We start from the raw sequence: 55,467 nt of genomic DNA on the forward strand, positions 1-55,467 counted from the left end.
GCGGCCAACCAGCCGCGGACCATCGCGGGCGGGACGATCGCCGAGGATTCCTTCCTGGTCACCAAGATCCTGATCGGGATCAATCTGGCCGTCTTCCCTGACCAGCGGCCTGCCGTCGCCGGGCCGGGCCAGCCGCCCCTGTCCGGCCGGAGCCCGGCGGGCGGGCCCCGGCCTCGCGGGAGCCCGTTCCGGTTCCGCCGCGAACCCGGCGGCCGGAGGCGGGTGACTCCGGGACCGGAGGCGGTGCCCGGTGGGCCGGCTCCGGTCCCCCCGGCGGGCACCGCGCCCGGTGCGCGCCGCCCGCGGCGCGGGGCCGGGGCGGCGCGGGGCGTCCGGCGGAGTCCCTACGATGCCGGGCATGAAACAACCGACCGCGCGGCTCCGCTGGGAGCGGCGCACCCAGACCCCGCTGCTGGTACTGGCCGCGGCCTTCGGGGTGGCGTACGCGGTGCCGATCGTCGCCCCGGACGCCGCCGGGTGGGTGCGCCGGCTCTGCACGGTCACCGAGTGGTTCGTCTGGGCCGTCTTCGCGGCCGACTACCTGACCCGGCTCGCGCTCTCCACCCGGCGGTGGCGGTTCGTCCGCCGCCATCCGCTGGACCTGCTGGCCGTCCTCCTGCCGCTGGTGGCGCCGCTGCGGCTGCTGCGCGTGGTGGCGACCCTGCTGCTGGTCGGCCGGCGGGCCCGGATGGCCCCGCAGATAACCCTCACGACCTATGTCGGGGGCGCGGTGGTCGGACTGATGATGTTCGGCTCGCTGGCCGTGCTGCATGTGGAGCGGGACGCGCCGGACGGGAACATCCGGACGCTGGGCGACGCGGTGTGGTGGTCGTTCACCACGATGACCACGGTGGGGTACGGGGACCATGCCCCGACCACCGGCCTGGGCCGGATCCTGGCGGTGGGCCTGATGCTCTCCGGGATCGCGCTCCTGGGTGTGGTCACCGCCAATATCGCGGCCTGGTTCATCTCCCGCTTCGAACGCGACACGGCGGCGGAGCGGCGGCAGACGGAGCTGCTGGAGGCGCTGACCGAGGAGGTGCGGGCGCTGCGGGAGCAGGTGACCCGGCTCTCCGCGGCGGCTCCCGGGCCGGGGGGCGACGGGGCCGTGACCGTGGAGGCCGTGGCCGGGGGACCGCCCGCCGGAGGGCCGGAACCGCCCGCCGGGGGGCCGGCGGTCAGCGGGCCCGCCGCCGGGGGTGGCACGGCCGGGGGTGCCGCCGTCATCGTTCCCAGATCCGGAACGCCCTGATCAGATAGGGCGAACGGGGCGCCCAGACCCCGCTGCCCGGATAGGTGTCGAAGGCGCCGTGCTCCGCGCACTCCCGGGACTGGTAGGTGGTCACCGGGCGGCCGGTCCGGTTGGCGAGGGCCTCGGCGGCCGCCCCGGACGGCAGCGCCGTACAGGCTTCGACATCGGTCCCGGCCAGCTCGTACGTCCGGCGGGCGCCGCGGAAGTCCTCCGCCGTCCAGAGGCAGAGCGCCCCGGGCGGGCAGTCGCCGGAGGCCGCCGGTGCGGCGGCGGGTGCCAGGCCGGTGGCGGGTGCCGTGCCGGTGACTGTGGGACCGGTAGCGGGTGCGGGTCCGGAGACCGCTGATACGGCAGCGGGCGGCGCCCCGGACGCGGCCGGGGCCGGGCCGGAAGCCGGCGCGATGACCAGGGCGAGCGCGAGGGGCGGGGCGTACAGGAGGGTCTTCGTCCGCATCCCCGCACCCTGGTCCCGGGTACCCCGCCGCCGGAAGGTCGGGGCCACCGGCTCACCCGAACGGGCGATCCGGGAGGAGTGGCGGGGGCGGTGCCATGCGGCCGGGGGTCCGGGGCGGGCAGTCACCGGCGGCCGCAGGCCCGGCGGGTGCCGGTGCGGGGCGGCCGGGGCCTTCGCCGTACGGCCGCGGCGGTCCCGTCACCGCCGGCCGGACCCCGGTGCCGCAACCCCGGTGCCGTACGGCGAAGGTCCCGCCGGAACCCGTGCGGGTTCCGGCGGGACCTTCGGCAGTGCGGGGCGGGCCCGGGCGGGGGAAGACGCCCGGGGCCGGTGTCCGGGCCCGGCCGCGGAGCGCGCCCGGAGAGGGCCGGACCTACGCGTACGGCTCAGATATGGCCGACGCCCGCGCCCGCCTCCGCGTTCGCGCCCCGCTTCGTCAGCAGCGCGACGAAGACCGCGACCACCGACACTCCGGCGGCGACCAGGCAGGCCAGGCCCATCCCCGAGATGAAGGTGGAGTGGGCGACGTCCGCGATCCTGGCGGCGATCTCCTGCGGGGTGCCCGGGGCGACCGGCGGCACACCCACCTGGACCGCCTCGGCGGCCTTGTCCAGCTCGTGCCCGGACAGCGGCGGCAGCCCCGCGTCGGCCCAGTTGCCCGGCAGGTCCTTGCCGACCTTGGAAGCCATCACGGCGCCCAGGACGGCGGTGCCGAGCGCACCGCCGATCTGCATCGCGGCCTGCTGGAGACCACCGGCCACACCGGACAGCTCCATCGGGGCGTTGCCCACGATGACCTCGGTGGCACCGACCATCACCGGGGCGAGACCGAGGCCCAGCAGAGCGAACCAGAGGGACATCAGACCGCTGCCGGTGTCCTTGTCCAGCGTCGACATACCGAACATGGCGACTGCGGTCAGCACCATGCCGCCGGCCAGGGGTATCCGCGGACCGGTCTTGGTGATCACCGCGCCCGCCAGCGGGGAGCCGACGATCATCATTCCGGTGAGCGGCAGCAGATGGAGACCGGCGTCGACCGGGCCCAGCCCGTGCACGTTCTGGAGGTAGAAGGTGACGAAGAACAGCCCGCCCATGAAGGCGATGGCCATCAGCACCATCAGGACCGTACCGGCGGCCAGCGGCACCGAGCGGAAGAGCTTCATCGGGATCAGCGGCTCGGCGGTCCGGTTCTCCCACCAGGCGAAGACCGCGAAGAGCGCGACGGACCCGAGGATAAAGGCCCAGGTCTTGGCGCCGCCCCAGCCCCAGCCCTCTTCCGGAGCCTTGATCAGCGCCCAGACCAGGCAGAACATGGCGGTGGAGAGCAGGGCGATACCGGGGATGTCGAAGGAGCGCGCGGTGTTCTCGGCGCGGTGGTCCCGGAGGATCACCAGACCGAGGACGACCGCGACGATCCCCACCGGGACGTTGATGAAGAAGACGGACTGCCAGCTCACCTTCTCGACCAGCAGTCCGCCGAGGATCGGGCCGCCGGCCGTGGAGGCACCGATGACCATGCCCCAGATACCGATGGCCATATTGAGCTTCTCGGCGGGGAAGGTGGCGCGCAGCAGTCCGAGCGCGGCGGGCATCAGCAGCGCGCCGAACAGGCCCTGGAGAACCCGGAAGGCGATCAGCATCGCGATGGAGTCCGAGAAGCCGATCGCGGCGGAGGCGGCGGCGAACCCGACGACACCGACCAGGAAGGTCTGGCGGTGGCCGAAGCGGTCACCGAGCTTGCCCGCGGTGATCAGCGCCACGGCGAGGGCGAGGAAGTAGCCGTTGGTGATCCACTGGACGTCGGCGAAGGTGGCGTCGAGGTCGTCGGCGATCACGGGGTTGGCGATGGCGACGATGGTGCCGTCCAGGGCGACCATCATCACGCCGATCGCGACGGCGAAGAGCGTCAGCCAGGGGTGGCCGCGCAGTCCGCCGGCGGGAGCCGGAAGATCGTTCTGGGGATCCTGCGGCGTCTTGTCGATGGTGGTCTGACCTGTCATGGGAACCGAGGTTAGTGACAGCCTCTGACAGTTGACAATCGATTTTATTAGCCGGTAACTGTCACTTCGGTCACAGGTACGCTGACCTCGTCCGCACGGCGGCGGAAGCCGGGAGTGACAGGGCGACGGAGCGCGAGGACCGGCACCGGCCGCCCCCGCGGCGGATGCGGTGCGGACGATACGGGACGGCGGAGCGCGGGGACGACGGGGGTCCCCGCGGACGCGGGCCCTGGCCCACCCGATCGTCGGGCCCCGAGGACGATCGACCACCGATGAGCGAGGGCATGAAGTTGACGGTCGGGCCGGCGGAGACCGGCGGGCTGCGCGAGCGCAAGAAGCAGCGGACCCGGGACGCGCTGGCGCGCGCGGCGCTGGAGCTGTTCGCCACGAAGGGGTTCGAGGAGACCACGGTCGACGAGATCGCCGAGGCCGCGGACGTCTCCCAGCGGACCTTCTTCCGCTACTACGCCAGCAAGCTGGAGGTCGCCTTCGCGGTACAGGACGTCGTCGAGGAGCACTTCGTCGGGGAGCTGCGGAGCAGACCGCCCGGGGAGAATCCGTTCGAGGCGCTCCGGAACTCGGCACTGGCGGGCTGGGACACGGTGGAGGAGACGATCGCGGAGATCGTCCCGGTCGACCTCCATATGCGGACCTATCTGGTGATCGAGTCCACCCCGGCGCTGCTGGCCGCGCACCTTCGCCGGTCGCTGGCGACGGAGGAGAAGCTCAGCCGGATCATCGCCGAACGCGAGGGCCTCGACGTCGATACGGACCCGCGGCCCCGGCTCGTGGTGGCGACGATGAGCGGTGCGATGCGGGTGGCGGCCCGGCTGTGGAGCGAGGGCTCCGACCACAGCTCGGCGGCGATCCGCGAACTCGCGGCGCACTATCTGAACCGGCTGACGCCCGGGCTGCTGGGGCCGTGGCGGGACTGACGGTCCCGGCGGGCGCGCCGGGACCGGGGCTCCGGGACGGCGAGCGCCGTGATCCCGGCTCCGGGACGGCGGGCACGGAGACCGCGGGTACGGGGATGGTGAGCACGGAGACCGCGGATACGGGGACGGCGGCACCGGAACGGCGGGCACGGGGACGGTCGCACCGGGCCGTACGGCCGCGGGCTATCGGCCACGGCGAGCGTTTCCGGCCATAACCGGAAGCAAGGGTTTCCCGGTCCGGACCGGGCAGGGATCCGGTGGCCGCCCGCCCCGCCCGGACCCCCGGCGGTCCGCCCGCCGTGACATTTCCGGTGAAGCAGCGGCCGGACGCGCGTAGACCAGCCGGGAGACCACTCCGTCCCGAGGGGCGACGTGAGCGCGCCTGACCCCTACGATGAGGCGTATGGGTGATGTACTGGCCGGAATTCAAGCCACATGGGAGTTCGTGTCCGACTCCGTGCACATCCGCTATGAACGGGGACACCGCACGCCGAAGCTGCTCTCCGCGCTCCGTGAACGCCGTATCCCCCACGAGGCGCTGGCGTCGGTGACTCTCTCCCCGGGCAAGCGGGGGACCGTCGTCCTGCACGCCAGACCCCGGCCCGGCGCGGACCCGCTGATGGCCGCGGCGGCGGGTCAGCTCAAGGAGGAGTGCGACCCGTACCGGCTGGTCCTGCCCGCCGACCGGGAGGACGCCGCCGTGTACTACCGCGACGCGCTCCGCGCCGTACTGCCCGCCGACGCCGACCGGCCCGCCGCACGGTACGTGGTGGCGGCCCCCGGCTCCCCCATCGCCTTCAAGGGGTACGACGGCCGGGCCTCCTTCGACGGCCGGTACGTGGACCTCCGCTGGTCGCGCACCGGCGCCTCGTCCACCAAGTGGAAGGCGGGCGACCAGAGTTTCGCGGTCGGCGAGCTGAGCGGGGTGGAGTGGCGCACGCCGGAGGGCCTGGACGGCTATCTGCGGCTGCTGCGCAGGGTGCCCGGCCCGTCCTCCCCGCCCGCCGGTGCCGACAAGGACCCGGCGGCGGTGGTTTTCGGGGTGCGCAGCGGTTCGGTCCACGAGTCCCTGCCGTTCGCCGCCGCGGTGCTGGAGTCCGTCCAGCGCTCCGGCCCGGCACCGGCGCTCGCACTGAACACGGGCCGCCGGGACCCGGCGGACATCGCCGAGCGGATCCGCCATCTCGGGGAGCTGAGGGACGCGGGCCTGGTCACCGACGAGGAGTTCACCTCGAAGAAGACGGAGCTGCTGGCGGAGCTGTAGGGGCGGGAACTCCGGGGCCTTCCAGGGAGGAGCCGTGCGCCTCTCCCGGAGCGGCTGCCCCGCGGGTAGCACCCTGGTATGACCTCCCACTCCGCTCCCGGGTATGACGTCGGCGTTCCCTGAGCTGCCTAGGCTGGCCGGGTGACTGCACCTTCCCCCCAGAGCCCGCTGTGGCGCACCGGCCACGAGCAGCTGCGGCTCCTCACCGCGGCGCTGCGAACCCCTTCGCACCCGGCCACGCCGCTGCTCGCCGACTCCCCGCGCGCCTGGCTGCGCCGTCTCCCGTACGCCGTGGTCGTCGTCGCGGTCGCGGCCCTGCTGCCGGTCACGGTGAACACCCTCAGCGATCTGTACGCGCTCACCGGTCCGGCCGCGGGGGCGCTGGCGGTCGCCCAGACCGTCCCCCTGCTGCTGGCCCCGACCCGGCCGCTCCAGGCCTGGTGGCTGATGTTCACCGCGGCTGTGATCGGCGCGATGGCGCTGCTGGGCGGGACGGACGGACATCCCTGGCCCTGGACCCCGATGGTGATCATCGGCTATCTGATCCTGCTGGTCTTCCTCGGGCTCCGGGAGTCCCGCCGCGCCCTGGTGGGGGTGTGGCTGGCGACCGGGGTCGCCGGTTTCGTCCTCGAACTGGTCCGGCCGGACCTCGGCCAGGGCTCCTGGCTGCTGCTGTTCGTGCTCTCCGGGGTGGTGCTGGTGGTCACCGGTGCCCTGCGGGAGCGCGGCGACGCCCAGCGGAAGCTGGCCGCACAGGAGAGCATCAGCGAGACGGAGCGGGCGCAGCGCACCCTGCTGGAGGAGCGGACCCGGATCGCCCGGGAGCTGCACGATGTGGTCGCCCACCATATGTCCGTGATCACGGTGCAGGCGGACTCGGCGCCGTACCGGATCGAAGGGCTGCCGGAGCAGGCGGCCGAGGAGTTCGCGGCGGTCGCGGCGAGCGCGCGGGAGTCCCTGACCGAGATGCGCCGGCTGCTGGCGGTGCTGCGCAGCGAGGACACCGGGGGCGAGCTGGCGCCGCAGCCGGGCGTCGACCGGGTGCAGCAGCTGGTGGAGGCGACGGTACGGGCGGGGGTGCCCGCGGAGCTGTCGCTGAGCGTCGGCCCGGGAGCGGTGCCGCAGGCCGTGGACCTGTCGGCGTACCGGATCGTGCAGGAGGCGCTGGCGAACGTGGTGCGGCACGCGCCGGGCGCCACGACCAGGGTGTCGGTGGTGTCGGACGGCACGGATCTGACGGTCGTGGTCGTCAACGGGGCCGCCGCGTCCCCGGCGGAGCCGCTGGAGCAGGCGGGGACGGGCCACGGTCTGGTCGGTATGCGGGAGCGCGTACGGTTGACGGGCGGCACGCTGGACACCGGTCCGCTGCCGGACGGCGGATTCCGGGTGGCCGCGCGTCTGCCGCTGACCTCGCCCGGGACGGGGGAGGAGACCGCGTGACCATCCGGGTCATCATCGTCGACGACCAGGCCATGGTGCGGGCGGGCTTTGCGGCGCTGCTCTCCGCGCAGGCCGATATCGATGTGGTCGGGGAGGCCCCGGACGGCCGGGCGGGGGTCGCGGTGGCCCGCTCCGTCCACCCCGACGTGGTCCTGATGGACGTCCGGATGCCGGAGATGGACGGGCTGGCGGCGGCCCGGGCGATCCTGAGCCCGCCGGTGGGCGTGGTGCATGTGCCGAAGGTGCTGATGCTGACCACGTTCGACGTGGACGACTACGTGTACGAGGCGCTGCGCGCCGGGGCGTCGGGCTTCCTGCTGAAGGACGCTCCCCCGGCGGACCTGATCTCGGCGGTCCGGGTGGTCGCGGCGGGCGAGGCACTGCTGGCCCCCTCGGTGACGCGCCGTCTGATCGCGGACTTCGCGGCCCAGCGCCCGGCGCCGCGCCGCGACCCCTCGCTGCGGCTGAAGTCGCTGACGCCGCGCGAGACGGAGGTCCTGGAGCTGATCGCGCGGGGCCTGTCCAACCAGGAGATCGCGAGCCGGCTCGTCGTCGCCGAGCAGACGGTGAAGACCCATATCGGCCGGGTCCTGGCCAAGCTGGACCTGCGGGACCGCGCCCAAGCGGTGATCTTCGCCTACGAGTCCGGCCTGGTCCGCCCGGGCGGCGCGTAGCGCCGCGGGGGCGGGGGCGGGTCCCCCCGGGGCTCCGGGAGCCTCGGGAGGTCAGGCGGAGCGCTTGCGGAACTGTTCGATCAGCGCCGCGTAACCGGCGTCGGCGTGGCCGTCGGCCGCCGCTCGCCGGGCCATCTCCAGGAAGAAGTCCGGCAGCCCGGTGCTGACGCCGAGCGCTTCGGCCTCCTCGCGCAGGTGCTCCATACCGCCCAGGTGAACGGCGACGGTGGCGTCGGTGGCCGGGTACTCGCCCTCGTCGATCTGCTGCGCGTACGCGGAGACATAGCCGCTCGTCACATTGATCGCGGTGCCGGCGAGGGCCGCGAAGGTCGTCGCCTTGACGTTCGCGGTGCCCAGCAGTGCGGCGCCTTGCAGGAAGCCGTTCAGCACACCCCACATGATGCCCAGGATGGACAGGTCGTACAGGGCGGACAGACCGTGGTCCTCGTCGAGGTAGACGGTTCCGGTCTCGCCCAGTGCCGCCAAGGTGGCCTCGTGCACCTGGAAGGCGGCCTTCGAGCCGGAGTAGAGCAGCGTGGCCTCGGCCGTGCCGATGGCATGGGGAAGGGCGAGGACCGCCCCGTCGAGGTACTCGCTGTCGAATCCGGCCGCCCACCCGGCGGCCTCGCGGGCCTGGGTGGAGCTGGAGGTGGTCAGGTTGACGACGGTACGGCCGGCCAGCGAGGGGCCGACCGGGTCCAGCAACTCGCGTACGGCGTCGTAGTCCGAGACGCAGACGACGACGAGCGGGCTCGCCTCGACCGCGCTCCTCACGGAGTCGGCCAGGGCGGCACCGTCGGCGACGAGATCGCCGGCCTTGGCCGCCGAGCGGTTCCAGACGGTGGTCGGGTGGCCCTTCGCCAGGAAGGCCGCGGCCAGCGCCCGGCCCATCAGTCCCAGGCCGATGACGGTGACCGGCGTTCGCGAGGCGGAGGGGGCGGGACGGGTGGTCATATGTGCTCCTGCGTTTGTCGTGCGGTGCGGGTCATGACGGATGTACGGATGGCGGGACGGGCCGGCCGTCCCGACGGCGGTCCGGCGGGCATTTCGGCGGGCGTTTCGGCGGGCGTTTCGGCGGGCGTTTCGGGGCCTCACCCGAAGAAGCCGACGATGCTGCGGATACGGCCCCCGGTGAACTCGACGACGTCGTAGCCGGTGGTGGCGGTGCCGAGCCGCCAGCTGAACAGCGCGCGGTCGTGGTGGGCGCCGACCACGGTGCCGAGGGTGAACCTCAGGTCGCCGAAGCTCTCCCGGGCGCGGCCGATCACCTCGGACAGTTCGGCGTGCCCGCGCAGGCCCGCGTGGTGGGGGTCGGTGTAGAGCGAGTCCTCGGTGAGGACGGATCTCATCAGTGCCATCCGGACGGCGGCGTCCCGCTCGTTCCAGATGTCGAGGTAGGCGTGGATCACCTCGGTGGTGTTCATGTTCCGGCTCCTTCCTTGCGAAAAAAGGGGGGCGGATCGCTGCGGCCGGGTCCCCCGCCGCAGGCCGGGACGGTCTCCTGCTCCGGTGCACGGATCCCTCCCCCGGTTGTACGCGCCGTCTCATCATTACACGGCGTGTAGAGATTGCACGACGTAGATTAGAAGAACTCTGTAAACTGTCCATGTGAGCGACCAGACGATGAGCCGCCGTGACCGGCTGCGCGCCCAGACCGGCGCCGAGATCAAGGCGATCGCCATGAAACTCATGGCGGACGGCGGCCCGAGCGCCATCTCGCTACGCGCGATCGCCCGGGAGATGGGGATGACGGCCGGCGCGATCTACAGCTACTTCGCCACCCGCGACGACCTGATCACCACGCTCATCGGCGACGTCTACACCTCGGCGGTCGACGCCGCCGAGGCCGCTCGTGACGGCGTCCCGGAATCCGATCCGGGCGGCAGGATCCTGGCCTGGGCCGAGGCCATGCGCGCCTGGGCGCTGGCCAACCCGCAGGGCTTCCGACTGATCTACGGCGACCCGGTGCCCGGCTACCGGCCGCCCGACGACGGCCCCGGCAACCGGGCCGAACTGCGTGCCTGCAACGGACTGGTCGGCCTCGTCGCCGCGGCCCGGCCGACGGCCCCGGCGCCCCGGTCCGAGGACCGCGCCTACAGCTGGGACGACTTCCACCCGGACCTGGTGGCCCATGTCCGGAAGGACTTTCCGGACCTGCCGCCGGCGGGTCTCGCGATGACGCTGCGCGTATGGGGCCGGATGCACGGGCTCATGGCCCTGGAGATCTACGGCCACCTGCGCACCTTCATCCACGACCCGGCCACGGTCTACCGCGACGAGGTACGCGACTTCACCGCTTCCCTCGGCCTCGGACCTTCGTCACCTCGCTGACCGGCGGGACGTTCCGCTCCTCCACGACCGGCGGGTCGGCGGGTCGGCGGGTCGGCGGGTCGGCCCACCCCTACCCCGGTACGACGGTGCAGTTGGCTCCCCGGTGGGACGTACCGGCCGGTGCCGTCTTCTTACCTTCCTCCCCGGTCGCACCCGCACCGGCGGGTCGCTGAGGAGGGGAGACGGCGATGCGCCGGTCCGGAAGGCTCAGGAGGGGGCTGGTGAGCGTCGCGCTCGCCGTGGCCGCGGTCTCGGGGACGGCCGGGTGGGCTTCGGGCACCGCGCAGGAGCCGGTGACCGGGCCGCCGCCGGGCACGGACGGGTGGAACGCCGACCGGTCGCTGGGCCGGGCACTGCCCGACCCCCGGACCGCCGGCCCGCGGGAGGTGGCCGCCTTCTTCGAGCGGCTGGCGCCCCGGCAGCGGCAGCGGCTGGTGGAGCGGCACCCCCTCGTCGTCGGCAATCTCGACGGCGCTCCGCCGGAGACCCGGTACGCCGCCAACGCCCGTGCCGTACGCGGTACGGCGTACGAGCGGCTCGCCCGGGACGGGCGGCGCATCCTCGCCTTCGACCCGCGCGGCCGCGGACAGGTCGCCGAGGTCCACGGCGACCTGGCGCGGGCCCGGCACGTGGCCGTGATCGTGCCCGGGGCGGACATCGACGCGGGCACCTTCGACCGGCCCGGCCGGGGCCACCGCGGTCCCACCGGTATGGCCGCGGCGCTGCGCGCGGCCGCCGGCGGCGATACGGCCGTGGTCCTCTGGACCGGTTACACCACCCCCGTCGGCATCGGCGTCGACGCGGCCACCGGCCGGCTCGCCGAGGCCGGAGCACCACGGCTGGCCCGGTTCACCCGCGGGCTGACCGCCGCCGGTACCGCCCGCCCGAGCCTCTTCTGCCACAGCTACGGCTCCGTGGTCTGCGGGCTGGCCGCCGAGCACGCCGACGTCTCCGACATCGTCGCCCTCGGCTCCCCCGGCATGCGCGCGGACTCCGTGCGCGCGCTGCGGACCGAGGCCCGGGTGTGGGCCGCCAAGGACCCCACCGACTGGATTTCCCGGGTCCCCAATGTCCGGGTCTTCGGGCTCGGCCACGGCGAGGACCCGACCACGGCCGCCTTCGGGGCCCGCCGGATCCCCGCCGAGAAGGCGCGCGGCCACGACGGCTACTTCGCGCCCGGCACCGACTCGCTGCACGCCTTCGCCGCCATCACCCGGGGAGAGGCCCGATGAACACCACCACCGCAACGGACCGGCCGACGCCCCGGCCGACGGGGCGACAGACGGGTCGACGGATTGGCCGGTTCGCCGCCTTCGCCGAGCGGGTCGAGCGCCGTACCCCGGCCGGCCGGGACCGGGCGGTCGACGGGCTGCGTGCCCTCGCCCTGCTCGCCGTGCCAATCGGCCACTGGCTGCTCGGCGGTCTCGACCTCGGCGACGACGGTGCCCTGCGCAACGCCAGCCCGCTCGCCGCCTTCGGCTACTTCGCCCCGATGACCTGGGTACTCCAGCTGCTGGGCATCTTCTTCCTGGTCGGCGGGTACGCCTCCGTGCGGTCCTACCACCGCCGTACCGGCTCCACCGCCGCCTGGCTGCGGGGGCGCACGGCCCGGCTGGGCCGCCCGGTCCTCGGTGTGGCCGCGGTCTGGGCCGTACTGATCCCCCTGCTGACCCTGCTGGGGGTTCCCGGGACGACCCTGCGGACCGGCACGACGCTGGTCGTCCAGCCGCTGTGGTTCGTCGGCGTCTACACCGTGGTCACCGCGTTCACCCCGTACTGCGTCCGCGCCTCCCGGGCCCTCGGCGTATGGGCCGCCGCACCGCTGCTGCTGTCCGTCGCCGCGGTCGACCTGCTGCGGTACGGGCCCTGGGCGGACGCCGTACCGTCGTGGCTGGGGCTGCTCACGATCCTGCCGGGCTGGCTGTTCGGCTATCAGCTCGGCGTGAGCTGGGGCGAGGGCCGGATCGACCGGGCGCGGGCCCGGCTGCTGCTGCTCGGCGGCGCCGCGCTCTTCGCCGCACTGCTGCTGGCCTTCGGCTATCCGGCGTCCATGGTCGGGGTCCCGGGCGAGGCCAGGACCAATTCGCATCCGCCGTCGCTGCTGGTCCTGGCGCTGGCCGCGGCGCAGAGCGGGGCGGCGATCCTGCTGCGGGACCGGATCGGACGGCTGCTGGCCCGGCCGAAGCTGTGGGCCCCGGTCGTGGTGGTGAACCTGTCGGCAATGACCATCCTGTGCTGGCACCAGACGGCAATGCTGGCGGCCGCGGTACCGGGGTCGTACGCCGGCCGGATCGCCGGGCTGACCACCGCGCCGGACACGCTCGGCTGGGTCTTGGCCCGGGTCGCCTGGCTGCCGCTCTTCGCCGTACTGCTGCTGCTCATCGGGCGGTACGCCCGGGTCTTCGAGACCCCGTGGCGCTCCGGCACCCCGGCCGCGGGCGCGCTCCGGGCGCTGGCCGGGCTGCTGGCGGCGGGCTTCGCGGTCTTCGCGCTGGCGCCGGTGTGAGGGGGCGGGGCCGCGCCGCCGGTGCGGGGTGGGGCACCCGTCGCCCCACCCCGCAACGCCGCCGGAGGCAGCCGCGTCCGGGGCTACTCGCGTGCCGCCGATGTCGACGACATGTCCGGGTAGCGGTCGCCCGCCACCCGGGCCGCGATCGGTTCCAGCAGGGCCAGTTCGTCCGCGGTCAGCCGCAGCCGGGTCGCCGCCGTGTTCTCCCGGACCCGTTCCGCGCGCCGGGTGCCGGGGATCGGGACCACCGGCAGGCCGTGCACCTCGGCCCGCTGGTGCACCCATGCCAGGGCGATCTGGCCCGGGGTCGCCCCGCGGGCCTCGGCGATCGACCGGACCGGCGCCAGCAGGGCCGCGTTGGTACGGGCGTTGTCGCCGGTGAAACGGGGCTGGTGGGCGCGGAAGTCGCGGGCCGAAAGATCGGCCGCCGCATCGGTGAAGGCACCGGTCAGGAAACCGCGGCCGAGCGGTGAGTACGGGACGAACGCGACGCCCAGTTCGGCCGCGACCGGTACGGCCGTACGCTCCACGTCCCGGCTGAACAGCGACCACTCCGACTGGAGCGCGGCGATGGGGTGGACGGCGTACGCCTCGCGCAGCTCCGGTCCCGTCACCTCGCTGAGGCCGATATGGCGGATCTTGCCCGCGGCGACCAGCTCGGCGAGCGCACCGACCGATTCGGCGAGCGGTACGGCCGGATCGCGGCGGTGCATGTAGTAGAGGTCCACATGGTCGATGCCGAGCCGGGCCAGGCTGGCGTCGATGGACCGCCGGATATAGGCGGGGTCGTTGGAGATCCCCCGGTAGTCGTCGTCGTCCGTACGGACGATGGCGAACTTCGTCGCCAGGGTGATCTCGTCCCGGTGGGCGCGGACGAAGGGGGCGAGGAAGCGTTCGTTGGCGCCGCGCCCGTAGGCGTCCGCCGTGTCGAAGAGGGTGACCCCGGCCGCCAGGGCCGCGTCCAGGGCGGCGCGGGCGGCGGGCTCGTCGGTGTCGCCGTAGAACTCGCTCATGCCCATGCAGCCGAGTCCCTGGACACCGACGAGGGGGCCGCCGGTGCCCAGCCGGGTGCGGGCGATCGGGGCGGGGTCCGGGTCGGGTACGCCGTTCATGACTGGTCGTTCCTTCCGTACAGCTCGATCTTGTGGTCCAGGACCGCGAGGGTCTCCTGCAGTTCCACGATCCGGGAGCGGACATCGCGGCGGGTGCGCTCCAGCAACTGTGCGCGTTCGTCGAAGGTGTGCTCGCCGAGCCGTACCAGCTCGGCGTAGCGGACCATGTCGGCGACCGGCATCCCGGTCAGCCGCAGCTTGCCGACGAAGGCCAGCCAGTCGAGGTCCCGGTTGGTGAAACGGCGCTGGCCGGTGTGGGAGCGGTCGATGTGCGGCATCAGGCCGATCCGTTCGTACCAGCGCAGGGTGTGCGCCGACATCCCGGTCCAGGCGGCGGCCTCGCCGATGGTGTAGCGGTCCTGCCCGTCGGGGCGGGGGTGCCCGGGGTGCGGCTTGCACAGGTCGACGGCGGTATCGCCGGAGCCGCTCTCGGTCAGCGTCGTCATGCCTTCCACGCTAGGACCTTCGAGTGCACTCCAGGCAAGCGCAGGCCCGGTGACCGGGCGGGCGGCTCCGGTCGGTGGTAAGGGCACGGGCTACCCTCGTGCGCATGCAGAGCCTGGCGACGACCGAGACATGGCCCGTACCCACCGCCGCCGCCGCGGTGGTCCGCGCGGACGGGACGGTGGCCGGGCGGTACGGCCCCACCGGGCACCGTTTCCCGCTGGCCTCGGTGACCAAGCCGCTGGCCGCCTACGCGGTGCTGGTGGCGTACGAGGAGGGCGCGGTCGAACTGGACGAGCCCGCCGGTCCGCCCGGTGCGACGGTCCGGCATCTGCTGGCGCACACCTCGGGTCTCGCCTTCGACTCCCCGCGGGTGAGTGCCGAGCCGGGCACCCGCCGGATCTACTCGAACACCGGCTTCGAGGTGCTCGCGGACCATGTCGCCAAGGCGACGGACATCCCGTTCGCCGAGTATCTGCGGCAGGCGGTCCTCGAACCGCTGGGCATGACGGCGTCGGCGCTGGAGGGCTCGGCGGCCAAGGACGCCGTGTCGACGGTGGACGATCTGGTGCGCTTCGCGGCGGAGGTGCAGGCACCGAGGCTGCTGGACGCCCGGACCGTACGGGACGCGATGACGGTCGCCTGGCCGGGGCTGGCCGGGCTGCTGCCGGGGTACGGGCGGCAGACGCCGAACGACTGGGGGCTCGGTTTCGAGATCCGGGACGGCAAGGCGCCGCACTGGACCGGCGCCGCGTCGTCGCCGCGGACCTTCGGGCACTTCGGCCAGTCGGGGACGTTCCTGTGGATCGACCCGGACGCGGGCGCGGCGTGCGTGGCGCTGACGGACCGGGCGTTCGGGCCGTGGGCGGTCGACGCATGGCCGCGGTTCACGGACGCGGTGCTGGCGGAGTTGCGCGCCTGACCGCTCGCGCGGGGCGTTGAGGGTCCCTTGTGCCCGGGGCCGCCGCCGGGACCCGGGGGGCCTTGTACCCGGGGCCGCCGGGGGCCTTGCGGTTCACGTCGCCTCGTCCGCGTGCGCCTGACGGTGCGCCTCACCCCTCCTCCGTGCGGGGAGCGCCCTGCTCCGAATCCGTGGATGGCCGGCCATCCGTCGTCTCTGGCCTGTCGCGCAGTTCCCCGCGCCCCTTCCGGGGCGCGAGGAGCCCCGTACGAGGCGCTGGGGGTCCCCTCGTACCGAAGGCATAGGGGGCGGAACTGCGCGCGCGACCAGCCGGTGCCCGTCGGTCGGCAGACAGCCGCTGCCGACCGGGCGCTCGCCGCGCCCGAACGCACCGCGCCACCGGGCGCAGTCGGCGGACCGGAGCACCGGCCCTCGCGCCGAAGGCGCAAGTGGGGCCGCACGGGGGAGCCACCCCGCTGTGAACAGGGCCCGGCGGTCAGCCCGGTATGCCGGGGAATTCCCAGATCAGGACCTCCGCCGCGGTGGACTCCGACGCCGTCAGGGTCAGGCCGCGGGTGTCGGTGAGGCGGGCCGAGTCGCCGGGGGCCAGGGTTGCGTCGCCGAGGACGACCGTGCCGTGGACGACATGGAGGTACGCGGCCGAGGCATCGGGGACGGCGGCCCGCTCACCGGGGCCGGGGCGGCGGACGTGGAGCGCCGCGCCCGCGCGGGGCAGCGGGAAGGGCTCGCCGTCCCCGACGCCGCGGACGACCTCGTACGCGGGCGCTCCGCCCGGCTCCAGCGGCAGCAGCCACATCTGGACGAACACCAGCGGCTCCGCACCGGAGTTGCGCTCGACATGGCGGACCCCGTCACCGGCGCTCAGCCACTGGACGTCGCCCGGGCGGACGACCGTGGTGTGCCCGGCGGAGTCCTCGTGGGTCAGCTCGCCCGCCGCGACCCAGGTGACGATCTCCGTATGGCTGTGGGGGTGTTCGGCGAAGCCGGCGCCGGGGGCGAGCCGCTCCTCGTTGCAGGCGATCAGACCGGCGAAGCGGAGGTTCGCGGGGTCGTAGTGCGGCCCGAAGGAGAAGGCGTGCGCCGTCTCGATGCCGGTGCCGGGCTCCCCGCCCGGATAGCGCTGCGCGGCGCGGCGTACGTCGATCACATGCCCCACCGTAGCCTGGGCGGCACCCCGCGGGATCCGCCCCGGCGGGCCGTCCCGGTCCGCGGATAAGGCAGTCTTGTCACGTGCCCGAACCTGGATCGAACGACGCCCACTCCCATTCCGCGACCCTGAAGCGACTGGAGCAGTCCTCCGGGCGGCTCGCGGCGAACGCCATCGCGCGGATGGACGAGACCCTGCCGTGGTACCGGGCGATGCCCCCGGAGAACCGGTCGTGGATCGGTCTGGTCGCCCAGGCCGGTATCGCCGCGTTCACGGAGTGGTTCCGGCATCCGGAGACCCCCCAGGCGATCTCGACGGACGTCTTCGGGACCGCCCCCAGGGAGCTGACCCGGGCCATCACCCTGCGGCAGACCGTCGAGATGGTGCGGACCACGATCGAGGTGATGGAGACCGCGATCGACGAGGTCGCGGCCCCGGGCGACGAGGCGGTGCTGCGCGAGGCGCTGCTGGTGTACGCCCGGGAGATCGCGTTCGCCACGGCCCAGGTGTACGCGCAGGCGGCGGAGGCCCGGGGCGCCTGGGACGCCCGGCTGGAGTCGCTGGTGGTCAACGCGGTGCTGTCGGGCGAGGCGGACGAGGGCGCGGTGTCCCGGGCGGCGGCACTGGGCTGGAACGCGCCGGAGCACGTCTGTGTGGTGCTGGGCACCGCGCCGGACGGGGACAGCGAGCTGACGGTCGAGGCGATCCGCCGGGCCGCCCGGCACGCCAAGCTCCAGGTGCTGACCGGGGTGCTGGGTGACCGGCTGGTGGTGATCGCGGGCGGCAGCGACAGCCCCCTGGCGGTGGCGAAGGCGCTGATCGGGCCCTATGCGGCGGGTCCGGTGGTGGCCGGGCCCGTGGTGCCGGACCTGCTGGCGGCGACCCGCTCGGCGCAGGCCGCGGCCGCGGGGCTGAAGGCGTGTTCCGCCTGGCAGGACGCGCCGCGGCCGGTACTGGCCGACGATCTGCTGCCGGAACGGTCGATCGCCGGGGATCCGGCGGCCCGGGAACAGCTGGTGGAGGAGATCTACAGACCGCTGGAGGAGGCCGGCTCCGCCCTGCTGGAAACCCTCAGTGTCTATCTGGAGCAGGCCAGCAGCCTGGAGGGTGCCGCACGGATGCTTTTTGTGCATCCCAACACCGTGCGCTACCGGCTGCGACGTGTGACCGATGTCACCGGATGGTCACCCTCCGACGTCCGTTCGGCGTTCACGCTGCGAATCGCCCTCATTCTCGGACGCCTGGCCGACGGAGATCTCCAAACCTAGGCTTTTGTGGGACACCCACAATTCCCCTGGCCGTTCTTCGTCCCTGTCCCCACGGGCGTCGGGGACGCCGCACAAGAGAGAGTGGGAGAGTGCTCGTACTCGTCGCTCCCGGCCAGGGCGCTCAGACGCCCGGCTTCCTGACCCCCTGGCTCGAACTCCCCGGTGCCGCCGACCGCCTTGCGGAGTGGTCCAAGGCCATCGACCTCGACCTCGTCCACTACGGCACCCAGGCCGACGCGGACGAGATCCGGGACACCGCGGTGGCCCAGCCGCTGCTGGTGGCCGCCGGGCTGCTCGCTGCCCAGGCCCTCGGTGATGTCCGTCCGGACGCGGTCGCGGGCCACAGCGTCGGTGAGATCACCGCCGCCGTCCTCGCCGGAGTCCTCGACGAGATCTCCGCGCTCCGGTTCGTCCGGGCCCGTGGCCTGGCGATGGCCGAGGCCGCCGCGGTGACCGAGACCGGGATGGCCGCCATGCTCGGCGGCGAGCAGGACGTAGTCGTCGGCCATCTGGAAGGGCTCGGCCTCACCCCGGCGAATGTGAACGGTGCCGGGCAGATCGTGGCCGCGGGCACCGCGGAGCAGCTCGCCGCCCTGGCCGAGAACAAGCCGGAGGGCGTTCGCCGGGTCGTCCCGCTGAAGGTCGCGGGCGCGTTCCACACCGCCCATATGGCCCCCGCGGTGGCCGTGCTGGAGCAGAAGGCGGCGGAGCTGACCGTCGCCGACCCGAGGACGCCGTACGTCTCGAACCGGGACGGAGCCGTCGTCACCGGCGGTGAGGAGGTCGTCGCCCGGCTCGTCGGGCAGGTGGCCAACCCGGTCCGCTGGGACCGTTGCATGGAGACCTTCCAGGAGCTGGGGGTCACCGCGCTGGTGGAGCTCTGCCCCGGTGGCACCCTCACCGGGATCGCCAAGCGTGCCCTGCCGGGGGTCAAGCCCCTGGCGCTGAAGACGCCGGACGATCTCGACGCGGCCCGTGAACTGATCGCCGAGCACACCGGCCCGGCGGCCTGACCACGGCCCGGACCCGGACAAGGAGAGCCGTACACATGGCGAAGATCAAGCCCAGCAAGGGCGCTCCCTATGCGCGGATCATGGGTGTCGGCGGCTACCGGCCCACCCGGGTCGTGCCCAATGACGTGATCCTGGAGACGATCGACTCGTCGGACGAGTGGATCCGGTCCCGTTCCGGCATCGCCACCCGCCACTGGGCCTCCGACGAGGAGACCGTGACCGCGATGTCCCTGGAGGCGTCGGGGAAGGCGATGGCGGACGCGGGCGTGGAGCCGCACCAGATCGGCGGTGTCATCGTCGCCACGGTGTCGCACTTCCAGCAGACCCCCGCGGTGGCCACCGAGATCGCCGACCGGCTCGGCACCGTCAAGCCCGCGGCCTTCGACATCTCGGCCGGCTGCGCCGGCTTCGGCTATGCCCTCACCCTCGCCAAGGGCATGATCACCGACGGCTCCGCGGAGCACGTCCTGGTCATCGGGGTGGAGCGGCTGAGCGACCTCACCGATCTGGAGGACCGGGCGACGGCCTTCCTCTTCGGTGACGGCGCGGGCGCGGTCGTCGTCGGTCCCGCCAAGGAGCCGATGATCGGCCCGACGGTCTGGGGCTCCGAGGGCGACAAGTCCGACACCATCAAGCAGACCGTGCCGTGGACGGACTACCGCGACGGCACGGTGGAGCGGTTCCCCGCGATCCGGCAGGAGGGCCAGGCGGTCTTCCGCTGGGCCGTGTTCGAGATGGCGAAGGTCGCCCAGCAGGCGCTGGACGCGGCCGGGATCACCGCCGACGAACTCGACGTCTTCATCCCGCACCAGGCCAATATGCGGATCATCGACTCGATGGTGAAGACGCTGAAACTGCCGGACCATGTCACGGTCGCCCGGGACGTGGAGACCACCGGCAACACCTCGGCCGCCTCGATCCCGCTCGCGATGGAGCGGCTTCTGGCGACCGGGCAGGCCAAGAGCGGCGACACGGCGCTCGTCATCGGCTTCGGGGCGGGTCTCGTCTACGCAGCAACGGTCGTTACCCTCCCCTAGTCACCGGATCCTCCGGACCGGCGGACGGAACCTCCGGACGCCATCCCTCTGACACAGAAACCAATCGAAGGAGCGCCACATGGCCGCCACGCAGGAAGAGATCGTCGAGGGCCTCGCCGAGATCGTGAACGAGATCGCCGGAATCCCGGTCGAGGACGTTCAGCTCGACAAGTCCTTCACCGACGACCTGGACGTGGACTCGCTCTCCATGGTCGAGGTCGTCGTCGCCGCCGAGGAGCGCTTCGAGGTCAAGATCCCGGACGAGGACGTCAAGAACCTCAAGACCGTCGGCGACGCCGCGAAGTACATCCTCGACCACCAGGGCTGATATCCGCCCAGGTCCGGGCGCTTGTCGCCGCCCCCCGGTGGCGCCGAGATATTCAGCACCCCCTACACGTGGAGAAAGAATTCCGATGAACTCGACCAATCGCACCGTGGTCGTCACCGGTATCGGCGCAACCACACCGTTGGGTGGCGACAGCGCATCGACCTGGGAGGGCCTGGTCTCCGGGCGCTCCGGAGCCAGGGCTCTCGAAGGCGAGGGCTTCGCCGATCTGCCGGTGCGGATCGGCGCCCCGGTGGCCGTCGACCCCTCCGAGGTCCTGCCCCGGCCGGTCGCCCGCAAGCTCGACCGCTCGGCGCAGTTCGCGCTGATCGCCGCGCGGGAAGCCTGGGCCGACGCCGGTTTCGAGAGCCCCGCCGGTGACGACTCCGGGATCGACCCGGACCGTCTCGGCACGGTCATCGCGTCCGGTATCGGCGGTGTCACCACCCTGCTCGACCAGTACGACGTGCTGAAGGAGAAGGGCGCGCGCCGGGTCTCCCCGCACACCGTGCCCATGCTCATGCCGAACAGCCCGTCCGCCAATGTCGGCCTGGAGGTCAACGCCCGGGCCGGGGTGCACACCCCGGTGTCGGCGTGCGCGTCCGGCGCCGAGGCGATCGGCTACGCGGTGGAGATGATCCGTACGGGCCGTGCGGACATCGTCGTCGCGGGCGGCACGGAGGCGGCGATCCACCCGCTGCCGGTGGCCGCGTTCGCCAACATGATGGCGATGTCGAAGAACAACGACGCGCCGGAGCAGGCGTCCCGCCCGTACGACACCGCCCGGGACGGCTTCGTCCTCGGCGAGGGCGCGGGTGTCGTGATCCTGGAGTCCGCGGAGCACGCCGCCCGGCGCGGCGCCCGGAGGATCTACTGCGAGGTGCTCGGCCAGGGCCTCTCCGCCGACAGCCACCACATCGCCCAGCCCGAGCCCACGGGCCGGGGCATCGCCGCGGCGATGCGCGGGCTGCTGGAGAGCACCGATCTCAAGCCCGAGCAGATCGCGCACCTCAACGCCCATGCCACGTCCACCCCTCTGGGTGACGTCGCCGAGGTGAAGGCGCTGCGCCAGGTCCTCGGTGACGACCTCGACCATGTCGCCGTCTCGGCGACCAAGTCGATGACGGGTCATCTGCTCGGCGGCGCCGGCGGTATCGAGACGGTGGCGACGGTGCTGGCGCTGTACAACCGCCTCGCCCCGCCGACCATCAACATCGACGAGCTGGACCCGGAGGTCGACGCGGACATCGTGCGCGGCGAGGCCCGGGCGCTGCCGCGGACCACGATCGCGGCGATCAACAACTCGTTCGGCTTCGGCGGCCACAACGTGGTGCTGGCGTTCCGCTCCGTCTGATCCCGTCTGCTTCCGGCCCGGTGTTCTCCCGGATCCGGCGGCGGCGCTTCCAGGGCTCGTACGGCCCCCTCCGGGGGGTGGTACGGGCCCTTTGCCGTGCCCGCCGCCCGGGTCCCGGCCCGGACGTCCGGGCCGCGTGGCTCAGACGACCTGGTGGAGCCAGCGGACCGGGGCGCCCTCGCCCGCGTACCGGAAGGATTCCAGTTCGTCGTCCCACGGCTTGCCCAGCAGCCGGGACAGCTCGGCCTCCAGCACGGTCTCGCCCCGGGCCGCGCGGAGCATGGCGGCCCGCAGCCGGTCCTCGGGAATCAGGATGTCCCCGTGGATACCGGTGACGGCGTGGAAGATGCCGAGGTCGGGTGTGGCGCTGTAGCGCTCGCCCTCCGCGGTGGCGCACGGCTCGGCCGTGACCTCGAAGCGCAGCAGATGCCAGTGGCGCAGCGCGGAGGCCAGCTTGGACGCCGTGCCCACCTCGCCGCGCCAGGAGAGTTCCGCTCTCCAGGTGCCCGGGGATGCGGGCTGCCGGATCCAGTCGAGCTGTACCCGTACGCCGAGTACACCCGCGACCGCCCATTCGACGTGCGGGCAGAGCGCGCGCGGGGCGGAGTGGACGTAGAGAACGCCGCGTGTCGTCACCGGGACCTCCAGTGTGGGACGAGGGTCGCCTTCCCAGCGCTCTCAGTAAACAGCATCAGGAGTGAATCTCCACAAAAGGGACAGTATGTGACGTGATGTAATTTACCGGAGCCGATGGGCACGATGCCTCTGGACCGACGGGAAAAAGCTACCGTGAGTGGGTGCCCGTGGGGTGACGTAATGTCGGTCCGGCGGGCGGTACGCACCAAGCTTTCACTCGGCAGGACCTCGGGGGCATCGACACGGAGGGGACACCGGGATGCGCGACCGGCACTCGGCGACGTACAGGACCGGAGACGGGACCAGCGGGGGAACGGACGGCGGGGACGCCGACAGGAGAAGGAGCGCCGGGAGCGTTCCGGGGGCGCCCGGCAGGCGCACGGACCGGCGGCGGGGCCGGGCGGCCGCCGCGGCCGGGGTGAGCGCGGCCCTCGTTCTCACCGCCGCCCTCGCGGGCTGCGACTCGTCGCCGGACACGGACGACGGCACCAGGACCAAGGGGGCCGCCGCCAAGAAGGCCCCGGCGTTCGTCTGGGACCGCAGCCCCGCCACCATCGCCGCCGTCGGCGACTCCATCACCCGCAGCTTCAACGCCTGCTCGGTGCTTTCCGACTGCCCGGAGTCGTCCTGGGCCACCGGCACCGACTCCCGGGTCCGCAGTCTGGCGCTGCGGCTGATCGGCGATGCCGCCACCGTCTCCCAGCGGACCTGGAACTACGCGAAGACCGGCGCCGAGATGGCGGATCTCCCGGCCCAGATGACCAGGGCGGCGGCCCGGAAGCCGGAGCTGGTCACGGTGCTGGCCGGGGCCAACGACGCCTGTTCGGACTCCGCCGATCTGATGACCCCGGTCGCCGACTTCCGCGCGTCGTTCACCGGCGCCCTGAAGGAGCTGCGGCGCGTCTCCCCCAAGAGCCAGGTGTACGTGTCGAGCGTGCCCGATCTGAAGCGGCTCTGGGAGACCGGCCGGGACGACCCGATAGGGCGTCAGATCTGGAAGCTCGGGATCTGCTCGTCGATGCTGAAGGACCCCGAGGACCTGGGCCCGGAGGCCACCGCGCGCCGGGCCCGGGTGCAGGAGCGGGTGGTCGCGTACAACGGGGTCCTGAAGGAGGTCTGCGCCACGGATCCGCGGTGCCGGTACGACGGGGGCGCGGTCTTCTCGTACGCCTTCGAGGGCGATCAGCTCAGCCGGTGGGACTGGTTCCATCCGAGCCGGAACGGCCAGAGCAGGCTGGCGGAAATCGCGTACCGGAACATCACGGCGGCCGCGGCGCCGTAGCGGGCCACGGTCCGGCGGGTACGAAGCCGCGGTCGGCGGGTACGGGGCCGGGGCGGCGGCACGCATCGGGGCACGGGAAGGGCCGGGGCGAACGGCCCCTCACCAGCGGATTCCGGCCGTACCGGCCCGTACCGGCCGTTCCCGGGGCGGTACGGGGCAGGGCCGCGGGATCTCGTAGCCAGCGGCCCGGCAACGGGGTGATACTTCCGCCACCCGTCCCACGGAAGGATCACCTCCTTGTCGCCGTCGCCCGTTTCCCCGGCCGCCCCGATATCCGTCCGCCGCAAGGCCGTTCTCACGGCCGCCGGTTCGGCGCTGCTCTCCCTGGCGCTGGCCGTACCGGCCCAGGCCGCTCCCCCGGCGCCCGCCGCCGCGCCCGCCCCGGCCACCGTCGAGGAGAACCGGCTGGACCGGGCCGTACCGCAGGAGATCCTGCGGCGCGGCGGCTTCGACACGGTGGCGCCCGCCTTTGCCCGCAGCCTGGCCGCGGCCGGGTCGTACTGCCGGGCGGAGAAGGCCGTCGCGGGGCACGCGGCCGCGCTCTGGCAGCGCGCCGTCGACCGGGCCCAGGGGCGCGGCCCGCTGACCGGCGATCTGAGCCGGGACGACGACCGGCCGCTCTACTGGGCGCGGCTGGCGATGGTCCGCGAACTGCGGCTCTGGCAGCCGTCGTTCGCGCTCGGCGCCGAGCAGCGCGCCCGGCTGCTGGACCGGCTGGAGCGGTCCTCGCGCGGCCAGGACTCCCTCCGCTTCCCCGCGGCCGACCGGCACGGCAAGGACGGCAGGGACGGCAAGGACGGGAAGAAGGGGAAGGGGCTGAAGCGGATCCTGATGACCGGCTTCGACCCGTTCACCCTCGACCGGGACATCCGGATCAGCAATCCGTCGGGGGCGACGGCCCTTGCCCTCGACGGCACGGTGATCCGGACCGCCGACGGCCCGGCCCGGGTGGAGGCCGCCGTCTTCCCCGTCCGCTGGGCGGACTTCGCCGACGGCACGGTCGAGCGGACCCTGCGGCCGTATCTGCCGCAGGTGGATCTCTTCACCACGGTCAGCCAGGGGCGGCCCGGCCGGTTCGACATCGAGCGCACCAACGGCGCCTGGCGCGGCGGCTTCGGCGACAACGACAACGTGTCGCGGCTGGAGACCGTCCCGGTCGCAGACCCGGCGACACAGCCGCAGTGGACCTCGTCGACACTGCCCGCCACGGCCATCACCGCCGCGCCCACCGGCCGTTTCCCGGTGTACGACAACACCTCGGTGACCGAGATCCCGGCGGGCGGCACCGCGCCCGTGGACCGGCCGGGCGGCCCGACCCCCGGCTCCACCGCGCGCGCGGGCGGCGGCGGCAACTACCTGTCGAACGAGATCGCCTACCGGGCGACCCTGCTGCGCGACCGGCTGGGCCTCGACACCCCGGGCGGCCATGTGCACACCCCGGTGCTCGCGTTCGGCGCGGGCAACACCACGGAGCTGACCGACCCCGTCTTCGTACAGAACCGGCTCGACATCATCGCCCAGGTCAGGGAGATCATCCGGGTGGCGGCGGAGAACCGCGCCTGAGCGAAGATGACGGTATGAAGATCGCAGCAGCGCAGTTCGCCCCTGTACCCGGCGATGTGGCGGCCAATGTCCTGACGGCGGCGGAGCTGGTCCGGACCGCCGCCGGGCAGGGCGCCCGGGTCGTGGTGTTCCCCGAGACCGCCCTCACCGGGTACTTCGCCGAACGGCTCGCCAAGGAGCCGGAGCTCTCCCTCGGCGAGGACGACGAGCGGTGGGGGCCGGTGCGCGACGCCTGCCGGGAGACCGGGACGGCGGCCGTGGTCAACGCGACCGTACGGACGCCCGCCGGGCGACCGGCGATCACGTCCCTGGTCTTCGGCCCGGACGGGGCGCTGCTGGCCCGCTACGACAAGCAGCATCTCCACGGTGTGGAGCGGGAGTACTTCACGGCGGGCACGGCGGACGGCGGATTCGTCCTCGACGGTGTCCGGTTCGCGCTCGCGGTCTGCTACGACAACCGGTTCCCGGAGATCGCCCGCCGGGCCCGCGAGTCGGGTGCGGCGGTCTATCTGGCCAGCTCGGTGCTGGAGCTGGGGAACGACTCGTTCGAGGCGGTGTATCCGGTACGGGCCCGGGAGAACGGGCTGTACGTGGTGCTGGCCAACGCCCTGGGGGAGAACGACTGCGGCGACTGCCGGGGGGACAGCGGGGTCTGGGGGCCGGACGGCGTCCGGCTGGCCGGCGCGGGCGCCGCGCCCGGTGTCGTGGTGGCCGAACTCCCGCTCTGAGGGCGGGAGCCGGCCGTACGGGGTGCGGGGCACCGCGCGCCCTGCGCCGCGTGGCGCGTCGGCGCGGGGTGCCGGGCGTCAGCGCGGGCTGCCGGGCGGGCGGCCCGGGTGCTGGTAGGACACCGGGCCGCCGGGGGCGGTGCCGGGGGCCTGCGGGGCCTGCTGTGCCTTGCGGTACGGATTCGGGGCGGGCGCGGCGGCCGGGGCGCCGTAGCCGGGGGCCGGGGCGCCCGGAGCGGTGCCGTACCCCGGGCCGCCCGGGGCGGTGCCGTAGCCCGGGGCGCCAGGAGCGGTGCCGTAGCCGGAGGCCGGGACCGTACCGCCCTGCGCGCCGGTCCCGGGACCGCTGCCGGTGTCGCCTTCGGTGTCGCCGTCACCGTTGTCGTCGCCGTTCCCGGCGGGCGGCAGCGGTGCCAGGTCCCGGGCCATCAGCGTGGCGCCCGCGACGGCGCCCGGCATCAGGAACACCGCGACGAACGGCACCAGGAAGGCCAGGAAGAGCGGGACGCCGAAGCCGAGGGCCAGCATCCGGCGGCCGCGCAGCAGCCGCAGCCGCTCCTTGAGGAGCATGCCCCGGCGCTGGAGGGCGACCGCGGTCAGCTCCTCGGCCAGGAAGTAGCCGGAGACGCAGAAGCCGAGGACCGGGACGACGGTCTGGCCGAGCACCGGGACGAAGCCCAGGGCGAAGAGGACGATGCCGTACAGCGCCACCCTGACCAGGATCCGGGCCGAGTCGCGGGCGGAGATCCACAGGTCGCGCCAGAACGAATTGCCCGACTGGGGGACCTCGCCGCCCTCGCTGCGGTCGACGTCCTCGGAGAGCGACTCGTAGAAGGGCTGGCCGACCAGGAGGGTGGTGGCGGTGAAGGTGATCACGGCCAGGAAGAGGCCGATCCCGAACGTCAGCGCGGTCAGGGTGCCCCGGAAGATGCCCAGCCAGGGCGATGACCAGTCGTCGGCGAAGGGCGTCGTCCAGGCCACGAAGTCGTCGGCCCCGAAGGCCAGGCCGACGAGGGCGCCGAAATAGAGCACCAGGGTCAGCAGACCGGGCAGCAGCCCCAGGCCGAGCCGGCGTCCGCGGCCCGCGATCCACCGCTGGCCCTTCAAGAGATAGCCGAAGCCCTTGCCGAGATCGTTCATGGCGGTGAGCCTATCCGGCCTCCGTCGCGCGGATGTTCGGGCGTTGTCCGGGCCCTGTCACGGTGTCCGGACCGGGCGGCCGCGGGGCCGGACCGGAAGATACGTGGCTTATACCTCTTGATTGTTCCCGAGTTGAACCGGTAGACCCCTGCGTACCGATTGCTTATGACGCAGACGGCACATCCGTGCACATGCGTCACAGCGTCGACCCCCGATTCCGGAGGCAACACGCATGGGCATACCCAGACCCGTTCTGGTCACCACCACGGCGCTCGCCGTCGCCGTGCTCCTCGCACCCGTACCGGCGGCGGCCCGGCCCGCGCAGCCCGCGGCGTCCGGCCCGGCGGGCCCCGACCCCGTACGCGACGAGGGAACGACCGATTCGGCACTCTCCCGGGCACCGCTCGGCGCGGCCCGTAACGCGCTCACCCTCCCCACCACCTCCTTCCACCGCACCGAGGGCTACCCCCGGCGGACCACCCTGACGGTGCCGCCCACCGATCCGGCCGACCGGTCGGTGAAGCTGGGCCTGGTGCCGTACCACTCCATCGCCCCGAAGCTGAACGAGCTGCAGAAGCTCGGCGACCGGGTCAGTGTGGAGATCGCGGGCCGCTCGTCGACCGGGCGGGAGCTGTATCTGGTCACGGTCACCGCGCCCGAGAGCGCGCGGGAGGTCCGGGAGCAGGAGCGGATGCGGGAGCGGATAGAGAACTCCCCCGCGGCCGCCGCCCGGGACAAGGCCATCAAGAAGTCCTACAAGACGCCGGTCTTCATCAACAACAACATCCACGGCAACGAGTGGGAGGGCACGGACGCGGCCCTCAAGCTCATCGAGGAGCTGGCGAAGGCCAAGGACGCCAGAACCCTCTCGCTGCTGGCGAAGAACCGCATCTATCTGAACGTCACCGCGAACCCGGACGGCCGGGTCGCGGGCACCCGGGCGAACGCCAACGGCTTCGACCTCAACCGGGACTTCATCACCGCCACCCAGCCCGAGACCCGGGCGATCCGGCAGATCGCCATCGACAAGCAGCCCGCGGTCATGCTGGACCTGCACGGCTATGTCAACGGCACCCTGATCGAGCCGACGACGCCGCCGCACGGCGAGAACTACGAGTACGACCTCTTCCTGAAGAACTCCTACGCCAACGCGCTGGGCATGGAGAAGGCGGTCAACGGGCTCGGCTACACCCAGGAGAAGGACGGCGTGCTGCCGGTCGAGATCCCGTTCCGGGACTCGGCGGAGGGCTGGGACGACTGGCCGCCCATCTTCACCCCGCAGTACATGCCGTTCCAGGGCGCGGTGGCCTCGCACACCATCGAGTTCCCGCTGCGGGTCAACGGCAGCGCGTACAACACCCTGCCGGAGACGGAGCTGCGCCGGCGGTCCGCGATCAACACCGCGATCGCGGGCGCGACGATGCGCGCCACGCTCGACTTCACCCAGGACAACCGGGGCCGGTTGCTCGCCGACCAGATCGAAACGTTCCGGCGGGGCGCCGCGGGCGAGGCCCAGCGGCCGGTCTCGGAGGAGACGGTCCCGGGTGTGCCGGGGATCGGTCCCGAGGACGTCTACACCACCACCTTCCCGCGGGCGTATGTCATTCCGGCGGGCTCCGGTCAGCGCAGCGGGGTCGCGGCGGGCCGGCTGGTGGACCATCTGATCGCCAACGACGTCCGGGTGGAGCGGGCCGTGCTGCCGTTCCGGCTGGGCCAGAAGGTCTATCCGGCCGGGTCGTACGTGGTCGACATGCGGCAGCCCAAGCGCGGTATCGCCAATGTGATGCTGGCGGCGGGCCGGGACATCAGCGCGGACGTGTCCACGATGTACGACATCTCGGGCTGGAGCCTGGGGTTGCTGTGGGGCGCGTCCGTCGACCGGGTCGAGCGCGGTGACCTGCGGCTGGTGGCCAGGCCGGTGGCCGCGGCCGCCCCGAGCGGCTCGGTGGCCCCCTGGGGCGATCTGAAGCTGCGGCTGGACGACCCGAAGGAGCTGGCGGCGCTCAACTCGCTGCTCGGGCAGGGGGTCGCGGTACGCCGTACGGCGGACGGCGCGGCGATCGTGCCGGGCTCGGCGCGCAAGGCGGCGGCGGTGGCCGCGGACCGCTTCGGGGTCGCCTTCACGGCGACCCGGGAGCGCGGGGTGGCGCCGCTGAAGCGCACCCGGGTGGCCGCCGCGGTCACCTCGGGCGAGCAGTTCGCGCTGCGCGAGATGGGCTTCGACGTGGTGCCGGTGTCGACCGCGGTACTGAACGCGGGCTTCGACTGGACCGGCGCGGACGCGCTGATCGTGTCGACCGGGCTGAGCTGGTCGGGGCTGACCCCGGAGGCACGGCAGGCGTTCCTCGCGAGCGGGGCGGGCTTCACCGGACTGGGCGCGGCGGGTGCGGCGTTCGGCAACGGGGCCGGGCTGATCACCGCGACGGCCGTGGAGGGCAACGGCGACGCCAACGGTGTGGTCCGGGTCGCCAACGCGGGCGGAACGCTGACCGGCGGGGCGCCGGGGCACACCTTCGTCTACTCGCCGGTGTGGTTCACCGGCCTGGGCGCGGGGGTCCGCACCGACCAGTCGTACGCGGGCGGCAACCCGCTGGTGTCCGGCCACTGGCGGGCGCTGTCCGACGGAACGGGCGGCCCCGCGGACGCGTCCGGAAAGCCGTCGGTGGTCAGCACGGTCTCGGCGGCGGGCGTCCCGGCGGTCCTGATCGGCACGGAACCGCTCTTCCGCGACCACCCGAAGGGTTCCTTCGCGGTGGTGGCCCGGGCGCTTCTGACCCGCTGACCCGCTGACGCGGCGGGCCGGCCGCTCCCACGGGACCGGCCGGCCCGGAGGGGAACAGCAGAGGCCCGGCGGGACGCAGAAGCGTAGGAAACCCACCGGGCCATGGCGGTCCGGCCGCCGAGGGACCTCAACAGACCCATAAACCGAACCGCCATCATCATGATAGGCACGAAAGCCCCCGGGGCGGCGGTGGTTCACCGCCCCGGGGGCCTTCTTCCGTTCGGGGCGGCGAGCCCCGGGCAGGCACGGGCTATGCCGGGGTGACCGCCAGGTCGACCGTGATGTTGCCGCGGGTCGCCTTCGAGTACGGGCAGACCTCGTGCGCCTTCTCGATCAGCTCCCGGGCCCGGGCCTCGTCGGCACCCGGTATCCGCGCGGATATCCGGACGATGATGCCGAATCCGTCGTCGTTCTTCCCGATCCCGACCTCCGCGGTGACCGTCGCCCCGGTGAGGTCGGCGCCCTCCTGACGCGCCACCACACCCAGGGCACCCTGGAAGCAGGCGCTGAACCCGGCGGCGAACAGCTGCTCCGGGTTGGTGCCCGCGCCGGAACCGCCGAGCTCCTTGGGCGGGTTCACCACGACATCGAGCTTGCCGTCGTCGGTGGCGACCCGGCCGTCCCGGCCGTTCTCCGCGGTGGCGACGGCCGTGTAGACCACATCGGACTGCTGGATGGGCATGTGCTCACTCCTCCTGTGGTGCGCCACGGCTCGCGCCCAAGACCGTGACGCTGGTGCCCCGACCCTATCCGCGCCCGTCCGCCAGCGAAACGATCATCTTTCCGGTGTTCTCGCCGCGGAGTACGCCGAGGAACGCGTCGAAGCCGTTCTCGATGCCCTCGACGACGGTCTCGTCGTAGACCAGTTCGCCCGAGGCGAGCCAGCCCGCGGTGTCCCGGACGAATTCCGGCAGCAGGTCGAAGTGGTCGAGCACCAGGAAGCCCTCAAGCCGCAGTTGCTTGGTGACGGCGAGATAGAGGTTGTTCGGCCCGGGAGCGAGCTCGGTGTTGTTGTAGACGGAGATGGCACCGCAGAGAGCCGCCCGGCCCCGGGGGTTGAAGGCCCCGAGAGCCGCCTCCAGATGCTCGCCGCCCACATTGTCGAAGTAGACGTCGATACCGTCGGGGGCGGCCTGGGCCAGCTGCGCGGCCACCGGGCCGTTCTTGTAGTTGAAGGCGGCGTCGAAGCCGTAACCCTGGAGCAGCCGCTCGACCTTGGCGTCCGAGCCGGCGGAACCGATCACCCGGGAAGCGCCCTTGATACGGGCCATCTGTCCGACGAAGCCGCCGACCGCCCCGGCGGCGCCGGAGACGAAGACGGTGTCCCCCTCCTTGAATCCGGCGACCCGGAACAGCCCCGCGTAGGCGGTGAGGCCGGTCATCCCGAGGGCGCCCAGATAGGTGGAGGCGGGGGCCAGCGAGGTGTCGATCTTACGGACCTCGGCCGCCGGGACCTCGGCGATCTCACGCCAGCCCAGGCCGTGCGTCACGGCGTCACCGACGGCGAAGCCCTCCGCGCGCGAGGCGATCACCTCGCCCACCGCACCGCCGTGCATGGGCCGGTCCAGCTCGTACGGGGCGGCGTACGACTTGGCGTCGCTCATCCGGCCGCGCATATAGGGGTCGACGGAGAAGTGGGTGTTGCGCACGAGGACATGCCCGTCCGCGGGCTCTCCGACGGGGACCTCGCGCAGGGCGACAAGATCCTTCGTCGGCCAGCCGTGCGGGCGGGCGACGAGCTGCCATTCACGGCTGGTGGTGGGCAGTGCGGACATGCGGGCAACCTCCTGCGGCCCCATGGGATGCCCCGGGACCTGCCCCGGAGCACGGCGGGACCCATGCTTCATGACGGAAAAGTTTCACGTTCTAAAGCAATTATTGACCTGGATATTTCATCCTGTCAAGTATCGGAGTACGCTGGTCGCCATGCCCACTGAGCGCGCCGCCACCCCTGACCTCCTCGCCGAGAACGGCGTGTCGGGCGAGGTCATCGAACTGATCGGGGACGTCGTCTGGCGCTATATGACGGCTTACGAGCACGCTGCCGCCGAGCAGTCGCTCACGACCGCCCAGGCGAAGGTGCTGGCGCTGCTGACCCGGGAGCCGCTGCCGATGCGTCAGGTCGCCGACCGGATGGCCTGCGAGCCGTCGAACATCACCGGGATCATCGACCGGCTGGAGCTGCGCGGCCTGGTGGAGCGGCATCCCGATCCGCACGACCGCCGGGTCAAGTACGCGGCGGCGACGGACGAAGGCGCGGAGATGACCGGACGGCTCTGCGGGTCCCTGCGGGCGGCCTTCGCCCGTGAACCGCTGGCCGGGCTGACCCCGCTGGAGCGCACGGTGCTGCGGGACCTGCTGAAACGGCTCCTCGGCGAGGACACGGCGGTGCGGGTCTAGCCTCCGGCCGGTCTACGAGGGCTCGGTCCACGAGGGGCCCGGCCGGCGAGCGGGCGGCTCGCGAGGAACCCGGCCTGCGAGGGGTGGCCCGCGAGACCCGCGGCAGGCAGCGAGCCCGGCGCGGCGCCGGGCCGTTCAGAGGCACCACCGGTCAGAGGCACCACCAGAGGAACGGGCTGCATGTCTCGCTGGGCGCCGGAGCCGGTGTCGGTCCCGGCCCCGGGCTCTGCGACGCCGTCGGCGGCGGGGTCGCCGAGCCGCTGGGGCGGGGCTCCGGCGGGCTGTCGGAGGGCCCGGGCAGCGCCGGGCCGGTGGGCCGTGGCTCCGGGGGCGGGGCAGTGGTCCGGCCGGGGTCCGCCGTCGCGGTGCCGCTCGCGGCCGGGCGGGCGGGACCGGTCGCCGTCGCCCGGCCCGACCCCCTCGACCCGGACACCTCGTCGGGCCGCCCGCTGGGCACGTCGGGCCGCGCGGGGGCGGTGTCGTCCCGGGTGCCCTCGGGCCGGGGCGGCGGTTCGACCGGGGTCCGCTCCTCTTCCTTCACCACCGTGGAGGTGCCGTCGCCGCCCTCCAGGCCCAGTTCGGCCAGGCTCAGCGCGCCCCCGGCGAGCACCAGTCCGGCCACCCCGACCAGGACGTTCCGCCCGCGCCTTCGGCGGGCCCGGCGCCCGGCGGCCCGGGGCTTCGCGGCGGCCCTGCGCCGAGCCCGGCCGCCCCCGGCACGCCCGGCGGATCCGGCACCGGGGCCGCGTCCGGCACCCCCGTCGGCACCGGCCCCCCGCGCACCCCAGGAGACCTCGCCCAGCTCCAGCACCCCGCCCCCGGGATCCCCCGGGGGCTCGGGGTCCCCGGCAGCCGCGGACCGCCGCGGCTCCGCCCAGGCCCCGGGGCCGGGACCCGGTCCGGGCGCCCGGGCGGAATCGGGCTCCGGTCCGGGGCCGTGCAGTTGCCAGGCCGGGGTACCGCACCCCGCGCAGGCGAGTGCTCCGTTGAGATGTCGTCGGCACTGGTGGCAGTAATCCATGGCGCCCGCAGGCTATGGGCCGTCCTCCGTAAGAAGTGAAGGACCGTGTGAGGATCCTGTGGGAACTCTCCACCCAAGGGTGATTTCCGTTTCGGAAGGTTGACGTCGGTGACCGTACGGTGCCGCTCGGTGCCGGCCCGTCGGCCTTGCACCCGTCCGCGAGGATGGCCCGATGACCTCACCCGCGCCCTTCGGCGCCCTCGACTTCCAGTTGGTCCTGCTGCGCCGGATGGCCGACCACCAGCCGGCCCTGGTCGAAGACGCCCGCCGCGAACTGGGCGTCACGGCCGCCCGGATGCGGGAGGCCAACAGCCGCTGGCAGGCGATGTGCCGGTCCCGCTCCCCCCGCGGCGCGGCGGCCCGCTACCGCTCGGTCCTCGGCCCGCCCGAGACGTCCGTACGCCGCCGGATCGGCGATCTGGAGTGCGAGGCGCACCTCTGGCCGCTGCCCCTCTGGCCGGGGCTGCGCTTCGAGGTGACCACCGCCGCCGGAAGCGGGGCCGTCTGGAACGAATGGCTGGTCCGGGCGCCCGGAACGCCCTCCCCCGACCTCCGTACGGCCGCGGATCTCACCCCCTGGTCGTGCACCGCGGACGAGGCGGCCCGGGCGTTCGCCCCGGTGACTCCGATGGAGGGATCCGCGCCGACACGCCAGCAGCTGTCCTTGACGCTGCCGGACGGCGGCCGCGCGGTCGCGGAATTCGCCTGGGGCCTGCTCCAACGCCTGCTCTGAACCGTCCGGAATGACGTCCCGTCAGAGGTGGCGGTAACCCGGGCGGACCACCCGGCGCGCGCCGGACCCGCCCCGGACGGACGATACGAGGGCGACCACATACCGCGATCACGTACCGCGGCACGCATCCCGCGTATCGCTCGTACCGCACGCACCCGCGTATCGCACGTACCGCCTCGGGAGGATCGTCGTGAGCGTCAGTCTGGAGCAGTTGCGCCGTTGCCATGTCGGGGTGGACCTCGGTGCCGCCCGTACCCGGGTGTTCGTCAAGGGCGCCGGGCTGGTGGTCGACGAGCCCAGCGTCGCCGCCGTGAACACCAGGACCGGCTCCCTCATCGCGGTCGGCGCCCTCGCCGAACAGATGACCGGCCGCACACCCCACTACATCCGGGTGGTCCGGCCGGTCTCCGGCGGGACGGTGGTGGACATCGAGATGGCCCAGCGGATGCTGCGCCATCTGCTCGGCGAGAAGCTCCGCCGCCAGCTGCGCCGCAAGCCCCGGCTGCGGGCCGCCGCCTGCACCCCCCACGACGCCGATCCGCTGGCCCAGCGCGCCGCCGTGGAGACGCTGGTGGGGCTGGGAGCCCGCCGGGTCGAGCTGGTCGACACCCTGATCGCCGCCGCCGTGGGCTGCGGACTCCCCGTCGAACAGCCGACCGCCACCATGATCATGGTCTGCGGGGCGGCGACCACCCAGGTCGCGGTGCTCTCCCTGGGGTCGATCGTCACCGCGGAGCGGCTGCCGGTGGGCGGCAACGCGATCGACGCGGCCGTCATCCAGCACCTGCGCACCCAGCACGAGCTGATGCTGCCCAGCCAGTCCGTACGCCCGCTCCAGCTGGCACTCAGCGGCAACGGCCTGACCTCCCAGGGGCCGGAGGTGACGGAGATCCACGGGCGGGACGTGGCGACCGGACTCGCCCGTACGGTGCATGTGGACACCGCCGCCGTACGGAACGCCATCCATACGCCCCTGACCTCGGTGCTCGACGGTATCGGCAAGGTGCTGCGGGACTGCCCGCCGGATCTGGTCGCCGACCTCGCCGACCGGGGGATCACCATGGTCGGCGGCAGCGCGCTGCTCCCCGGTCTCGACCAGATGCTCCGGGACGCCACCGGAATGCCGGTGGAGATCGCCGAGCGGCCGGACGTCTGTGCGATCCTCGGGCTCGGGGAGATGCTGGAAGGCAGGATCCAGCCGCTGGTGCTCAATCCGCTGGCCGAGGTCGCCGGATAACGGAGCCGGACGCCGTACCGGAAGGCCCGGGAGGTCCAGGAGGCCCGGGAGGCCCGGACCGGAGAAGTCGGCGGCCGGAGAAGTCGGCGGCCGGTGGGGCGGCGGCCGGAAGAGGCCGTGGGCCCCGGAAGTCCGCGGCCCGGGGAGTCCCGCGGCGGCAGCGGCGGGCGGGAAGCAGAGGACGGGCGCGGTGGGCGACGGACCGGACGGTGTCGGCGGTACGGCTCCGCCCTCCCCCGAACGCCCCGGTGACGCCCCGCCGATGCCGGTCCTGCTGGAGGCGCTGCTCGGTCTGGGCACCGACCTCGAACTCCCCGCGACCCTCCAGCACATCGTCTCCACCGCGACCTCGCTCACCGGGGCCCGCCACGGCGCCCTCGGGGTGATCGACCCCGAACGCGGCACCGTCTCCGACCTCTACACCAGCGGTATGAGCGAGGAGGAGCGGGCCCGGATCGGCGGACTGCCGGCCGGGGACACCGGCATCGTCGGGCTGCTCATCCGCGATCCGCGGCCCCTGCTGATCGACGATCTCACCCTGGACCCGCGCTCCTCCGGCGTACCGGAAGGGCATCCGGTGATGCGGTCCTTCGTCGGGGTACCGATCCGGGTCCATACCGAGGTCTTCGGCAACCTCTATCTGACCGGGAAGCCCGGCGGCCCGTTCACCACGGAGGATCTGGCGCTGCTGCGAGTGCTCGCCGCGCAGGCCGGGACCGCGATCGGGAACGCCCGGCTGTACGAGACCGCCCGCCAGCGGGAACGCTGGATCGAGGGGGCGGCCGCCGTCACCACCACCCTGCTGACCGGCGGCAGCGCCGAGGACGCCCTGACGACCGTGGCCGAGCAGGCCAGGATCCTCGCCGGGGCCGCGGCGGGCGTGGTGCTCCAGCCCACGGCCGACGGCGGGATGGCGATCGTCGCGGCATCGGCGGACGGACCGGAGGACGATATCGTCGGCACCACGATCGCGCCCGGATCGCCCGTCCTGGTGCAGTTGCTCGGCGGTGAGCCGGTGTTCGTCGAGGACTCGGCGACGGACCCGAGGATGACCACGCATGTACGGACCCGGTTCGGCCCGTCGATGATGCTGCCGCTCCAGTCCGGCGGGCGGCTGATCGGCACCCTGGCCCTGCCGCGGGGCCGCCGCGGCCGCCCGTACAGCTCGCTGGAGAAGCTGCTGGCCACGCAGTTCGCCTCGCAGGCCGCGCTCGCCCTGGTCCTGGCGGACGCCCAGCACAACCGGGAGCGGCTCGCCGTCTTCGAGGACCGCGACCGGATCGCCCGGGATCTCCACGATCTCGTCGTCCAGCGGCTGTTCGCGACGGAGATGATGCTGGAGTCCACCCGGCGCCGGGCGGGACCGGGCGAATCGGACCAGCTGATCGGCCGGGCCGTGGACGAACTGGACTCCACCATCCAGGAGGTCCGCACCACGATCTTCGCGCTCCAGCAGCCGCCCGCCGAGGCGCCCACCGGCTTCCGCGGCCGGGTCCTGCGCGAGACCGCGGGCGCGGCGGCCCTGCTGGGCTTTGCGCCGTCGGTCCACTTCCGCGGCCCGGTGGACGCGCTGGTCCGCCCCGCCGACGGGGAGAGGCTGATCGCGGCGCTGCGTACGGCGCTGGCCGCCGCCCACCGGCGGGCGGGGGTCGGCGCGGTCGAGGTGGACGTGGACGCGACGGCCCGGCTCGCCGACGGCCGCCCGGCGCTCCGGCTCACGGTCTCCGACGACGCCTCGCCCGAGGGCACGGCGGTCTGGGAGACCGCGCGCGACACCTGACCCCGCCGCTCCGCTCCGCGGTCCGGCCGGGCGCGGTCCGGCCGGGCGCGGGGCTCCGGCGCGGCGCCCGGGACCGGCGGCGGCGGGGATCCGAGGCGGGACCCCGCGGCCGTAGCGGATTCGGCACGGACCCGGCGCGGATCCGGCGCGGACTCGGGCCGGACTCAGCCCGCGCGTAGCAGGGACAGTACGCGGATACCGCGCTCCAGCGCCTCCTCCGGCCCCGCGGTGACATGGTGGAAGTCGAGGAAGGCCCCGTCCGCGCCGGAGTCGCGGAGCCCGGCCAGTTGAGCGGCGAGGGTCTCGTCTCCGGCGCCCGGGGCGGCGTTGACGCGGATGTCCCGCCGGAGGGCGTCGGGGTCCCGGCCGGCCTCCCCGGCGGCCCGCCGGGCGATGTCCCAGAGGGCGGCGCCGGTCCGGCCGGGCAGCGCGACCCCGGCCCAGCCGTCCGCCCGCCGCCCGACCCGGCGCAGCGCGGCCTCGGAGAAGCCGCCGAGGAGGACCGGCGGGGGCGACTGGGCGGGCCGCAGCCCGACCCGGGACGGCGGAATGGTCCACTCCGGGCCCTCGTGTGCGAACGGCTCCGCCGTCCAGTAGCCGTGGAGGATGTCGAGGATCTCGTCCAGCAGTCTGCCGCGCCGGGTGAAGTCGGTGTTGAGGGCCGCGTACTCGTCGCGCATCCAGCCGATGCCGAGCCCCGTGTCCAGCCGCCCCCCGCTGATCCGGTCCAGGGAGGTCAGGGAACGGGCGAGCAGCAGGGGCGGATACCAGGGGGCGTTGAGCGTGCTGGTGCCCAGCCGGACCCGGCGGGTGGCGGTCGCGGCGACCGTCAGCACGGTGACCGGGTCGAGAAAGGTGGTGAACCGCGGCGGATAGGGGTTGTCGGGGCTGAAGCCGGGATAGATGTCGACCGGTGCCACCGGGGTCAGCGCCCGGTCCCCCACCCAGAGCGCGTCGAAGCCGGCCTCCTCCGCGTCCCGGGCGAACCCGGCGATCAGCTCGGGCCGGGCATGGGTTCCGTACTGCGGCAGTGCTATTCCTGTACGCATCTCCCCAGCATGATCACCGAGAGGTCGCCGGCGCACGGATTTGCGCCGGGGTGTCCGCCCGGACCGCCGCGGCCCGCGCCGGGGCCGCGGGCCGGACGCGGCAGGATCCGCGGGCTCAGATATGCCGGCCCCGGGTGGCCGAGCGCAGGGCGATACGGGTGCTGGTGCGCTCGGCGCCCGTCTCCCGTTTGATCGTACGGAGCAGTGCGTCCAGCTCCGCCGGGTTCGAGACCCGGGCGCGGACCAGGTAGTCGTACGCGCCCGTGATGTGGACGGCCTCCTCGATGCCCGGCAGGCCCACCACCGCCTGCTCGAAGGCGTCGTTGGTGACGCCCTGCCGCAGTGTCAGGTCGATGAAGACGGTCAGCCCGGTGCCGTTCTCCGCGGCCGGGTCGACGATCACCGTGAACCCGGCGACCGTTCCGTCGCGGACCAGCCGCCGCACCCGGTCGGCCGCCGCGTTGGCGCTGAGGCCGACCCGGATCCCGAGATCGCGGTAGGAGATCCGCGCATCCGTCCGCAGCACACCGAGGATTTCGCGGTCGAGAGCATCCATCCCGCGATTGTCGCAGCGGACGCCGGATCACGGCCGCATTAACCGCTTCCCCGGCCCCAGGCTGCTGCACCGGAAGCCCGGTGTCCGACAGCCGGGCACGGGATGTCACAGGACGTACGGAGGCCGGGATGGAGCATTTTCTGACGGCGGGGGCGGCCGGTGCCGTGGCGGGGCTCGGGGTCGCGGTGCCCCTGGGCGCGGTGGGGGTGCTCGTGCTCCAGCAGGCGATGCGCGACCGGCGGGCGGGGGCCGCGGCGGGGACGGCGGTCGCGGCGGTGGACGCGGGGTATGCGGCACTGGCGACGGCCGTGGGTCCGCTGGTCGCCGCGGCGCTCGCGGGAGTGGAGGCATGGGTGCGGCTGGCCGCCGCGCTGGTACTGGCCGGAATCGCGGCACTGGGGCTGCTGGCGTCCCGGCGGCCCGGGCCGGACGCCCCGGGTCCGGGGGCCGGACCGGAGGAAACCGTCGCGGGGACCCGGCCGGAGGAAACCGGCGCGGCGGCCGGACCGGAGGGAGCGGGCGCGGCGGCCGGACCGGAAGGAACGGGCGCCCGCCGGGTCTTCGTCCGGTTCGCCGTGCTCACCCTGGTCAACCCCACCACCGCCCTCTACTTCGCGGCGCTGACCACCGCGCAGGGAGCCGTGCTGCGCGGCGGCGCGTCCGGGGCGGTCTTCGTCCTCGGAGTGTTCACGGCCTCCCTCCTCTGGCAGCAGATCCTGGTGGCGGCGGGCGGCTTCGCGGGACCGCGGCTCCCGGCCCGGGCCCGGGTCTGGACCTTCCGGGCGGGGTACGGGCTGGTCGCGGGGTACGCGGTCGCGGTGGCGCTGCCGCTGCCCGCGCTCTGAGGCCCCGCACTCCAAGGCCCCGCGGTACGGGACTTCCGCGCTCCGGTACTTCCGCGCGCCGAGTCCCCGGGCCGGGGCACGGGTCCCGCGGAGACCCTCGCGCGGACCGCCCGTACCCGCCCGTACGGAGCACTCCAGCGCGACCGCCCCGGCCCGCGGCCCTTGACTGGCCGTGTGCACCCCGCCGCCAACAGCTCCTTCGCCGCGTACCGCAACCTCATCACGGCCACCGTGGGGTTCACCCTCACCTTCTGGGCCTGGAACCTCGTCTCACCGCTGAGCGGCTACTACAAGGACCATCTGCACCTCGGCTCCTTCGAGCAGTCGCTGCTGGTCGCGGTCCCCGTACTGGTGGGGTCGCTGGGGCGGGTCCCGGTGGGCGCACTGACCGACAAGTACGGCGCCCGGCGGATGTTCCCGCTGGTCAGCGCGGCCACCATCGTCCCCGTACTGCTGCTGATCCCGGCGAAGGACTCGTACGGGGCGATGCTCGCGACCGGTTTCCTGCTCGGGCTCGGCGGTACGACGTTCGCCATCGGGGTGCCGCTGGTGAACTCGTGGTTCCCGCCCGGGCGGCGGGGCCTGGCGATCGGGATCTTCGGTATGGGCATGGGCGGGGTCGCCCTCTCCGGCTACTTCACCCCGCGCATCGCCGCACACGGCGAGGACCTGCCCTTCTACCTGGTCGCCGCCGCTCTCGCCGGTTACGCGGCCCTCGCCGCCGTACTGATCAACGACCGGCCGGACCGGCCCGTGCCCACCGAACCCTTCGGGGTCCGGCTGGCACGGGCCGGGCGGCTCCGGGTGACCTGGGAGCTGTCCGCGCTCTACGCCGTCGGCTTCGGCGGGATCGTCGCGTTCGGCGTCTATCTGCCGACGTACCTGCGGACCTGGTACGGGCTCGACCCGACCGACGCGGGGACCAAGGCGGCCGGATTCGCCCTGGTGACCGTGGTGTTCCGGCCGCTCGGCGGCTGGCTGTCGGACCGGGTCCACCCGGCGTACGTCACCTCCGCCGCCCTCGGCCTGGTCGCGCTGACGGCGATCTTCCAGGCCTTCGACCCGCCGCTGATGCCCGGCGGCACCGTCGCGCTGCTGCTGATGGCGGCCGGTCTCGGCGCCGCTTCCGGCAGTGTCTTCGCCCTGGTGGCACGGGTGACACCGCAGACACAGGTGGGCAGTGTCACCGGAATCGTGGGCGCGATGGGCGGCCTCGGCGGCTTCGTCCCCCCGCTGGTGATGGGCGCGATCTACAGCGCGAAGGGCTCGTACTCCATCGGTTTCATGCTGCTGTCGGATCTGGCGCTGGCGGGCTGCGTCTACGCGTACGGCCGGATGCGCACGGCCGGAACGACGGCCGGAGCGACGGCCCGGACGAAGCCTGCTCCGGGCCCGGCGGATACCGGGGGCGCGGCGGGGACCTCGGGGAACTCCGGACTCAGGGGCTGACAGGGGTCCACCGGACCGGTCCCGGGCGGAAGAATGGGCGGATGCCCGGCCACCCGGCCACCATCGATGGAGGACGACCCGACGTGACGGATCAGGCGAGGGACCGCACACCTGCGCAGACGGATACCGAGACCGGGACAGGGACCAGGACAGGGACAGGGACCGGGACAGGGACAGGGACCGGGGCGGACGGCGGACCGGCGAACAGCACCCCGGCGAACAGCACCCCGGCGGACGGCGGGCCGGGCGGCGGTGACCCGGGCGACCTCTTCCCCGGTCTGCGGCCGTCCTCCGGCGCCTCCGCACGGCCCGCCCTGCGGTTCGGTGACCGTGCCCTGACCTACGGGCAGCTGGCGGCCGCGGCCGGGACCCTGGCGGTACGCATCGGCGGCGCGCGGCGGGTCGCGCTCTGGGCAACCCCCACCCTGGAGACCGCGGTCGGCACCGTGGCCGCGCTGCTCGCCGGTGTCCCCGTCGTACCGCTGAACCCCAGGACCGGCGAGCGGGAGCTGGCACATATCCTCGGCGACAGCGCACCGGCGCTGGTGCTGGCGGCACCGGGGGACGAACTCCCCGCCGCCCTGGGCGCGGTGGAGCGGGTCGACGTCGACCCGGCCGTCCCGGCGGGACCGCCGCCCGCCCCGGCCGGACCGCCGCCCGGGCCCGGCGCCCCGGCGATGATCGTCTACACCTCGGGGACGACCGGACCGCCGAAGGGCGCCGTACTGCCCCGCCGGGCGATCGCCACCAGCCTGGACGCCGTCGCCGACGCCTGGCAGTGGACCGCGGACGACGTCCTCGTCCACGCTCTGCCCCTGTTCCATGTCCACGGTCTGATCATCGGGATCCTCGGCCCGCTCCGCCGCGGCGGCGCGGTCCGCCACCTCGGCCGGTTCTCCGTCGGCGGGGTGGCCCGGGAGCTGGCCGCCGGCGGCACGATGCTCTTCGGCGTACCGACGATGTACCACCGGATCGCCGAGGCGCTCGACGAGGACCCGGCCCTGGTGAAGGCGCTGGCGGGGGCCCGCCTGCTGGTGTCGGGGTCGGCCGCGCTGCCGCTCCCCGACCACACCCGGATCACCGCGGCCACCGGCCGCCGGGTGGTCGAGCGGTACGGCATGACGGAGACGCTGATGAACACCAGCGTGCGCGTCGACGACCCGCGGCCCCGGCCCGGATCGGTCGGAGTGCCGCTGCCCGGGGTGGAGTTGCGGCTGGTCGACGAGGCCGGGGCGGCGGTGGCCGCGTACGACGACGAGACCATCGGCGAGATCCAGGTCCGCGGCGGTCATCTCTTCAGCGGCTATCTCAACCGGCCGGAGGCGACCGCCGCGGCCTTCGACGGCGACTGGTTCCGGACCGGCGACATGGCGGTGCGCGACGCGGACGGCGCGGTGCGGATCGTCGGCCGCAAGGCCACCGACCTCATCAAGAGCGGCGGTTACAAGATCGGCGCCGGGGAGATCGAGAACGCGCTGCTGGACCATCCCGGGGTGCGGGAGGCCGCGGTGACCGGGGAGCCCGATCCCGACCTCGGCGAACGGGTCGTCGCCTGGATCGTCCCGGCCGCCGCCGATCCGGCCGGCCGCCCGACGCCGGAGGAGCTGACCGCGCATGTCGCGGGACAGCTCTCGCCGCACAAGCGGCCGCGCGAGGTGCGGTTCCTCGACGCGCTGCCCCGCAATGACATGGGCAAGATCATGAAGCGGGCGCTGGGCTCCCGGGCGGCGCGGGGCTGAGCTCCGCACGCCAGCGCCGTGCCGGGGCGTCGTCCTCGCCGCCGCGGAGGCGGACGACGGCCCGGGCGCCCACTCCGGGGGCGGCGGGCACCACGGCGAGCCGGTCGTCGCGGCGGGCGAGCAGTTCGCCGCCGGACGTCAGCGTGTAGCGCAGCCGGAGGCCGCCGCCCTCCCCGGCGGGGGTGGCGGCACCGCGGGGGGACGTGCCCGCGCCGGGAGTTGCCGGGCCGTCCCCGGGGGACCCGCTGCCGCCGGAAACCGGGCCGCCGACCGGGGAGGCGCCCGCGCCCGGAGTGCCGGGTGTGCCGGGTGGGGCGCTGTTCGGCGCGCCGGGCAGGGTGCCGGGCGGGGCGCCGCCGACCGGCCGTGGCTCCCGGTCGCAGGGGCTCAGGGCGAGGACACCGTCGGGCAGCCCCGAGTCCAGACAGAGCGCGGGGGCGGCGGCGTTGCGCAGGAGTCCGTCGGCCTCGTACGTCCACCGCTGGCTGAGCCGCCCCGCGCAGATCTCGGTGACCGCGTCGGCGCCCCGGCGGGCGATGCCGTCGCGGATGTCGAGGCAGAGCCCCGACGCGGTGTGGCGCAGCCGGGCGGTGAAGGGCCCGGCGGGCGGCGCGGGGCCGGTGGACGGCGGGGCCTCGGTGCCCGGGACGGGCGGGCGGTGCGCCCGGGCCGTCCTGCCGTCACCGGCCCGGAGGTCCGGGCCGAAGGCGGCGACCAGGGCAAGTCCGGCGAGCGCCGCGGCCCCGGCGAGCAGGGCGGCGGCCGGGCCGGGGCGGCGGGGCCGCCGGGCCCGGGACCCGGTGGCGGCGCGGCGGAGACCGGGCGCGGAGGTACGAACGGGCGGAGGCGTACGGGCGGGCGCGGACGTATGGGCGGGCGCGGGCGTACGGCCGTCCACCGGGGCGCGGACATCCGGCGGGGCATGGCCGTCCGCCGGGGCGCGGACATCCGCCGGGGCACGGAGGGAAAGGAGGGTGCGGGCGGCCGCGACGGTACGGCTCCGGGGGCGGCGGCGGGACCGGCGGCCGGGAGCACGGTCTCCGGCGTCACGGGCACCGGCCGGGGCCCCCTCGGCGGTGCCCTCGCGCAGCGCCGCGAGCCTGCGGCGGGCGGGCCGCGAGTCGTAGTAGGGGCGGGCGGCCCGGCCCAGCAGCGCCTCGGCGAGCAGCAGGCCCAGCCGGCCGCCGGTGTGGTCCAGTTGACCGGCGGCGAGCCGGCAGTGGGAGCAGTGTGCCAGATGCTCCGCCAGCCCGGGCGCGGACGCCCGGCTTCCGCCCCGGCGTACGGCGGCGTCGAGCAGCTTGTTGTAGTGACGGCAGTCGTCGTCCGGTGCCAGCTCCCGGTGGGCGCGGAGCACCGCGGCGCGGAACGCCTCCCGGGCCGGTTCCCGCCGGGCGGCGGCCGTTCGGGGGTCCACGGCCAGCAGGGCGGCGGGGACGGACACGCCCTCCCCCTCCGCTTCGGTGTGCCAGAGCAGGGTCTGGTCGGCGCCGGGCAGGGTGCGGAACGCCCGGGCGGTCAGGGCCCGGTCGCCGTCGCCGGTGAAGATCACGGCGGGTACCGCCCGGCCGGTCCCGGGGTGGCGGAGCCCGGGCAGCGCGGCGACCTGGCCGTCGGCGGCCCAGGCGGCACCGGTACGGCGGGCGGCGGTCAGCAGCAGCGGGCGGAGCGCGGCGGTCGTCCGCACCCGGCGCAGTTCGTCGAGGACCGTGCCGAAGGCAGCCGTGGTGAGCAGGGACGCGGCCTCGGGGGACGGGGTGACGACGGAGGCGTAGTCGAAGACGGGCCGCCAGTGACGCGCCGTCAGTACAGCCACGGGCCGGGCGGTCCGCGCGGTGTCGCGGGTCCGGAGCGCGGCGGCGAGTATCTCGTCGGAGGCGGTGGCCGGGGGTGCCGGAGGCTGGGGGTGAGGGTGGGATCCGGGGGGCGGAGGCTGCATCAGACGTCTTTCCGTCCGGGGCACGGTGTGGTGGTACGGCACCGGAGGGCGGACGGCCCGGACGGGGGTCGGGCGGGGAAGCGCGCTGGTCCGACGCGCGGGGCAAACGGAGGGCTCTGGTCCTGACGGTCCTGGCGGTCCTGGCGGTTCTGCCAGATCCGGCGGTTCTGACAGTCCTGGCGGTCTTGGCGGTCCGGGCGCGAGGGGGCTCACCTTTGCACAATCGCCACGGACGGAACAAGAGTTCCCCATCCGGAAAGAGACTTGGCCGTTCATCGACAAAGCAAAGAACTCCCTCCCTTCTGAACGGAGTCGACCGGAGCGGCGGACGGCGGTGGACGGCAACGGCCGGCGGGCGCGCACGACCTGTCATATCCGGGCGGAAAACGCCCCGGCGGCCCGGTTCCCGCCAACCACCCGCACTCCACCGGCCGTTCGGCGCCCGGCCGGGCGCGGCGGCTGGTGATGCGTACGGCATCCGGCCGCAGGGCGTAACGGCCATGCCCCGTCACGCGGTATCGGTCACGCACTCCGTCTCACAGCGTGACGGTCACGACCTCCGTGGCCTTCACGCTCGTCCATACCGGTACGCCCTCCGCCAGCCCCAGCTCCGCCGCCGCCTGCGGGGTGATCTCGGCGATCAGGTCGGGCACCCGGGGCGAGGTCACCAGTACCCGCAGCCGGCCGCCGGACGCGGTGATCTCCCGTACGGTCCCCGGCCAGACGTTGCGCGGGCTGCCCGCGGGCCGCTCCCGGTGGACCGCGACCGCCTCGGGGGCGATGACGGCGAGCACCCCGGTCCCGGCGGGCGGCGGTTCGGCGACGACCAGCCGGCCGCCGTCGCGCAGGGCCAGGGACCCGTCGGCCGCGGCGGTGCCGGGCCAGGCGTTGCGGCCCAGCATCCGCGCCACCCACGGGGACCGCGGCCGCCGCGCGACCTCGGCGGGCGGACCGTCCTGGAGGGCCTCGCCGTCGTCGAGCACCAGTACCCGGTCGGCCAGCGACAGGGCCTCCACCGGGTCGTGGGTGACGATCAGGCAGACGCCGCCGAAGGAGTCGAGATGGCGGCGGAGCAGATGGCGCACCCGGGCGCGGGTGGTCTGGTCGAGCGCGGCGAGCGGCTCGTCGAGCAGCAGCAGCCGCGGGCGGGCCGCCAGCGCCCGGGCGAGCGCGACCCGCTGGGCCTGGCCGCCGGAGAGCTGGGCGGGCCGGTGGTGGGCGAGGTGCCCGACGCCGAGGCGGTCCAGCCAGCGCCGGGCCTCGCGGCGGGCCTCGGCACGCGGAACGCCGTGGGCGCGCAGCCCGTAGGCGGTGTTGCCGAGGGCGGTCAGATGGGGGAAGAGGGCGCCGTGCTGCGGCACCCAGGCGACGGCGCGGCGGTGCGGGGGCAGGCCGGTCACCTCGTGGTCGCCGAGGCGGAGCACGGCATGGGCGCGGGGTGTGAGACCGAGGAGGGCGCGCAGCAGGGTGGTCTTCCCGGCGCCGTTGGGGCCGACGACGGCGACGGTGGTGCCGGGGGCGGCGTCGAGACCGAGCCGGGTGAAGCCGGTGACCTCGGCGTGCAGGGACCACCGGGCGCCGCCGGGCGGCTCGCCCGGGCCCGTCCGGTCCCCGCGCTCCTCCGCCGGAGCGTCCTCCAGGCCGCCGGGAGCGGTATCCGGATCCGCCGGGCCGCCGTCGGGCTCCCCCGGGTCCCCGGGCTCCGCCGCCCGGGCATCCGCGGGGGCCGCCTCGCGGCGGTCGGCGGACGCGCCGCCGGTCCACCGGCCGCGCAGGGCGATCAGTACGGCCATGGCGATCGCGAGCAGCAGCAGCGAGACCGAGGTCGCCGCCGCCGGTTCCTCCTGGAGCAGCAGATAGACCTGGAGCGGAAGGGTCTGGGTGACCCCGGGGAGATTGCCCGCGAAGGTGATCGTCGCCCCGAACTCGCCGAGCGCCCTGGCCCAGGTCAGCGCGGCGCCCGCGATCAGCCCGGGGGCGGCCATCGGCACGGTGACGGTGAAGAACACCCGGAGCGGGGAGGCGCCGAGGGAGGCCGCGGTCTCCTCGTACTCGGGACGCAGCCCGTTCAGCGCGCCTTCCAGGCTGATGACGAGGAACGGCATGGCCACGAACGTGGCGGCGACCACCGCGCCCGAGGTGTGGAAGGGCAGGGTGATCCCGAAGGTCTCCTCCAGCCAGGGCCCGAGCAGCCCGCGGCGGCCGAAGCCGAGCAGCAGCGCCACACCGCCGACGGTCGGCGGCAGCACCATCGGCAGCATCACCAGGGTCCGGACGAGCGCCTTGCCGGGAATGTCGGCGCGGGCGAGCAGCCAGGCCAGCGGCACCCCGAGCACCAGGGAGAGCCCGAGGGCCCAGCAGGACACCAGCAGGGAGAGCCCGAGGGCCTCGGTCACTCCGGGGCTGGTGAGATGGTCCGCGAGTGCGGACCATTCGGTACGGGCGAGGATGCCCACCAGGGGCAGCAGCAGGAAGCCGACGGCGAGCAGCGCGGGCAGGGCGAGGGCGACGGGCACCCCGGCCCGCCCGGACCCGCGCCGGGCGGGACGGGCGGGGCGGCTGCCGGTGCGCTTCATGGACTTCCTGTTGTACGGCCCACGGGGGGCGGCTGGCTAAGGGATCCGGACCGCGCGGTCCGGGACCGTACGGGTCAGGGCTGCTGGAAGCCCGCGTCGCGCAGGATCTTCTGCGCTTCGGGGCCCTGGAGCCAGGTCACGAAGGCCGCCGCGGCGTCCGCGTTCTCGGTGGTCTTCAGGGTGGCCGCCGGGTACTCGGCGACGGCGTTCTGGGCGTCCGGGATCTCGATCGCGTCGACCTTGTCGGCGGCACCGGCCGCGTCCGTCCGGTAGACGAGCCCGGCGTCGGCCTCGCCCAGTTCGACCTTGCTGAGCACGGCGCGGACGTTGGGCTCCTGGGAGACCGCCTTCACCACGATCTTCTGAGCGCCGAGGATCTGCGCGCTGTACCGGCCCGCGGGCACCTCGGGCGCGGCGAGGACCACCTTCAGCTTGGGGTCGGCCAGGTCCTTCAGGGCGCCCACCTTGTGCGGGTTGCCCTCGCCGGTGGCGATGACGAGCCGGTTCTTCGCGATGATCGCGGGGGTGCCGGTCTCGCCCTTCAGCCCGTCCATGGTCTTGGTGTCGGCGGTGACCAGGGCGTCCGCGGGGGCGCCCTGCCGGACCTGGGCGGCCAGCTCCTGGGAGCCGGCGAAGGAGAAGGTGACCTTGCTGCCGGGGTGGGCCTTCTCGTAGGCGGCCCCGGCGGTCTTGAACACGTCGGTGAGCGACGCGGCGGCCAGTACGGTCAGGTCCGCCTTGGCGGACTTGCCGGCGTCACCGCCGCCGTCACCGTCGTCGCCGCAGGCGGCGAGCGGTACGAGAAGGGCCGCGGCGGTCAGCGCGAGGATCGCGCGGCGGGCCCGGCGGCGGACGGGAACGGGGCCGGTGTTCGGGGAGGAGGACATGCGTCGGGGCTCCTTCAGGGACGGTCGATATGGACGCTGGTCGACTTCACACGGGCGGTGGCCTGCATCCCGACCTCCAGGCCCAGCTCCTCGACGGCCTCCCGGGTCAGCAGGGAGACCAGCCGGTGCGGTCCGGCCTGGATCTCGACCTGGGCGGCGATATCGCCGAGCTTGACGGCGGTGACGATGCCGGGGAAGGCGTTACGGGCCGAGGTGTACGAGGGCTCGCCCTCGGCCTCGCCGCCCTGGGCCAGCTCGACGGCGAATGCGGCGAGATCCCGCCCGTCCACGAGCCGGCGGCCGCTGTAGTCGCGGTGCGTGGCGACCCGGCCCGCGTCGGCCCAGCGGCGGGCGGTGTCGGGGCTGACACCCAGCAGCTTCGCGGCCTGACCGATCGTATAGGACTGCATATGCGACAACATAAGTGAGCCATGCTTGCATCTACAAGGCAATATCCCTGATCCCCTTGCGTATGCGAGGTTCTACGGCTCCGTGCCCCGGGGCCGCTTGACCCGGCCGCCGGGCGGGCGGAGACTCGAATTGCGCGCCCGGCACCGGCGCGCCGCGGCCCCCGCGCAGGCGCCATGAAGGCCCCGGCCAATCCCCTCCGGCCGGGGCCTTCACCGCGCGGGCAGTCGAGGGGTCAGCCCTCGTCGCCCCCCTCGGGCGCCGACGGCTCGACGGGCTGCCGTACCCGCGCCTTCAGCGCCTTCTCCACCGCGTACCGGCTCTCCCCGAGGGCCAGGGCATGGGCGGTGATCGCGGACTGGACGGCCGCGGCGGTCTCCACCGTGAGCCGCCCCTCACGGATCTCCTGCCAGGCCCGGGTCTCCAGCGCCACCAACTCGTCCGTCAGCTTAATTTCAGCCATGGCCGAAATCCTATGCCGTGCTGTCCGGCGACCGGGGCAGGGCGGTACCGGCGGCACCGGCGCGGTATCCGGCACCCCCGCGGGCCGCCCTGCCGGTGAGACGGATCCGGCTCCGGGACGTATCGAACGGCGCCGGGCAACACCCCTTACCCCTTCCCGCGAACGGAGTCGGCGCACAGGGGGCGGAACACGGGGCGCGCACTGGAGCATTCGCCGCCGATTTCCCGGTGATAGGGGATTCAAACCTCCAACTTTCCCATCTTTCCTGCTGAAATGAACGTAATCTACAGATCAGCCAGATGAGTCAGCGTCACCCGCACCACTGGAGTACCGCGATGGCAACACCGATGACCGCCGCGCAGTTCGAGGCCGCACTCCGCGCCGAGGGGGTGACGGTCCGCGAGGTCGGCAGTTGGCAGACCCACACCCGTACCGCGGCCGGCCGCCCCTGGGGCCCGGTGCACGGCGTCATGATCCACCACACCGTGACCGAACGCCCCACCGATCCGGTCCAGCTCTGCCGCGCGGGCTACACCGCCCTGCCCGGCCCCCTCTGCCATGCCGTGATCACCAAGGACGGCACGGTCCATCTGATCGGCTGGGGCCGCACCAACCACGCGGGCGGCGGCGACCCCCGCGTCCTGGACGTGGTCAAGGCGGAGTCGTACGGCGACCGGCCCCCCGCCCCCACCAAGGGCAACAAGGACGGCATCGACGGCAACCGCCACTTCTACGGTTTCGAGTGCGAGAACCTCGGCGACGGCAAGGACCCCTGGCCCGCGGCCCAGCTGGAGGCCATCGAGCGGGTCTCGGCCGCGCTCTGCCGGGTCCACGGCTGGTCGGCGAAGTCGGTGATCGGCCACCGCGAATGGTCGGACGACAAGGTCGACCCCAAGGGCTTCACCATGCCGGACCTGCGCGCCCGGATCGCGGACCGCCTCACCGGCCGCCCCACCCCCAAGCCGAAGCCCCCGGTCCCGCCCAAGCCCCCCAAGCCGGTGGTCGACCTCTCCCGCCTGATCGCCGCCGCCCGCCGCGACCCGGCCCGCCCCGGCACCCCGGTCAGCTACCCCGGCGTCACCACGGTCGAAAAGGCCCTGGTCAAGGAGGGCCTGCTGACCGCAGGCCTTGCCGACGGCCACTACGGCACCGCCACCAAGGACGCCTACGCGGCCTGGCAGCGCCGCCTCGGCTACTCGGGCACCGACGCGGACGGCATCCCGGGCGCGACATCCCTGCGCAAACTGGGCAGCAAGCAGGGCTTCACCGTGACGCCCTGAACCAGGCCCCGGCGCGGCGTCCGCGATCACTCCCGGACGTCGCGCTGATCCACTTCCTTGAGCACGGCGGCCACCGTCACGAAGTCGTTGTCCACATGGAGCACGGTGTGCCCGTGGTGGACCGCGGTCGCACACACCAGCAGGTCGACAGCGCCCGCGGAGCGATGCTGCCCGCGCTGGGTGAGCTTGTACTGGGCGGCGTCCACCCAGCGCCAGGCGCCCTTCGGTACGGGCGCCGTCGCACACAACTCATCCAGCTCACCGGCGAGTTCGTCCCGGTGCGCGGGCCCCGTGGCCGAGTAGAGGAACTCCGTACGGGTGGGCTCACAGACGGCGAACGCGCCGGCGGCGATATGCCCCTCCCACGACCGCAGCGCACCCGGCGTGCGCAGGAGATACCAGAGCGCCGAGGCGTCCAGGAGATATGTGATCACTCGAAGGCCGCCCGGCGGGCCTGCTTGGCGGCCCGGTGGGCGTCGGCAGCAGCGTCGAACTCGCCCCGCGCACCCCGTGCCGCGAGCTTGTCGGCCGCCTCCAGCCGCTTGATCCGGGCCACATAGTCCCGCAGGGCGTTGTTGACCGTCTCCTTCTTGGTCACCGTCCCCATCAGGCGCATGGCCTCGGCCAGCGCCTCGTCGTCGAGGTCGATCTGCGTTACGGACATCCTCGCCACCCCGCTCCATCAACGTCCACTACATACATAGCAACGGTACATGACCAACATTCCGCACAAGCGTCATGCCCCGGGAAGGAAAGAAGATGCGCCGGACCACCGTCGACCTCGACGACGAAGCCCTCGCTGCGGCCGCCGCGGAGCTCGGTACCACGACCGCCGGCGACACGGTCAACACCGCGCTGCGAGAGATCGTCGAACACCGCCACCGCCTGCGGGGCCCGCGCGAAATCCAGGAGGAAAGCCGGTAATGCCGGGACGGGGGGCTGCGCCCGGCGCGATGCCCCCCGTCGGCGCGATCCCCGAAGTAGGAACGGTTCTCCGACCGTTCCGGCGGTGGGGCGGGTGGGACTCGAACCCACGGCCGACGGATTATGAGTCCGCTGCTCTAACCGGCTGAGCTACCGCCCCTAACGGCGCGTCGCGCACAAATGTGCGCGCCGTCTGCCGCAGCATAGCCGGTCATACGATCTCCTGCCTCGGATGGTCCGGCCTCGCTCGCAGGTGAAGACTCCGCCGCGGCCTGCACGGTTCCCCTCGGCACAGAAATCACCCCGATCCCGGGAGCGAACTCCTCCAACACCGCGCCGGGGCGGGGAAACGGAGCGGCCGCGATGCCGCCCGGCGGTGCCGGAAAAGCGAAAAGGACCCTGGACGGGTCCTCTCGCTCTCGCTGCTCCCCCGGCTGGACTCGAACCAGCAACCCTCCGGTTAACAGCCGAATGCTCTGCCAATTGAGCTACAGGGGATCGCGCTCCCCCGACTGGACTCGAACCAGTAACCTGCCGGTTAACAGCCGGCTGCTCTGCCAATTGAGCTACAGGGGATTGCTGCGTGTGCACCGAACGTACCTACCGGAGGCTTCCCGGAGGGCGTGTGCTCGCTGCGACACATACATTAGCGCAAGCAGGGGGGTGCTCCGCCAATCGGTAGGGTCCCGGTTGATCACGGCCCGTTCCGGGCAGGCGGCCAACGGGCACCGTCGTACGTCAGGGAAGGGTGGAGAGCCATGCGGTACAAGCTCACGTTCCTCGCCGGGCTCGGGGTCGGCTACGTGCTCGGCACGCGGGCGGGCCGCGAGCGGTACGAACAACTGCGGAAGTCGGTACGGGAGCTGTCGCAGAACCCGGCCGTGCGGAACGCCGCCGAGTCCGCCGCGCAGAACGGCCGCGATCTGGCCGGCAAGGCGCTCCATGTGGTGAGCGACAAGGTCGGGGACAAGGTCCCGGGATCCGTCGCCGAGCGGGTGCGGTCGCTGCGGGAGCGCGGACAGCACGGCGAGGACGACTGGGGCACCAGTAATACGTAGCCGGTAGTACGCAGCCGGGCCGGGGGTGCCCGCCGGGGCGCCCCCGGGGGCCCGCCGGGCCCGGGCCGGACGCGGATCCGGCGGTGGGTGCCGTACCCGGTCGCCGGGTGCGGCAGAATCCTCCTCCATGGGGATAGTCGCCGGCCTGGACAGCTCGTCCGCCTTCACCCGCATCGTCGTCTGTGACACGGATACGGGTGCCGTGGTGCGCCAGGGGTACGCCCCGCACCCCGTGGATCCGAAGGCCACCGAGGTCGATCCGCAGTCCTGGCTGCTCTCGCTCGGCGAGGCGGCGGCCGGCGGGCTGCTGGAGGGCGTCCAGGCCATCGGGGTCTCCGCCCAGCAGCACGGCCTGGTGGCCCTGGACGTACAGGGCGCCCCGGTGCGGCCCGCGCTGGTCGGCAACGACCGGCGGGCCCAGGTCGCGGCGGCCGATCTGATCGACGCCCTGGGCGGGCAGCAGGCCTGGGCGGAGGCCGTCGGCTCCGTACCCCAGGCGGCACTGCCGGTGGCGAAGCTGCGCTGGCTGGCACGTTCGGAGCCGGAGACGGCCCAGCGGGTGGCCGCCGTGCTCCAGCCCCACGACTGGCTGGTGTGGCAGCTGCTGGGCCGCCCGCCGCGGCGGACCACCGACCGGGGCGGGGCCTCCGCCACCGGCTACTGGTCGGCGGCGACCGGCGGCTACCGGGCGGACCTGGTCGAGCTGGCGCTCGGCCACCACTGCGAGCTGCCCGAGGTGCTCGGCCCGGCCGATGCCGCGGGCACCACCCCCGAAGGGCTGCTGATCTCCGCCGGGACCGGCGAGACCATGGCCGCCGCCTTCGGCCTGGGCGTCGGCCCCGGTGATGCCGTGGTGTCGCTGGGGGCCTCCGGCTCCGTCACGGCCGTCCACCACGAGGCGCTGGCCGACCCCGGCGGAATGATCACCTCGTACGCCGACGCGGGCGGTATGCACCTGCCGGTCGTGCACACCTCCAACGCGGTCCGGGTACTGCGCGGCACCGCCGAGATGCTCGGGCTCGACGATCTGGGCGCCCTGTCCGATCTGGCCATGAAGTCCACCCCCGGGGCATCCGGCCTGGTCCTGCTGCCGTATCTGGAAGGCGAACGCACGCCCCGGCTGCCGCACACCGCGGGCACCCTCTCCGGGCTGCGCCGGGAGTCGATGCGCCCGGAGCATCTGGCGCGCGCCGCGTTCGAGGGCATGCTCTGCTCGCTGGCCGACGCGATGGACGTACTGCGGGCCCGCGGGGTCCAGGTGCGCCGGGTGTTCCTGCTGGGGGCGAGCGCCGATCTGCCCGCGGTGCGGTCGGCCGCGCCCGCGATCCTCGGTGCCCAGGTCGTCGTGCCGCAGCCCGCGGACTACGCGGCGATCGGCGCGGCCCGGCAGGCGGCATGGGCCCTCGGCGTATCGCGCGGCACGCTCTCCCCCGCGTCCCCGCCGGTCTGGCAGCCCGCGGCGCTGGAGGTGCTGGACCCCGGCGAGGAGGCCGCGGTGGGCACGGCGGTGCGCCAGCAGTACGGGGCGACCCGCGACCAGCTGCACCCGGGCGCGTTCCCGCCGGTACCGGCCGCGGCCCCGGTCCACGGCGGCCCCGGATTCGGCGGTTCCGGCGCGGGCCCGGCCGATCTCGGGCTGGGCGGCATCCTCGGCTGACCGCGCGGAGGCGGCCTTCCCCGGCAGGTGATCCGCGCGGGGGCGGTTGCGCCGTGGGCGCGGGGCGCTCGCGGCGCGGCCGTCCGGGCTTGACCCGGGTTTGGAATTAAATACCTGGGGTTCGGCGGCCCGGTGCCCCAAGATGGACCGGGGCCGCCGTCTCCGGATCCGCCGTGCCCGGGCACGTGACCGCCCGGCCGGGCGGGCTGTCCGCGCCGCTCGCAGCCCCGGGACCGCCCCGCCGACCGCGAGAGACAGCACGTGCTGATACGACTGCTCCGGACCCATCTGCGTCCGTATTCGAAACCGATCGCCCTGCTGGTGCTGCTGCAACTGCTGCAGACCAGCGCGACCCTCTATCTGCCCACCCTGAACGCCGACATCATCGACGACGGTGTGGTCAAGGGCGACACCGGCCTGATCCTCCGGCTCGGCGGGCTGATGCTCGCCATCAGCCTGGTGCAGGTGGTGTGCAATATCGGGGCCGTCTACTACGGCGCCCGGACGGCCGCCGCCCTCGGCCGGGACGTGCGGGCCGCCGTCTTCGACCGGGTGCAGAGCTTCTCCGCCCGTGAGGTCGGACGGTTCGGGGCGCCTTCGCTGATCACCCGGACCACCAATGACGTCCAGCAGGTCCAGATGCTGGTGCTGATGGCGTTCACGCTGATGGTCTCGGCGCCGATCATGTGCGTGGGCGGCATCGCCATGGCCCTCGGCCAGGACGTCGCGCTCTCCGCCGTACTGCTCGCCGTCGTCCCGGTGCTCGGTATCGCGGTCACGGTGATCGTGATCCGGATGCGGCCGCTCTTCCGGACCATGCAGGGACAGCTGGACACCGTGAACCGGGTGCTCCGCGAGCAGATCACCGGAAATCGTGTGATCCGCGCCTTCGTCCGGGACGCGTACGAGCGGGAGCGCTTCCGCGCCGCGAACGCCGACCTGACCGGTGTGTCGATGGCCACCGGCCGGCTGATGGCGCTGATGTTCCCGACGGTGCTCACGGTGGTCAACCTGTCGTCCGTGGCCGTGGTCTGGTTCGGTGCCCACCGCATCGACAGCGGCGCGATCCAGATCGGCGCGCTGACCGCGTTTCTCGCCTATCTGATGCAGATCGTGATCGCGGTGATGATGGCCACCTTCATGTTCATGATGGTGCCGCGCGCCGAGGTCTGCGCCGAGCGGATCCAGGAGGTGCTGGCCACCGAGTCCAGTGTGGTGCCGCCGCGGCGGCCGGTGCGCGAGCTGACCCGGCACGGGGCGCTGGAGCTGCTGGACGTCGAGTTCCGCTACCCCGGCGCGGAGGAGCCCGTACTGCGGGGGGTCTCGCTGGCCGCACGGCCCGGTGAGACCACCGCGATCATCGGGTCCACCGGCAGCGGCAAATCGACCCTGCTGGGTCTGGTGCCCCGGCTCTTCGACGCCACCGGCGGCCGGGTACTGGTGGACGGAGTGGACGTCCGGGACCTCGATCCGGCGCTGCTGACCCGGACCGTCGGGCTGGTGCCGCAGAAGCCGTACCTCTTCTCCGGCACCGTCGCGTCCAATCTGCGGTACGGGAATCCCGGCGCGAGCGACGAGGAGCTGTGGCGGGCCCTGGAGGTGGCCCAGGCAGCCGATTTCGTCCGGGACCTGGAGGGCGGTCTGGACGCCCCGGTCGCCCAGGGCGGGACGAACGTCTCCGGCGGGCAGCGGCAGCGGCTGGCAATCGCCAGGACCCTGGTACAGCGCCCGGAGGTCTATCTCTTCGACGACTCGTTCTCGGCGCTCGACTACGCCACGGACGCGGCCCTGCGTTCGGCGCTGGGTGCCGAGACCGCGGAGGCGACGGTGGTGATCGTGGCCCAGCGGGTCGCG

General features: G+C 73.7%; 50 protein-coding genes, 3 tRNA genes and 1 pseudogene (1 of these 54 only partly in view). 30 read left to right on the plus strand and 24 right to left on the minus strand.

Features of this window, described 5'->3' with window-relative positions; genetic code table 11:
- Positions 1-349: 349 nt before the first annotated feature.
- Positions 350-1,252 carry a potassium channel family protein gene (locus ACWDR0_RS03945; protein ID WP_456350023.1) on the plus strand — a complete coding sequence of 301 codons (903 nt, stop codon included), beginning with the start codon at positions 350-352 and terminating at the stop codon, positions 1,250-1,252.
- On the opposite strand, the gene ACWDR0_RS03950 is transcribed toward ACWDR0_RS03945, so the two are convergent.
- Both ACWDR0_RS03950 and ACWDR0_RS03955 read right to left on the minus strand, forming a co-directional pair.
- The gene (locus ACWDR0_RS03950; RefSeq protein WP_456350024.1) at positions 1,224-1,706 is read right to left on the minus strand and encodes a peptidase inhibitor family I36 protein; all 483 of its coding nucleotides are present in this window, start codon (positions 1,704-1,706) and stop codon (positions 1,224-1,226) included. The two genes, ACWDR0_RS03945 and ACWDR0_RS03950, sit on opposite strands and share 29 nt — an antisense overlap.
- 386 nt (positions 1,707-2,092) lie before the next feature.
- Entirely contained in the window at positions 2,093-3,706 is a 1,614-nt protein-coding gene (locus ACWDR0_RS03955) for an MFS transporter (RefSeq protein ID WP_456350025.1), read from the minus strand.
- A 284-nt stretch (positions 3,707-3,990) separates the two neighbouring features.
- Between ACWDR0_RS03955 and ACWDR0_RS03960 the strand changes: the two genes are divergently transcribed.
- The 4 genes from ACWDR0_RS03960 (at position 3,991) to ACWDR0_RS03975 (ending at position 8,019) form a co-directional block, all read left to right on the plus strand.
- Positions 3,991-4,641, plus strand: a complete 651-nt coding sequence (locus ACWDR0_RS03960) for a TetR family transcriptional regulator (RefSeq protein WP_456350026.1) — start codon at positions 3,991-3,993, stop codon at positions 4,639-4,641.
- Between the two features lie 403 nt (positions 4,642-5,044).
- A complete protein-coding gene (locus tag ACWDR0_RS03965; protein WP_456350027.1) occupies positions 5,045-5,905 on the plus strand; it encodes a DUF4429 domain-containing protein in 861 nt (286 codons plus the stop codon).
- Positions 5,906-6,046: 141 nt separating this feature from the next.
- Positions 6,047-7,345 (plus strand): sensor histidine kinase, encoded by a 1,299-nt coding sequence (locus ACWDR0_RS03970; protein ID WP_456350028.1) that lies wholly within the window; start codon positions 6,047-6,049, stop codon positions 7,343-7,345.
- Positions 7,342-8,019, plus strand: coding sequence for a response regulator (locus ACWDR0_RS03975; protein ID WP_456350029.1), 678 nt, complete (start codon positions 7,342-7,344; stop codon positions 8,017-8,019). The genes ACWDR0_RS03970 and ACWDR0_RS03975 overlap by 4 nt, the downstream gene beginning before the upstream one ends.
- A gap of 51 nt (positions 8,020-8,070) precedes the next feature.
- Here the strand turns inward: ACWDR0_RS03975 and ACWDR0_RS03980 are convergent, their stop codons facing one another.
- Both ACWDR0_RS03980 and ACWDR0_RS03985 read right to left on the minus strand, forming a co-directional pair.
- Complete coding sequence (locus ACWDR0_RS03980) at positions 8,071-8,973, minus strand: NAD(P)-dependent oxidoreductase (RefSeq protein WP_456350030.1); 903 nt, start codon at positions 8,971-8,973, stop codon at positions 8,071-8,073.
- 137 nt (positions 8,974-9,110) lie between these two features.
- Positions 9,111-9,443, minus strand: coding sequence for a nuclear transport factor 2 family protein (locus ACWDR0_RS03985; RefSeq protein ID WP_456350031.1), 333 nt, complete (start codon positions 9,441-9,443; stop codon positions 9,111-9,113).
- A gap of 184 nt (positions 9,444-9,627) precedes the next feature.
- Here ACWDR0_RS03985 and ACWDR0_RS03990 point away from each other — a divergent pair, with 184 nt between their 5' ends.
- The 3 genes from ACWDR0_RS03990 (at position 9,628) to ACWDR0_RS04000 (ending at position 12,856) form a co-directional block, all read left to right on the plus strand.
- The gene (locus ACWDR0_RS03990) at positions 9,628-10,350 is read left to right on the plus strand and encodes a TetR/AcrR family transcriptional regulator (RefSeq protein WP_456350032.1); all 723 of its coding nucleotides are present in this window, start codon (positions 9,628-9,630) and stop codon (positions 10,348-10,350) included.
- 188 nt (positions 10,351-10,538) lie between these two features.
- Positions 10,539-11,582, plus strand: a complete 1,044-nt coding sequence (locus tag ACWDR0_RS03995; RefSeq protein WP_456350033.1) for an alpha/beta hydrolase — start codon at positions 10,539-10,541, stop codon at positions 11,580-11,582.
- Complete coding sequence (locus ACWDR0_RS04000) at positions 11,579-12,856, plus strand: acyltransferase family protein (protein WP_456350034.1); 1,278 nt, start codon at positions 11,579-11,581, stop codon at positions 12,854-12,856. The genes ACWDR0_RS03995 and ACWDR0_RS04000 overlap by 4 nt, the downstream gene beginning before the upstream one ends.
- 83 nt (positions 12,857-12,939) lie before the next feature.
- Here ACWDR0_RS04000 and ACWDR0_RS04005 read toward each other — a convergent pair whose 3' ends face one another.
- On the minus strand, positions 12,940-13,971 hold the full coding sequence (locus ACWDR0_RS04005) for an aldo/keto reductase (protein ID WP_456350035.1): 1,032 nt from the start codon (positions 13,969-13,971) through the stop codon (positions 12,940-12,942).
- Positions 13,968-14,417, minus strand: a complete 450-nt coding sequence (locus ACWDR0_RS04010) for a MerR family transcriptional regulator (RefSeq protein WP_456350036.1) — start codon at positions 14,415-14,417, stop codon at positions 13,968-13,970. Before ACWDR0_RS04010 ends, ACWDR0_RS04005 begins: the two co-directional genes overlap by 4 nt.
- A gap of 104 nt (positions 14,418-14,521) precedes the next feature.
- Here ACWDR0_RS04010 and ACWDR0_RS04015 point away from each other — a divergent pair, with 104 nt between their 5' ends.
- Complete coding sequence (locus tag ACWDR0_RS04015; RefSeq protein ID WP_456350037.1) at positions 14,522-15,337, plus strand: serine hydrolase domain-containing protein; 816 nt, start codon at positions 14,522-14,524, stop codon at positions 15,335-15,337.
- Positions 15,338-15,812: 475 nt separating this feature from the next.
- Here ACWDR0_RS04015 and ACWDR0_RS04020 read toward each other — a convergent pair whose 3' ends face one another.
- A complete protein-coding gene (locus ACWDR0_RS04020) occupies positions 15,813-16,484 on the minus strand; it encodes a pirin family protein (RefSeq protein ID WP_456350038.1) in 672 nt (223 codons plus the stop codon).
- 83 nt (positions 16,485-16,567) lie between these two features.
- On the opposite strand from ACWDR0_RS04020, the gene ACWDR0_RS04025 reads away from it, so the two are divergent.
- The 5 genes from ACWDR0_RS04025 (at position 16,568) to fabF (ending at position 21,481) form a co-directional block, all read left to right on the plus strand.
- Positions 16,568-17,752, plus strand: coding sequence for a PucR family transcriptional regulator (locus tag ACWDR0_RS04025; RefSeq protein WP_456350039.1), 1,185 nt, complete (start codon positions 16,568-16,570; stop codon positions 17,750-17,752).
- Between the two features lie 89 nt (positions 17,753-17,841).
- Entirely contained in the window at positions 17,842-18,765 is a 924-nt protein-coding gene (locus ACWDR0_RS04030) for an ACP S-malonyltransferase (protein ID WP_456350040.1), read from the plus strand.
- A gap of 35 nt (positions 18,766-18,800) precedes the next feature.
- Positions 18,801-19,802 carry a beta-ketoacyl-ACP synthase 3 gene (locus ACWDR0_RS04035; protein WP_456350041.1) on the plus strand — a complete coding sequence of 334 codons (1,002 nt, stop codon included), beginning with the start codon at positions 18,801-18,803 and terminating at the stop codon, positions 19,800-19,802.
- 79 nt (positions 19,803-19,881) lie between these two features.
- A complete protein-coding gene (locus tag ACWDR0_RS04040) occupies positions 19,882-20,130 on the plus strand; it encodes an acyl carrier protein (protein ID WP_456350042.1) in 249 nt (82 codons plus the stop codon).
- 85 nt (positions 20,131-20,215) lie between these two features.
- Entirely contained in the window at positions 20,216-21,481 is a 1,266-nt protein-coding gene (gene fabF, locus ACWDR0_RS04045) for a beta-ketoacyl-ACP synthase II (protein WP_456350043.1), read from the plus strand.
- A gap of 141 nt (positions 21,482-21,622) precedes the next feature.
- Here the strand turns inward: fabF and ACWDR0_RS04050 are convergent, their stop codons facing one another.
- Positions 21,623-22,117 (minus strand): DUF3145 domain-containing protein, encoded by a 495-nt coding sequence (locus ACWDR0_RS04050; protein ID WP_456350044.1) that lies wholly within the window; start codon positions 22,115-22,117, stop codon positions 21,623-21,625.
- Between the two features lie 259 nt (positions 22,118-22,376).
- Here ACWDR0_RS04050 and ACWDR0_RS04055 point away from each other — a divergent pair, with 259 nt between their 5' ends.
- The 3 genes from ACWDR0_RS04055 to ACWDR0_RS04065 all read left to right on the plus strand — a co-directional run bounded on the left by ACWDR0_RS04055 (position 22,377) and on the right by ACWDR0_RS04065 (position 25,690).
- Positions 22,377-23,399: an SGNH/GDSL hydrolase family protein gene (locus ACWDR0_RS04055; RefSeq protein WP_456350045.1), complete on the plus strand. Its 1,023-nt coding sequence runs from the start codon at positions 22,377-22,379 to the stop codon at positions 23,397-23,399.
- 315 nt (positions 23,400-23,714) lie between these two features.
- Positions 23,715-24,962: a pyroglutamyl peptidase gene (locus ACWDR0_RS04060; RefSeq protein ID WP_456350162.1), complete on the plus strand. Its 1,248-nt coding sequence runs from the start codon at positions 23,715-23,717 to the stop codon at positions 24,960-24,962.
- Between the two features lie 14 nt (positions 24,963-24,976).
- Positions 24,977-25,690 carry a carbon-nitrogen hydrolase family protein gene (locus tag ACWDR0_RS04065; RefSeq protein WP_456350046.1) on the plus strand — a complete coding sequence of 238 codons (714 nt, stop codon included), beginning with the start codon at positions 24,977-24,979 and terminating at the stop codon, positions 25,688-25,690.
- Between the two features lie 78 nt (positions 25,691-25,768).
- Here ACWDR0_RS04065 and ACWDR0_RS04070 read toward each other — a convergent pair whose 3' ends face one another.
- A complete protein-coding gene (locus ACWDR0_RS04070) occupies positions 25,769-26,830 on the minus strand; it encodes an EI24 domain-containing protein (protein ID WP_456350047.1) in 1,062 nt (353 codons plus the stop codon).
- Positions 26,831-27,062: 232 nt separating this feature from the next.
- Between ACWDR0_RS04070 and ACWDR0_RS04075 the strand changes: the two genes are divergently transcribed.
- Positions 27,063-29,612, plus strand: coding sequence for a M14 family zinc carboxypeptidase (locus ACWDR0_RS04075; RefSeq protein WP_456350048.1), 2,550 nt, complete (start codon positions 27,063-27,065; stop codon positions 29,610-29,612).
- Between the two features lie 250 nt (positions 29,613-29,862).
- Here ACWDR0_RS04075 and ACWDR0_RS04080 read toward each other — a convergent pair whose 3' ends face one another.
- Together ACWDR0_RS04080 and ACWDR0_RS04085 are read right to left on the minus strand one after the other, a co-directional pair.
- Positions 29,863-30,294 carry an organic hydroperoxide resistance protein gene (locus ACWDR0_RS04080; RefSeq protein WP_456350049.1) on the minus strand — a complete coding sequence of 144 codons (432 nt, stop codon included), beginning with the start codon at positions 30,292-30,294 and terminating at the stop codon, positions 29,863-29,865.
- Positions 30,295-30,358: 64 nt separating this feature from the next.
- Positions 30,359-31,387 carry an NADP-dependent oxidoreductase gene (locus ACWDR0_RS04085; protein ID WP_456350050.1) on the minus strand — a complete coding sequence of 343 codons (1,029 nt, stop codon included), beginning with the start codon at positions 31,385-31,387 and terminating at the stop codon, positions 30,359-30,361.
- A 151-nt stretch (positions 31,388-31,538) separates the two neighbouring features.
- Here ACWDR0_RS04085 and ACWDR0_RS04090 point away from each other — a divergent pair, with 151 nt between their 5' ends.
- On the plus strand, positions 31,539-32,012 hold the full coding sequence (locus ACWDR0_RS04090) for a MarR family winged helix-turn-helix transcriptional regulator (protein ID WP_456350051.1): 474 nt from the start codon (positions 31,539-31,541) through the stop codon (positions 32,010-32,012).
- 151 nt (positions 32,013-32,163) lie between these two features.
- Here ACWDR0_RS04090 and ACWDR0_RS04095 read toward each other — a convergent pair whose 3' ends face one another.
- The gene (locus ACWDR0_RS04095; RefSeq protein ID WP_456350052.1) at positions 32,164-33,033 is read right to left on the minus strand and encodes an SCO2400 family protein; all 870 of its coding nucleotides are present in this window, start codon (positions 33,031-33,033) and stop codon (positions 32,164-32,166) included.
- A 172-nt stretch (positions 33,034-33,205) separates the two neighbouring features.
- Between ACWDR0_RS04095 and ACWDR0_RS04100 the strand changes: the two genes are divergently transcribed.
- From ACWDR0_RS04100 to ACWDR0_RS04110, 3 genes are all read left to right on the plus strand, one after another.
- The gene (locus ACWDR0_RS04100) at positions 33,206-33,766 is read left to right on the plus strand and encodes a hypothetical protein (RefSeq protein WP_456350053.1); all 561 of its coding nucleotides are present in this window, start codon (positions 33,206-33,208) and stop codon (positions 33,764-33,766) included.
- A gap of 190 nt (positions 33,767-33,956) precedes the next feature.
- Positions 33,957-35,003 (plus strand): rod shape-determining protein, encoded by a 1,047-nt coding sequence (locus ACWDR0_RS04105; RefSeq protein WP_456350054.1) that lies wholly within the window; start codon positions 33,957-33,959, stop codon positions 35,001-35,003.
- 262 nt (positions 35,004-35,265) lie between these two features.
- The gene (locus ACWDR0_RS04110; protein ID WP_456350163.1) at positions 35,266-36,783 is read left to right on the plus strand and encodes a GAF domain-containing protein; all 1,518 of its coding nucleotides are present in this window, start codon (positions 35,266-35,268) and stop codon (positions 36,781-36,783) included.
- A 164-nt stretch (positions 36,784-36,947) separates the two neighbouring features.
- Here the strand turns inward: ACWDR0_RS04110 and ACWDR0_RS04115 are convergent, their stop codons facing one another.
- The gene (locus ACWDR0_RS04115; protein WP_456350055.1) at positions 36,948-37,832 is read right to left on the minus strand and encodes a TIGR03619 family F420-dependent LLM class oxidoreductase; all 885 of its coding nucleotides are present in this window, start codon (positions 37,830-37,832) and stop codon (positions 36,948-36,950) included.
- Between the two features lie 115 nt (positions 37,833-37,947).
- Positions 37,948-38,388 carry an Lrp/AsnC family transcriptional regulator gene (locus tag ACWDR0_RS04120; RefSeq protein WP_456350056.1) on the minus strand — a complete coding sequence of 147 codons (441 nt, stop codon included), beginning with the start codon at positions 38,386-38,388 and terminating at the stop codon, positions 37,948-37,950.
- A gap of 128 nt (positions 38,389-38,516) precedes the next feature.
- Here ACWDR0_RS04120 and ACWDR0_RS04125 point away from each other — a divergent pair, with 128 nt between their 5' ends.
- The 3 genes from ACWDR0_RS04125 to ACWDR0_RS04135 all read left to right on the plus strand — a co-directional run bounded on the left by ACWDR0_RS04125 (position 38,517) and on the right by ACWDR0_RS04135 (position 42,421).
- Complete coding sequence (locus tag ACWDR0_RS04125; protein WP_456350057.1) at positions 38,517-39,233, plus strand: hypothetical protein; 717 nt, start codon at positions 38,517-38,519, stop codon at positions 39,231-39,233.
- Positions 39,234-39,407: 174 nt separating this feature from the next.
- The gene (locus ACWDR0_RS04130; protein WP_456350058.1) at positions 39,408-40,682 is read left to right on the plus strand and encodes an MFS transporter; all 1,275 of its coding nucleotides are present in this window, start codon (positions 39,408-39,410) and stop codon (positions 40,680-40,682) included.
- A gap of 278 nt (positions 40,683-40,960) precedes the next feature.
- The gene (locus ACWDR0_RS04135) at positions 40,961-42,421 is read left to right on the plus strand and encodes an acyl-CoA synthetase (protein WP_456350164.1); all 1,461 of its coding nucleotides are present in this window, start codon (positions 40,961-40,963) and stop codon (positions 42,419-42,421) included.
- On the opposite strand, the gene ACWDR0_RS04140 is transcribed toward ACWDR0_RS04135, so the two are convergent.
- The 5 genes from ACWDR0_RS04140 to ACWDR0_RS04160 all read right to left on the minus strand — a co-directional run bounded on the left by ACWDR0_RS04140 (position 42,381) and on the right by ACWDR0_RS04160 (position 48,694).
- Positions 42,381-44,360, minus strand: coding sequence for a ricin-type beta-trefoil lectin domain protein (locus tag ACWDR0_RS04140; RefSeq protein WP_456350059.1), 1,980 nt, complete (start codon positions 44,358-44,360; stop codon positions 42,381-42,383). The genes ACWDR0_RS04135 and ACWDR0_RS04140 overlap by 41 nt on opposite strands.
- 536 nt (positions 44,361-44,896) lie before the next feature.
- Positions 44,897-46,936 carry an ABC transporter permease gene (locus tag ACWDR0_RS04145; RefSeq protein WP_456350060.1) on the minus strand — a complete coding sequence of 680 codons (2,040 nt, stop codon included), beginning with the start codon at positions 46,934-46,936 and terminating at the stop codon, positions 44,897-44,899.
- Positions 46,937-47,010: 74 nt separating this feature from the next.
- The gene (gene modA, locus ACWDR0_RS04150; RefSeq protein WP_456350061.1) at positions 47,011-47,823 is read right to left on the minus strand and encodes a molybdate ABC transporter substrate-binding protein; all 813 of its coding nucleotides are present in this window, start codon (positions 47,821-47,823) and stop codon (positions 47,011-47,013) included.
- Positions 47,824-47,837: 14 nt separating this feature from the next.
- Positions 47,838-48,233, minus strand: coding sequence for a TOBE domain-containing protein (locus ACWDR0_RS04155; protein WP_456350062.1), 396 nt, complete (start codon positions 48,231-48,233; stop codon positions 47,838-47,840).
- Positions 48,234-48,466: 233 nt separating this feature from the next.
- A complete protein-coding gene (locus tag ACWDR0_RS04160) occupies positions 48,467-48,694 on the minus strand; it encodes a hypothetical protein (RefSeq protein WP_456350063.1) in 228 nt (75 codons plus the stop codon).
- Positions 48,695-49,029: 335 nt separating this feature from the next.
- Between ACWDR0_RS04160 and ACWDR0_RS04165 the strand changes: the two genes are divergently transcribed.
- Complete coding sequence (locus tag ACWDR0_RS04165) at positions 49,030-49,974, plus strand: N-acetylmuramoyl-L-alanine amidase (protein WP_456350064.1); 945 nt, start codon at positions 49,030-49,032, stop codon at positions 49,972-49,974.
- Positions 49,975-50,000: 26 nt separating this feature from the next.
- Here the strand turns inward: ACWDR0_RS04165 and ACWDR0_RS04170 are convergent, their stop codons facing one another.
- Both ACWDR0_RS04170 and ACWDR0_RS04175 read right to left on the minus strand, forming a co-directional pair.
- Positions 50,001-50,408, minus strand: coding sequence for a PIN domain-containing protein (locus ACWDR0_RS04170; RefSeq protein WP_456350065.1), 408 nt, complete (start codon positions 50,406-50,408; stop codon positions 50,001-50,003).
- Positions 50,405-50,638: a type II toxin-antitoxin system VapB family antitoxin gene (locus ACWDR0_RS04175; protein ID WP_456350066.1), complete on the minus strand. Its 234-nt coding sequence runs from the start codon at positions 50,636-50,638 to the stop codon at positions 50,405-50,407. Before ACWDR0_RS04175 ends, ACWDR0_RS04170 begins: the two co-directional genes overlap by 4 nt.
- Positions 50,639-50,733: 95 nt before the next feature.
- Here ACWDR0_RS04175 and ACWDR0_RS04180 point away from each other — a divergent pair.
- Positions 50,734-50,886 (plus strand): annotated as a pseudogene (locus ACWDR0_RS04180) (type II toxin-antitoxin system VapB family antitoxin); the annotation flags it as partial.
- A gap of 98 nt (positions 50,887-50,984) precedes the next feature.
- On the opposite strand, the gene ACWDR0_RS04185 reads toward ACWDR0_RS04180, so the two are convergent.
- From ACWDR0_RS04185 to ACWDR0_RS04195, 3 genes are all read right to left on the minus strand, one after another.
- Positions 50,985-51,058: transfer RNA gene (locus ACWDR0_RS04185), tRNA-Ile, on the minus strand.
- 265 nt (positions 51,059-51,323) lie between these two features.
- Positions 51,324-51,396: transfer RNA gene (locus ACWDR0_RS04190), tRNA-Asn, on the minus strand.
- A 5-nt stretch (positions 51,397-51,401) separates the two neighbouring features.
- Positions 51,402-51,474: transfer RNA gene (locus tag ACWDR0_RS04195), tRNA-Asn, on the minus strand.
- A gap of 182 nt (positions 51,475-51,656) precedes the next feature.
- Between ACWDR0_RS04195 and ACWDR0_RS04200 the strand changes: the two genes are divergently transcribed.
- The 3 genes from ACWDR0_RS04200 to ACWDR0_RS04210 all read left to right on the plus strand — a co-directional run.
- A complete protein-coding gene (locus tag ACWDR0_RS04200; protein WP_456350067.1) occupies positions 51,657-51,956 on the plus strand; it encodes a YtxH domain-containing protein in 300 nt (99 codons plus the stop codon).
- A gap of 127 nt (positions 51,957-52,083) precedes the next feature.
- Positions 52,084-53,613, plus strand: a complete 1,530-nt coding sequence (locus ACWDR0_RS04205; RefSeq protein ID WP_456350068.1) for an FGGY family carbohydrate kinase — start codon at positions 52,084-52,086, stop codon at positions 53,611-53,613.
- A 261-nt stretch (positions 53,614-53,874) separates the two neighbouring features.
- On the plus strand, positions 53,875-55,467 hold the 5' portion of the coding sequence (locus tag ACWDR0_RS04210; RefSeq protein ID WP_456350069.1) for an ABC transporter ATP-binding protein. Its footprint extends 141 nt past the window's final position; the window shows 1,593 of its 1,734 coding nt (coding positions 1-1,593); it begins with the start codon at positions 53,875-53,877; its stop codon lies off the right edge, out of view.

The organism is Streptomyces sp. NPDC003691 (assembly GCF_053981115.1).

What these genes read in the sequence shown, in the direction of transcription:
- ACWDR0_RS04205 (WP_456350068.1), top strand. Translation starts at nt 52,084, where the DNA reads ATGGGGATAGTCGCCGGCCTGGACAGCTCGTCCGCCTTCACCCGCATC.
- ACWDR0_RS04125 (WP_456350057.1), top strand. Translation starts at nt 38,517, where the DNA reads ATGGAGCATTTTCTGACGGCGGGGGCGGCCGGTGCCGTGGCGGGGCTC.
- ACWDR0_RS04035 (WP_456350041.1), top strand. Translation starts at nt 18,801, where the DNA reads ATGGCGAAGATCAAGCCCAGCAAGGGCGCTCCCTATGCGCGGATCATG.
- ACWDR0_RS04155 (WP_456350062.1), bottom strand. Translation starts at nt 48,233, where the DNA reads ATGCAGTCCTATACGATCGGTCAGGCCGCGAAGCTGCTGGGTGTCAGC.
- ACWDR0_RS03985 (WP_456350031.1), bottom strand. Translation starts at nt 9,443, where the DNA reads ATGAACACCACCGAGGTGATCCACGCCTACCTCGACATCTGGAACGAG.
- ACWDR0_RS04145 (WP_456350060.1), bottom strand. Translation starts at nt 46,936, where the DNA reads ATGAAGCGCACCGGCAGCCGCCCCGCCCGTCCCGCCCGGCGCGGGTCC.
- ACWDR0_RS04085 (WP_456350050.1), bottom strand. Translation starts at nt 31,387, where the DNA reads ATGTCCGCACTGCCCACCACCAGCCGTGAATGGCAGCTCGTCGCCCGC.
- ACWDR0_RS04010 (WP_456350036.1), bottom strand. Translation starts at nt 14,417, where the DNA reads ATGACGACGCTGACCGAGAGCGGCTCCGGCGATACCGCCGTCGACCTG.
- ACWDR0_RS03945 (WP_456350023.1), top strand. Translation starts at nt 350, where the DNA reads ATGCCGGGCATGAAACAACCGACCGCGCGGCTCCGCTGGGAGCGGCGC.
- ACWDR0_RS04070 (WP_456350047.1), bottom strand. Translation starts at nt 26,830, where the DNA reads ATGAACGATCTCGGCAAGGGCTTCGGCTATCTCTTGAAGGGCCAGCGG.
- ACWDR0_RS04160 (WP_456350063.1), bottom strand. Translation starts at nt 48,694, where the DNA reads ATGGCTGAAATTAAGCTGACGGACGAGTTGGTGGCGCTGGAGACCCGG.
- ACWDR0_RS04200 (WP_456350067.1), top strand. Translation starts at nt 51,657, where the DNA reads ATGCGGTACAAGCTCACGTTCCTCGCCGGGCTCGGGGTCGGCTACGTG.
- ACWDR0_RS03950 (WP_456350024.1), bottom strand. Translation starts at nt 1,706, where the DNA reads ATGCGGACGAAGACCCTCCTGTACGCCCCGCCCCTCGCGCTCGCCCTG.
- ACWDR0_RS04040 (WP_456350042.1), top strand. Translation starts at nt 19,882, where the DNA reads ATGGCCGCCACGCAGGAAGAGATCGTCGAGGGCCTCGCCGAGATCGTG.
- ACWDR0_RS04055 (WP_456350045.1), top strand. Translation starts at nt 22,377, where the DNA reads ATGCGCGACCGGCACTCGGCGACGTACAGGACCGGAGACGGGACCAGC.
- modA (WP_456350061.1), bottom strand. Translation starts at nt 47,823, where the DNA reads ATGTCCTCCTCCCCGAACACCGGCCCCGTTCCCGTCCGCCGCCGGGCC.
- ACWDR0_RS03995 (WP_456350033.1), top strand. Translation starts at nt 10,539, where the DNA reads ATGCGCCGGTCCGGAAGGCTCAGGAGGGGGCTGGTGAGCGTCGCGCTC.
- ACWDR0_RS04015 (WP_456350037.1), top strand. Translation starts at nt 14,522, where the DNA reads ATGCAGAGCCTGGCGACGACCGAGACATGGCCCGTACCCACCGCCGCC.
- ACWDR0_RS04090 (WP_456350051.1), top strand. Translation starts at nt 31,539, where the DNA reads ATGCCCACTGAGCGCGCCGCCACCCCTGACCTCCTCGCCGAGAACGGC.
- ACWDR0_RS04080 (WP_456350049.1), bottom strand. Translation starts at nt 30,294, where the DNA reads ATGCCCATCCAGCAGTCCGATGTGGTCTACACGGCCGTCGCCACCGCG.
- ACWDR0_RS04140 (WP_456350059.1), bottom strand. Translation starts at nt 44,360, where the DNA reads ATGCAGCCTCCGCCCCCCGGATCCCACCCTCACCCCCAGCCTCCGGCA.
- ACWDR0_RS04065 (WP_456350046.1), top strand. Translation starts at nt 24,977, where the DNA reads ATGAAGATCGCAGCAGCGCAGTTCGCCCCTGTACCCGGCGATGTGGCG.
- ACWDR0_RS04110 (WP_456350163.1), top strand. Translation starts at nt 35,266, where the DNA reads ATGCCGGTCCTGCTGGAGGCGCTGCTCGGTCTGGGCACCGACCTCGAA.
- ACWDR0_RS04005 (WP_456350035.1), bottom strand. Translation starts at nt 13,971, where the DNA reads ATGAACGGCGTACCCGACCCGGACCCCGCCCCGATCGCCCGCACCCGG.
- ACWDR0_RS04115 (WP_456350055.1), bottom strand. Translation starts at nt 37,832, where the DNA reads ATGCGTACAGGAATAGCACTGCCGCAGTACGGAACCCATGCCCGGCCC.
- ACWDR0_RS03965 (WP_456350027.1), top strand. Translation starts at nt 5,045, where the DNA reads ATGGGTGATGTACTGGCCGGAATTCAAGCCACATGGGAGTTCGTGTCC.
- ACWDR0_RS04075 (WP_456350048.1), top strand. Translation starts at nt 27,063, where the DNA reads ATGGGCATACCCAGACCCGTTCTGGTCACCACCACGGCGCTCGCCGTC.
- ACWDR0_RS04120 (WP_456350056.1), bottom strand. Translation starts at nt 38,388, where the DNA reads ATGGATGCTCTCGACCGCGAAATCCTCGGTGTGCTGCGGACGGATGCG.
- ACWDR0_RS04000 (WP_456350034.1), top strand. Translation starts at nt 11,579, where the DNA reads ATGAACACCACCACCGCAACGGACCGGCCGACGCCCCGGCCGACGGGG.
- ACWDR0_RS04175 (WP_456350066.1), bottom strand. Translation starts at nt 50,638, where the DNA reads ATGTCCGTAACGCAGATCGACCTCGACGACGAGGCGCTGGCCGAGGCC.
- ACWDR0_RS04095 (WP_456350052.1), bottom strand. Translation starts at nt 33,033, where the DNA reads ATGGATTACTGCCACCAGTGCCGACGACATCTCAACGGAGCACTCGCC.
- ACWDR0_RS04165 (WP_456350064.1), top strand. Translation starts at nt 49,030, where the DNA reads ATGGCAACACCGATGACCGCCGCGCAGTTCGAGGCCGCACTCCGCGCC.
- ACWDR0_RS03980 (WP_456350030.1), bottom strand. Translation starts at nt 8,973, where the DNA reads ATGACCACCCGTCCCGCCCCCTCCGCCTCGCGAACGCCGGTCACCGTC.
- ACWDR0_RS04100 (WP_456350053.1), top strand. Translation starts at nt 33,206, where the DNA reads ATGACCTCACCCGCGCCCTTCGGCGCCCTCGACTTCCAGTTGGTCCTG.
- fabF (WP_456350043.1), top strand. Translation starts at nt 20,216, where the DNA reads ATGAACTCGACCAATCGCACCGTGGTCGTCACCGGTATCGGCGCAACC.
- ACWDR0_RS03955 (WP_456350025.1), bottom strand. Translation starts at nt 3,706, where the DNA reads ATGACAGGTCAGACCACCATCGACAAGACGCCGCAGGATCCCCAGAAC.
- ACWDR0_RS03960 (WP_456350026.1), top strand. Translation starts at nt 3,991, where the DNA reads ATGAAGTTGACGGTCGGGCCGGCGGAGACCGGCGGGCTGCGCGAGCGC.